Raw genomic sequence first — 41,184 nt, 5'->3', positions numbered from 1 at the left:
AATACAAACACGCAAAAACTGAGTGTTAGTTCTTTACGTGAATCCCATACAATTTTGGGTAATTCTTCTTTCCAGAAAAAAATGATATCAGACCAACGGGAGCGTCTGCTTTTATATATATTCGAATAAACTTTTTGAGCTAAATTATTTAAATATAAACGCACCGATCTGTTTTGATAAAACGTGCGGGCATACGATAAATCGTCACTTACCTGAATGTATAAATCACTTAATTTATCCGGATCCGAATTACCTGAAGCTAAGTGCTTTTCTAATTCTTTCCATTTTTTTTTATTTTGCTTGATAAAAAGTGATTCTTTCATTTAAAAACTACTAAATTCAAACGATATATAATTATACTTGAAAATTGACTGCAAAAGTTAATCTCTCAATAGTAGATAAACATTTTAAAATAGCAAAATGATTAACCATATAAAAATAATAAAAATTCATTTTTTATGTCAAAGATAGAGATACAAACGACACAAAATGTAGCAATCGATTATGAGGCAGGCTCTTTGATGGACCGGGTCATTGGCTGTATACTTGATTTTGTTGTAGTTGCTATTTCGAGTCTGATTCTGTGGTTGCTGTTGCTGTCAATAACCGGTAGTGAAATTTTGTCTGTAATATTAATTTTGCCAATAACCGTTTTCTATAGTCTTGCTTTTGAGGTATTTAATAATGGTAAAACGCTTGGTAAAATGGCCATGGGATTACAGGTGGTTCGACTTGACGGACAGGAGGCACGCTTAAATGATTTTCTAACCCGCTGGGTATTCAGAAGTATTGATATTACCGGTACATTTGGAACATTAGCGGTGATCATGGTTACAGTTACAAAAAATCATCAGCGCCTGGGAGATTTTGTGGCCAATACCGTTGTGATTAAAACAAAACCAACGTACGCAATAGACCTGGATAATGTATTGAAAAAGAAAAGCGCAGAAGGGTATGAACCTGTCTACCCTCAATCGTTGCGGTTTACAGAAGATCAGATGCTGATTTTAAAAAGTAGTATAGACCGTTATCAAAAATATCCGAATGAAGCGCATACTGAAGTGATTAAAACATTGAGCAAACAAGTTGCTGTTAAAATGGAAATTCCTGAGCCTAAAAAGAAACTCGATTTTTTAAAACAGGTGCTGAAAGACTACGTTATTCTGACCAGGTAATAAATTGTTTCATAATACGTTGTAAGTTCTGTCAGATTTTCTTCCCATGTTTCAGAAAAGCGTAACAACCTTCGTATTCTTTATCTGCCTTTCATTGCTTTCAACTGTGTCGGCCCAGATTGATACGGTACGTATCAATGTTGATGGTTTAACCTGTTCCAGCTGTTCGAAAGCTGTTGAACAAAAACTGCTGCAGGTATTTTTTGTAAAATCTGTGGTGATGAATTTAAACCGGAATGAAGCCACCGTATTAGTAGACTTTTCCCAACAGGTAAACTGGAATGTATTGGCAAAGGCTGTTTATGATGCAGGGTTTTCTGTGGGATCGTTTAAAGTCCCTGCATGCCAAAAACTGAACAACAGGTTTAATGCCGGTGATTGTTCGGCTCATTATTTATATATTGGAGAGGAGGCACTGGCTGCCGGGCAAAGTATGTATACATTGGTTGGTAAATTTTTCATGGACAAAAAAGATTTTGCCACCTGGAAAAAAAATCATCCGGATCTTACATCGAAGACTACTGATTCTTCCATCTATTTCTATTATTGATGCACGGGAAAATTATCTGTGGAATATTTTTTATTCTGTTCCGGCTAACAGCAACAGCACAGGAACTTTTTCCGCACGCAGAGCCTGCATCTACGGTACCGAAAGGAGTTTCAGGTTTCCGCTTCTTCTATGACCGGTATAAAGAACAATCTTCCGGCCGGATCAAAGAGAGTTATCACTTACGGTATATGCTGGGCATCACCTCTAAATGGACAGTCATGTCTACGCTTGGTATTTCCAATCACCATTACAATTCATTCCCGACAGATATCCTGCAATATTTTTTCAATCACCATTTAAGAACCTATCCGCCGGCAGGTTATGCGGTAGAAGGCATTAATGTATACAGTAAATACCGTTTCCTGACATTGGATAATTATCACCGGCATTTCAGGATGGCTGCTTTTGCTCAGGGAAATAAATCGTTTGTTGCACATGACTCCGCTGAGCCATCCTTAATGAACGACAATACCGGGTATGGTGGCGGCATCATTGCCACATTTCTGATTGAACGGCTGGGGACTTCATTAACGGCGGGATATATTCATCCGTTGTTATATACGCAAAAGGATATTGATATCCGCTTTCAGTCGGGGGATGCTGTGTACCTGGAGTTTTCTACCGGTTATCGGGTATGGCCATTGGAATATGAAAAATATTCAGACCTGAATATAAATCTGTATGCGGAATTCACCTGGAAACAATATGGAAAAGCTGTTGTACAACAGCACGGTGAAACGATCGACTTTGCACAATACGCAGCTAACAATCCTTATACATACAAAGAACTGATTGCCGGTTCTTATGTAGATGGGAGGTTCTCGGTGCAGTTCATCAGTAACTCAAACAGCCGGATCGATCTGGGTGTTACGCTGGCATTGAAGAACAGATCGTATAATTACTGGGCACCGATGTTTTCTCTGCAATATCAAACGTATCTCTACGGTAAAAAGAAGAGCAGGAAGAAATGATATTATTCTGTAATCAACGCCTCGTCTTTTTTAAGCTGAATATCCAGCCAGAATGTACCGAAAGGAATTAATGAAGCGATAAAGGCTGTTATTGATTTTTTATTATCCCAGCTTAAATATTTTTTGCCTAACAGAATAGCAGCAACAAACAGAATGAATAGAACACCATGCCCCATGCCCAGATGCTTTATTCCATCCTGAACATTCAGATCAGTTGTTCTTTTCAAAATGGATAAAACCAGCAATACCAGGTAGGAAATCCCCTCTACAACGCCAATATAACGGATGGTTTTGGAAAGATTTCTTTTGGAGGAAGCGTTCATTTCTGACATAGTTGTATAATCTGTTTATGCTGTAAAGGTATTTCTTTTTGGTATTTTGTGCTAACATTAAACCGCTTGATTTTGAGCCTGCCAGCAGTTTTTTTTATTCGAGGGATCAAATGCGTATATTCGCTTTACAGGAATGTACTCGTCCCTTTGCTATGTTTAAATCAATCATTAAAAAAATCCTTAAAATAAGTCTGTATATTTTTCTGCTGATGGCTGTTTTATCAGGTATTTTTTTGTGGCTGGTATCTCTTTCTGAGCCAGTGATTGAAGATGAAGCTGCTTATACAACATTAAAAAGGGACTCCATTGCCAACGGCTGGGCGGTTGGTAATAACTGGCTTCATAAAAACGAGTATGGGCTGTATGAAATGTATGTTGAAGGGAAGCCTTTTGAGCGCGGATATGTCAATGGATTGCTATCACAGGAACTGGTCGTACGCCAGGAAGATTATTTTGTAAATCGTCTGAATGCGTTGATTCCATCCAGGCTATATCAGTTCTTTTTGAAGCAGGTGGTTGTGTGGCTGAATAAGGATCTGGATGAAAACATTGCCGAAGAAAATAAACAGGAAATTTATGGTGTTTCCAGATTTGCCAGTGAACGCTATGATTATATAGCGCCGGCCTATCAGCGTATGCTGAATTATCATGGCGCACACGATATTGGTCATGCCATGCAGAACATGAATTTAGTAGCCTGTTCGTCTTATGGTGTATGGAATTCCTATACGTCAGACAGCAGCTTGCTGATCGCACGTAATTTTGATTTTTATGCCGGTGATGATTTTTCAAAAGAGCGTATCATCTTATTCATCAATCCCGATAAAGGATATAAACAAATGCTGGTTACATGGGGCGGCTTTACAGGAGTTGCATCCGGTATGAATGAGCATGGATTAACGGTGACGTTAAATGCTGCACCTTCCGTATTACCTTCCAGTACTGCAACTCCCGTAACCTTGATCTCAAGACAGATTCTGCAGTATGCAAAAAATATTGATGAAGCATTTGCCATTGCATCAAGAGCGAAATCATTTGTTTCAGAATCCTTTTTAATAGGCTCCGCGCTGGATCATAAAGCAGTGTTGATTGAAAAGACACCGGATACAACCATTCTATATACTTCTCCGCGTGCTGAAATCTTAAGTACCAATCATTTTCAAAGTCCGTATTTTCTGAGAGATCCTGTGAACATAAAGCACATGAATGAAAGTGCTACGGTTGAACGTTACAAGCGCCTGCAGCAGGTAATGGATCAGGTACCGGTAAAAACACCGCAAACATCTGTGAATATTTTAAGGAACAGAAAAGGCTGGAATGAAAGTAACATCGGTCTCTCGAATGAAAATACCATTAACCAGTTGGTAGCTCATCATTCCATTATTTTTTTACCGGAACAGCAGCTGGTTTGGGTTTCTACCAATCCGTATCAACTAGGAGCATTTGTGTGTTATGATCTGAAGAAGATCTTTTCAGATACTTTTTCTATCCGGGATCACAAGGTTGTGTATGAAGAAAACAGAACAATTGCTGCCGATACATTCTTAACGACTGATGAATACCAACGTTATGTATTGTATAAAAGCAGGCTGCAGAAATTTCAAAGCACCTCATACAATCTTCCTGTCAGCGACCAGGAGCTGGCTGCGTTTGAACAATCCAATCCTGAATATTTTGAAACACATTTGCAAATTGGAAAATATTATCTGGCGCATAAAAACTATGGGGCAGCATTGAAATATTTTAACCAGGCAAAATCTAAAATTATACCTCGCAAAGAAGACCGGGATAAAATCGATGCATTCATTCAAACCTGTACAAAGAATTTATGAATGTAGGTATAGGGGTTGATATTGTTGATATTGAGCGTATGCGGCAGCGCATTGACGCAGAGTCCGGCTTCAGGGAACTGGTTTTTTCACGGGAAGAAATTGCATATTGCGAAAAGAAAGCCAATCGCTATGAGTCTTATGCGGCACGCTTTGCCGCAAAAGAGGCCTTGCTGAAGGCGGTGGGCACTGGAATTGATTTCACGCTGGACCTGAAGGAATTCAGCATCAATAATGAGGAGAACGGGAAGCCTTATTTTAAACGCAGTCGGGCGTTGAATAAGTTCCTGGAACAACATTTTACCGGCGAACTGGAGGTACAGGTCAGTTTGTCGCACAGCCGGCAGCAGGCTATTGCATTTGTATTAATTAATCAGAAATAAATGAATACTTCTTTTCAGACAGAAGCACAGATACGCCAGACACAGGATGAACTGCTGCGGAAACAGATACAGTATCTGGCAGAAAAATCTCCGTATTACAAACGTATTTTTAACGCACATAATATTGATCCGGCATCGATCACATCAGCTGCTGATCTGAAGAAAATTCCATTCACTTCTAAAGAAGATCTGAACCAATTTTATCCTGAGCTTTTGTGTATAGAAGAACAGGCGATTGCTGACACCGTAGTTACTTCCGGAACTTTGGGCGAACCGATTCCATTTCATTTATCTGAAAATGATCTGGCACGTCTTGCTCATAATGAATACCTGTCGCTATCCGTAGCCGGTGTTACAGCGGTTGATAAAGTACAGCTTTCCGCAACCATGGATAAATTGTTCATGGCCGGTATTGCTTACTATATGGGGCTTCGAAAGATCGGAGCTGCCGTGATACGCGTTGGGCCCGGAGCACCGGAATTGCAATGGAGTACGATTAAACGGTTTTCTCCGACAGTTTTTATCGGTGTACCGTCCTTTATCATAAAATTGCTTGATTATGCAGATGCACATGGTATTGATGTAAAAAGCACATCGGTAAAACGGATCATCTGTATAGGTGAATCGATCCGTAATGAAGATTTTTCTTTAAATAATCTCGGTAAACGCATCGTGGAACGCTGGCCGGTTTCCCTGCATTCTACGTATGCATCTACAGAAATGAGTACAGCCTTTACCGAATGTGAAGCAGGTAAGGGCGGGCATCAGCTACATGAGCTGATTATTACAGAATGCATCGACGACGACGGAAACGCTGTTCAGGAAGGAGAGAGCGGAGAATTGGTGATCACTACACTAGGTGTAGAATCGATGCCTTTACTACGTTTTAAGACCGGAGACTTGTGCCGCATATATTCAGATCCATGTTCTTGCGGAAGACATACAAAACGTGTCGGGCCGATTTTAGGCAGGAAGAAACAAATGATTAAGTTTAAGGGTACAACCTTGTATCCGCCGGCGCTGAGCGAAATACTCAATGAAATTTCCTGTATCAAATCGTATTATACGGAAGTATACCACAATGAACTGGGGCTGGACATGATTCGTGTACATGTGGCCTGCAAGGAAGAAAACGAGGAAAACGATAAAATAATCAAAGATCATTTTAAGGCGAAGATCCGGGTAACTCCTGAAGTAGTGTATGAGAAGCTTGAATATGTCGATAAGATCCGGAACAGCCTGAACTTCAGGAAACCCGTAGATTTTATGGATAACCGTAATTAATTCAGGATGAAAGATTTTCCGGATTCTGAAGCCCGAAACTAGCTTCTAAACCCATTTTTTTCATAAGCTTACATTCTGATTGTTTATGCACAAAATCTGCAAATGTGCCAACAAAGTTATACTTTTGTGGATTAAGCATATATAAGTTTTGATGGCAACTATTGGAGATCAGATATTAACCGTAGCTCAGATAAAGGGGATTTTATATTCAAATGAACTTTTGGAGATAAGCGAAAAAGCAATTGAGCGTGTTCGTAAAAACCATCAGTTTTTGAAAGACTTTTCTATTGATAAAATTATTTATGGCATCAACACTGGTTTTGGTCCCATGGCTCAATACCGTGTAAGTGATGAAGACCGTAAAACACTTCAGTATAATCTGATCAGAAGCCACTGTTCAGGAACGGGTAATGCCTTGGATCCCGTGTATGTGAAAGCTGCGATGATTGTTCGCTTAAACAGTTTTTTAATAGGCAAGTCAGGTGTGCACGAAAGTCTGGTATTATTGTTACGGGATTTAGTAAACAATAACATTACACCAGTCATATACGAACACGGCGGCGTGGGAGCCAGCGGAGATTTAGTACAGCTGGCGCATCTGGGCCAATGCCTGATCGGCGAAGGATCTGTACATTACAACGGCAGGATCTGTACCGCTGCAGAAGCTTTCAAAGCAACTGGTATCAAACCAATCGACATACAGATCCGTGAAGGATTGGCAGTCATGAACGGTACCTCATTCATGACCGGTATAGGCGTGGTAAACCTGATTCAGGCGCAGCAATTAATGGATTGGTCTATCAATGCCGCTTCATTAATCAATGAATTGATTTCCTCTTACGATGATTATTTCTCTGCAGAATTGAATGAAGTGAAACTTCACGCCGGACAGCAGTTTGTAGCTTCGGAAATCCGCCGCAGACTTGAAGGAAGCTCTCTCATTAAGTCAAGAGCGACTCATTTGTATAAGAAAGTGGATGAAATGTATTTCGAAGATAAAGTTCAGGAATATTATTCCATCCGTTGTGTACCGCAGATTGTAGGTCCTATTGCTGATACCATTCAATATGCAACTCAGGTAATTGAGAACGAAGTGAATTCAGTGAATGATAATCCTGTTGTTGACCAGGAAACAAATAACATTTACCACGGGGGAAATTTTCACGGCGATTACATTTCACTGGAAATGGATAAAGTGAAGATTGCAATCACCAAACTGGCGATGCTTGCAGAGCGCCAGATAAATTATTTAATGAACAGTAAGCTGAATAACATGCTGCCTCCGTTTTTGAATAAAGGCGTGCTGGGTTTGAATTTCGGTTTACAGGGAATTCAGTTCACGGCAACATCAACCGTAGCTGAATGCCAAACATTGGCGAACCCTATGTATGTACACAGTATTCCGAATAATAATGACAACCAGGATATTGTGAGCATGGGAACAAATGCAGCACTACTGTGTGCGAAAGTGATCGAAAATGCATACCAGGTAATGGCTATTGAATTGATGTCTGTGACGCAGGCGATTGATATTCTTGAATTGACGAACCGTTTATCCGTTAACAATTCAGCCGTATTGGCGACTATACATAGTGTGTTTGTTCCATTCAGGGAAGATCAGCCGAAGTATAAAGAGATTCAGCAGTTGGCGGCTAAAATGAGAGTCTCTGTTCTGCAAACATCCATTCCACAACCTAATTAATACAGCATGTCTTCCCGTTCAACATTTGCTTTGGTTACAGGCGCCGCAAGAGGTATAGGTAAAGCAATTGCAATAAAACTTGCCGCAGATGGCTACCATGTATTGATCAATTACCGGTCGAATGATGCTGAAGCAGAAAAGACTGTCGCTCAGATCGTGGAGAACGGAGGTATGGCATCCTTGTTAAAATTTAACGTTGCGGATCGGGAAGAAGTAGCCCGTGTATTGGGCAACTGGCTTGAGCAGCATCCGGATTCAGTGATTGAAGTATTGATCAATAATGCAGGAATCCGTAATGATAACCTGTTGATGTGGATGGAACCTGCAGACTGGGATGGTGTCATTGATACCAATCTTACCGGAATGTATAACGTTACGAAAACATTGATCAATCAGATGCTGCTGAACCGCTATGGACGTATTGTGAATATTGTTTCGCTTTCGGGATTGAAAGGTGTAGCCGGACAAATGAATTATTCTGCTGCTAAAGCTGGTGTGATTGGTGCTACGAAAGCACTTGCACAGGAAGTTGGAAAGCGTGGTATTACCGTAAACGCTGTGGCCCCCGGGTATATTAAAACCGACATGACGCAGGATATTAATGAAAAAGATGCAAAAGCTATGATTCCCGCAAACCGTTTCGGTGAACCGGAAGAAGTAGCGGAGCTCGTATCTTTTTTAGCTTCAAGAAAAGCTTCTTATATAACGGCTGAAGTGATTTCCATTAATGGAGGTTTGTATTCGTAAAAATTCAGTTTAAATAAATTAACAATACCATACTTCTGAAGATTCAGGCTTCAGAATAAAACAGACTACTGGTTGACATGGCAACATGGGATGGCAAATCAAAAGGATCTAAAGCAGGTTATTCTTTCTTCGTTTTTATTCTGCGGAGATTGGGTGTCTGGCCAACCTATATCGTGTTGTATCCGGCTGCCTTTTACTATTTCATACAATACAACCAGGCCTGGAAAGCAATCTATTTCATACTGCGCAACAAGTTGGGTTTTTCTTTCCTGAAATCCGTTTCAGGCGTATATAAAAACTTCTACATCTTCGGACAAACGCTTGTTGACCGTGTAATCGTTATGGCTGGTTATGGTAAGTTTACATTCACTTTTGAAGGGGAAAAAAACCTGATCAAAATGGTAGATGAGGGAACAGGAGGTTTATTGATCAGTGCTCACTTAGGAAACTGGGAGATCGCAGGGCATTTACTCTATCGCGTGAAGGCCAAAATAAACATTGTGATGTTTGAAGGCGAACATGAAAAAGTAAAAGAATACCTTGATCAGGTAAAAGGTGAAAAAAATATTAATGTCATTGCCGTTAAAGAAGACTTGTCGCATTTATATGCAATAAATGATGCATTTGAACGTAAAGAACTGGTTTGCATGCATGGCGATCGTTTTCTGCCGGGTACACGGGTTGCAGCAGTTCCTTTCTTAGGTGAAGATGCATGCTTTCCGGTTGGTCCACTGCTGATGGCCGCTAAATATGAGGTGCCTGTGTCATTTGTATTTGCAATGAAACAGAGATCCTCGCATTATTATTTAAGTTCTACCGAAGGTAAAATATTCAGATTTGATCGCGATAAAAATAAGCAGCAGGAACAATTGAAAGAAGCGCTAAGCGGCTTTGTATCCATGATTGAACTGAAAGTGAAGCAATATCCATATCAATGGTTTAATTATTATAATTTCTGGCAAATAGGAAAATAAAAGAGCATGGAGATAAAAGAAACAAGATCCTCAATGAGGTTTTATCACGAAGAAAAGCACTCAGCAGTAGATGCGAAATTTGAAGCGCAAAAAATTGCTTTTGCTCCCTTTGTATTTCAGGCTTCTATGGCATTGAGAGATTTAGGTATTCTGAAAGTGATTGAAGATGCCGGTGCGGAAGGTATCAGCCAGGAAGATATTGTTGCGAAGCTAACATTAACTAATTATGGTGTACGTGTGCTCGTGGAAGCCGGACTGGGCATGGGCTTGCTGATCTTCAATAACAACCGTTATATCCTTACACGCGTTGGCTATTATATATTAAATGACCCGATGACAAAAGCCAATATGGATTTTGTACAGGATATTAATTACAAAGGCTTTTTCAATTTAAAAGAATCCATTGTTAACGGTAAACCTGAAGGATTAAAAGTTTTTGGTGCACAATATGAAACATTCTACCAGGCTTTATCAGAACTTCCGGAAAAAGAAAAGCAAAGCTGGCTGGCGTTTGATCACTTTTATTCAGATGATTCGTTCAGCAGAGTATTGCCGATTGTTTTCAAATTCAATCCTAAAAAGATACTGGATGTTGGCGGAAACACAGGTAAATGGTCATTGAGCTGTGTGCATCATAACAAGGATGTACAACTTACTATTGCAGACTTGCCTCAGCAGATTGCTATGGCAAAAGAAAACATTGCAAAGTATACTGAAGGCAATCGTATTTCATATCATCCGCTTGATATTCTGAAGCCGGAAACGGTATTACCTGAAGGCTATGATGTGGTTTGGATGAGCCAGTTCCTGGATTGCTTCTCGGAGGCAGAGATCGTGAGCATTTTACGCAAGGCTCAACGGGCGCTGGTACCAGGCGGTAAACTGATCATCATGGAAACGTTCTGGGACAGACAGAAGTTCGAAGCAGCAGCATTCTGCCTGCAGCAGACCTCCCTGTACTTCACTTGCATTGCAAATGGCAACAGCCAGATGTATCATTCAGAAGTATTCATCCGTTGCGTGGTTGAAGCAGGTTTCGAAGTGGAAGAAGATATAAACAATGTTGGCATCAGCCATACCGTTTTAATTTGCAGGAAGAAATAATATGTCCATTGTACTTCCCGATAAGCATGTAACGCAATACATACCTCAGCGTGATCCGATCGTGATGATTGATACGTTGGTGAATGTCTACGGTGGAATTACTGAAACTGCACTGACTGTAACAGCAGATACTTTGTTTGTGCAGGATGGTTTATTGCACGAGCCCGGGTTGATTGAAAATATTGCGCAGACAGCGGCAGCGGGAGTAGGATATGCCTGTGCATTGAAAAAAGAAGTTGTTCCCGTAGGCTTTATAGGCGCAATAAAGAACTTAACCATTCTTCAGTTACCGAAGGTTGGCGAAACCATAACAACTCGCGTAGAAGTGCTGGAGGAAATCTTTGACATGACATTGATCAGGGGCGAGAGTTTTGTTGGTACAATTCCGGTGCTTTCCTGCGAAATGAAAATTGTTTTGAAAAAATAATTGCATGCTATGTTAACACATGAATTAGAAATACCGGTACGTTTCAGTGAAGTAGATTCTCTTCATATTGTGTGGCATGGACATTATGTACGTTATTTTGAAGATGCACGCGAAGCGTTTGGTTCAAAATACGGCATTCATTATCTGGATGTAAACAAGGCAGGTTATTCAACACCGATCGTGAAAGTCCAGTGCGACTATAAGCGTTCATTAAAATATGGCGATACAGCGCTGGTGCAGGCTACATACGTTGACTGCGAAGCGGCGAAACTGATTTTTACATTTGTAATCCGCAATAAGAAAACAAATGAAATTGTTGCAACCGGAGAGACCATTCAGGTTTTTTTAGATTCCAATAAAGAATTGAGTTTAACCATACCAGCATTTATACAGGCATGGAAAAAGAAAAACGGGTTGGCATAAATGATAAAACCTGTTTACATACTTTCAGATGCTGTCATAACTCCGCTTGGCAGGAATAGTGATGAAACGCTGCGCCAATTGTATGCAGGTGCTACATCAGTAAAACCCTACAGCAATAGCCAGTTTGGTACATACTATACCTCCAGATTTGGAGAAGAGTCTGTTTATGGCAACAATCATCACTCAACAATCTTTACACGGATCGAGCAATTGATTATTGATTCCATTCAGCAAGCGCTTGAACCGCTGCTGGTCCGGACCGATCAGAAGGACGTATTGTTTGTGGTTGCATCAACCAAAGGAAATATTGACCAGCTGGATAATCCGCTTTTCGATCAGAGCCGCCTTCGGATAGGAGTTATGGCTGCTTACATTACACGTTTCTTTAATGATCCCAACCAGCCGGTCGTTATTTCCAACGCCTGTATTTCAGGCGTGCAGGCGATCGAATATGCCTGTTATGCCTTACAGCAGGGAACGTATAAATATGCAGTAGTTACAGGTGCGGATCTGGCATCAGATTTTGTATTGTCGGGCTTTTATTCGTTTCAGGCCATGAGTCCGTTTCCATGCAAGCCATTCGATAAAGACCGCGCAGGTGTTTCGATCGGTGAGGGCTGCGGCACTCTTATTCTTTCAACTGAGCCGGAAGATGGTGCCATTGAAATTGCAGCGGTAACCTCATCCAATGATGCCAATCACTTGTCGGGCCCTTCAAGGACCGGCGATGGCTTGTCGAACGCAATTGCGTGGGCAATGCAGGAGGCACAGGTAAAGGGCGCTGAAATTGATATTATTTCCGCCCACGGTACAGCTACGATATACAACGATGAAATGGAATCGCTGGCTTTCCAGACAGCGCAGGTAACAGACGCACTTGTATTCAGCATTAAAGGGAATATCGGACATACCTTAGGAGCGGCAGGTATCATTGAAACGGTATTCCTGGCGCATTGTCTAAAGAATAATTCAGGCATTCCTTCTCTCGGTTTCGAACATCAGGGAACCAGCGTGGCATTAAATATATGTACAGAATCAAACCGGAACAGAGAACTGAAGATCGGTTTGAAAACCGCTTCCGGTTTCGGTGGCGGAAACGCTGCTCTTATTTTAAAAAAGTAAAAATGACGAATATCATCTCTCGCTTTTGCCGGATTAAAAAAGTGTCTTCAGCAGATACACACATTGTCATTCGAACGAATGATGGTGAAGAGTCTGTGGATTCAGACTTGACGTCTGTTTATAAGCATGTTGGACTGGATTATCCTAAGTTTTTTAAAATGGATGACCTGTCTAAATATGGGATTCTTGCTGCGGATTACCTTTTTAAAGGCTATAACTGGAAGCAGGGATATGAGGATACAGATATTGGAATAATCCTTTCAAATGCCTCCGGATCCTTGGATACTGATGTTGAATTTAATAAAACTATCAACAATAAGGAGCTTTTTTTCCCTAGTCCTGCTATATTTGTATATACGCTTTCAAACATCGTAATGGGCGAAATCTGTATTCGGTATAAGATTAAAGGGGAGAACATATTTCTGCTTTCAGAAACCCTTCCTGCTGAACAATTAGCAAATTATGCCACACATTTACTGGATGTTAAAAATGCCCGGGCTGTAATTGTTGGCTGGGCAGAATATAGACACGGAGTTCCGGATGTTTTACTGATGTATGCAGAAAAAAATACTTTACCAGCAAAAGACGCTACGGAGCTCTCATCAATGCAAATAGAATTACTATATCGATAATATGGACCGATTGATTACCGAATTAAAAAAAGAAATAATTTCACAACTCAACCTGCAGGATATTGCCCCTGAAGATATTAAAGATAATGCGCCTTTGTTCGTTGACGGATTAGGGCTTGATTCTATTGATGTTTTAGAACTGATCGTTTTGCTTCAGAAAAAATATGGTATCAAAGTAAATGGTGCTGAAGAAGGTAAAACGGTATTTTTTTCGGTTAAATCCATGGCTGATTTTATTACCTCAAAACAGCAGCAACAGCAACAACAATAATTAGTAGATGTCCGGCAAGGTATTGATCACAGGTATTGGCTCTGTTTCTTCGATCGGACTTTCGATCCGGGAATTGACCGGTTCCATTATGCGATCAGCCAGCGGTGTCTCACATACCAGCAGACTGGATTCCATCCTTGCCCGTACACTGCCAACGGCACAGATTCAATTAAGCGACCAGGCTCTGAAAGATCTGCTTCCCGGTTTACCTGCCGATCAGATCTATTCAAGAACAGCTTTACTGGGCATGATTGCCGCAAAGGAAGCAGCAACAATGGCCGGCCTCGCAGCAAAAGAGCTGCAGGTGGCAGCTTTAGTACATTCTACCAGTGCAGGCGGTATGGATAAAGGTGAATTGTTTTATGCAGATTACTTGACAGATCCTTCCCAGGGAGATTTAAATTTTGCACGCACGCACGACTGCGGCGATTCTGCCGAACAGATAGCAGCGCTGCTCCATATTCAACGTTACATTACATCCATCAGTACAGCCTGTTCTTCAGCTGCCAATGCCATGATCCATGCGGCCCGCCTTATTAAATCAGGCATGTGTGATGTGGTGATTGCCGGCGGTTCAGATGCAATCTGTAAGTTTACTGTAAACGGTTTCAATTCCCTGATGATCCTGTCTGACGAATTCTGTCAGCCGTTTGATAAAAACAGGAAAGGCCTGAACCTGGGCGAAGCTGCCGGTTATTTTGTTCTGGAATCGGAAGCTTCTGTCGCACGCAGAGGTGTGAAACCTTTAGCGGTATTATCCGGTTATGGTAACGCTTGTGATGCTTACCACCAGACGGCTTCGTCGCCGAATGGAGAAGGAGCGTATCTGGCCATGGCACAAGCCATCAAAGTAAGCGGTGTGGCACCTGCAGCCATTGATTACATCAATGCGCACGGCACCGGTACGCAGAATAATGATCTTTCTGAAAGTGTAGCGTTAAAACGCATTTTCGAAATCTTGCCTCCGGTGAGCTCTACCAAAGCAATGACGGGACATACATTGGCAGCGGCGGGTGGCATTGAAGCCGTAATGTCGGTGCTTGCCATACAGAACGGATGGATCTTCCCGAATAAGAACTTTAAAGAGCCGATTGAAGAAACAGGAATCATTCCTGTTACAGAACTTCAAACAGATAAAAAAATCCGCCATATTTTATCCAATTCGTTTGGTTTTGGCGGGAATAATTCATCATTACTGATTTCAGCATGCAGCTAAGGAATATTTATATCAATGGCTTGTCTGCTGTTTCTGCACAGCCTACCGTAGATGAAACATTTCTGCAGGGCGACGTTGCGGCACCATCGGCTGCTTACAGAAAAGCCATTGAACCGGAATATAAGCAATACCTGAATCCAACGGCGAGCAGACGTTTCAGCAAGCTGATCAAAATGTCGCTGGTTGCTGCTCAGAAAAGTATTGCAATGGCAGAAGGCGTAATGCCGGAAGCAATTATTACCGGTACCGGACTGGGTTGCCTGGAAGACACGGAAAAGTTTTTACGTTCATTGATTGAGAATAATGAATCCATGTTGTCGCCGACAGCATTCATCCAATCAACACATAATACCATCAGCGGACAGATTGCCATGATGATCACCTGCTACCATCCGAATTATACCTATTCAAACAGGTACTTTTCGTTCGAATCGTCTCTGCTGGATGGTGTGCTGATGCTGCAGGACAACAGCTGCAAAAATATTCTGGTGAATGCCGCCGATGAAGTCATTCCTGTTACGAATACTGTACTGAAACGCCTGGGTCTTTGGGATCGTGGCGAAGCTATTGCAGGCATTGATTCTGTTCCCGTACAGATGGGAGAAGGTGTGGTGAGCATGGTACTTTCAACAGAAAGAACAGTTTCATCCATGGCTGTGATCAGGGCACTGGAACTGATTTATATCTTACCGGAAAATAAAAAGATAGAGGATATATTCACTGAATTTTTACAAGCTGCTTCCCTGAAGGTGTCGGATGTAGATGTGGTTATACTGGGCATGAATGGAGATATAGAGAGTGATGCACACTATGAGCCGGTACGTACATTATTTCAGTCATCTACCCAGCTTGTATACAAACATTTGTTCGGAGAATCTTTCACGGCTTCTGCGCATGCATATTGGCTGGCAGTACAGGTGCTGCACAAAAAACAAGTACCGGCTTCCTGTATACTTACAGATGAAGGTCACAAAGAACCCAAAAGAATCATTATATACAATCAGTTCCGCGGTAAATATCATTCTTTCTGTTTGTTGACCGATGTGGAAGTATAAGACTATACGCGCTGTTTTTGCAGGCCTCTTTGCACTGAGTGTTTTCCTGGTTGCTTATTTACACATAACATCTGTCTGGTCAACGGTATTTTTTATTAGTCTTATCTTCGTATGGTTTACATATATAATTGTAGGTGTGTTCCGTATGCGCACCCAGATTTTTCTGCCTTCGGTTTGTTCGTTAGCCGTACCAGGTAAAAAAAATATTCTACTCACGTTTGATGATGGTCCGCATCCGCAGCTTACTCCATTGATATTGGACACGCTTGCTGCACATCAGGCCAAAGCTGTTTTTTTTTGTATCGGTAAAAAAGTTGCTTTATATCCGGAGGTTGCAGCGCGCATTGTTGCAGAAGGACATATCATTGCCAATCACAGTTACAATCATTCAAATCTGATCGGGATGTATTCAACGCAACGCGTGATGGAAGAGATTCATCGGACAGAAACTGAGATAGAACGTATTACACCTTCCTTAAAGCTATATCGCCCGCCTTTTGGTGTTACCAACCCCAATATTGCCAAAGCAGCAGCTGCATTAAACATGAAGGTGATTGGCTGGAATACGCGTTCATTTGATACAGTGAGCCGTTCGGGGGAAAAGGTACTGGCGCGTATTACAGCGAACATAAAAAACGGGGATATTATTTTATTTCACGATACGCAGGAAGTGACCTCAACGATTCTGGCAGATTTTTTGTTATTTGTCCGTAATAAAGGATTTACGTTTGATATAGATAGTTTAAAATCATAAGAAATAAATTTCAATGAATAAAGTCATAGGTATTGGTTGTCTGGTATTGGTTGCAATGTTGACGTCTTTCGTGTTTGATTCGGATCCGTATGTAGCCATGAAAGATGTTGCGGGTTTTAAAACAAAACTGAACCAGAAAAATCAAACGATTACATCCATGAAATGTGATTTCATCCAGGAGAAGAGCCTTTCATTCATGGCGCAGAAAGTCATATCCAAAGGGAATATGAAATTTAAAAAGCCGGACATGATGAAGCTGGAATATACCACACCATTTCAATACATCATGTCTTTGTACAAGGGCAAGGTAGTTATTAAAGATAACGGCAAAGTAAATAAATACGATGCCAAATCGAATAAGCTGTTCAAGTATGTAAATGATCTTATGATCAATGCGGTACAGGGCAATGTACTCGACAGTAAAGAGTTTGCGATTGTATTCAAGGAGAACAGCAAATTCTTCTTAATGGAAATGACTCCGGTAGATGCTGCGATGAAGGAATACGTGAATAAAGTAAATGTGTATGTCTCTAAGACAGATTTTGGAGTAGTTAAAGTAGAAATGACTGAAAAATCCGGGGATTATACGTTAATTTCGTTTATTAACCGTGTTTATAATACTCCAATCAAGGATGAAGAATTTATTGTTCAATAAACTGACTTATGGTGTAGTAGCATTCATCCTGCTGGCTTCCTGTTCCAGACATACCTTTAAAAAAGCTTCTGTTGTAAGTACTTCCACGGATACGATCAGGACAACTTTTTTTCAATCTGATTCCATTTATTATTTTAAAACAAGCGTACGCACATATGGAAAGGAATTAAGCGGAATCCTGGCCATCAAACAGCAACATGCCGATACATTAAAAGTATCATTTTTTACTGAAATGGGTGTTTCTTTTTTTGATGCACTGGTGATGCACGATTCCTATCAACTGATCAGGTGTATTCCACAGCTTGATTCTAAAGCAGTTATGGCTACGATCATCGAAGATATCCGTTGGGTTGTTTTATTCAACCGCCTGCAGCTAAGGAATGCCACGCTTATGCAGTATCGTTCTACAGGGAAATTGGTACGGTTTGATTATGGAAATGACTTTATATTTGCAGAACTCACCGAAGATAATTTCCCCTTAAAGATATCTTATGCATATGGTTCAAAATTTAAGAGTAAATTTGAGGTTAGTTACAGGATGTTTGACAAACAATCGCCGGCGAGGGTAATTGTCGAGCACCACAATTTTAACATGAAAATTGAATTAACCGCAATTTCATTTGAACAATAATGTTGGTAGATCATTTATATAGCATTGAACAAAGTACCCTGGAGCAATCAATTATACGCTCCAGGCTGTTGGTGGATGCTGCACATCCCGTTTTTAAAGGGCATTTTCCGGATGTTCCGGTTTTGCCTGGTGTTTGCATGATTCAATGTGTGAAAGAATTAATTGAAACATCGCTGCAGGTTAAGGCATCGATAGATAAAGCAGATATGATCAAGTTTCTCTCTATGCTGAATCCTGTGGAATCCAATGTGATTGATGCAGAAATTGTGATCAGGGAAAGAACCGAAGCGGGACTTGTGTTCCAGGCCAGTCTGAAAAATGCTGACCGTTTTCTTTTAAAATATTCAGGCAGCTTATTGTTCGTACAGTAATATGGAGCATACTACATTACATCATAAGTTTATACATCATAAATGTTGCGTGCTGATACCGACATACAACAATGGCGGTTCCATTAAAGAAGTTGTGCAGGATGTACTGAAATATACATCCAATATTGTTATCGTAAATGATGGTTCTTCTGATCAGACAAAAGCGATCTTAGTGGAGTTCCCGGAATTGCTGGTTGTGCACCACGAACGTAATAAAGGCAAGGGGATGGCACTGCGCACCGGCTTTAAAGCTGCCTTTGCACATGGTTATAAATATGCGATTTCCATTGACTCAGACGGACAACATTATCCGGATGATTTACACTTGTTTATTGATCAGATAGAATTGCATCCGGATGCGATCATTATCGGTGCGCGCAATATGGATCAACCGGGTATTCCTTCCAAAAGCAGCATGGGTAACCGCGCTTCGAGCTTCTGGTTTTGGGTGGTTACCGGTATCCGTTTATCCGACACGCAATCGGGCTATCGATTGTATCCGCTGGTACCTATTAATACCATTCATTTTATTACCCGTAAATACGAATTCGAGATTGAGGTGATGGTACGTTCGTTCTGGAAAGGCGTGGATGTATTATCCATTCCGATCAAGGTGTTTTATCCGCCAACGGAAGAACGTATAACGCATTTCAGACCTTTTAAAGATGTTACCCGCATTACCTTGCTGAACATTGTTTTTGTTTTACTGGCTGTATTCTGGTTCCATCCGCTGCGATTCATTAAAAACTTTTCTTTTAAGGAAAGTAAAAAAAAAATCTATGACCATACGGTAGGCAGTCCGGATTCGGCATTGAAGAAAGCAATGTCTATGGGGTTTGGCGTGTTTATGGGGATAACTCCGTTTTGGGGATACCAGATCTGGCTAGCGATTGGTCTGGCACATCTTTTAAAGCTGAACAAGATAATTGTTGCGATCTTTTCCAACATCAGTATACCGCCGTTCATTCCGTTTATATTGTATGGCAGTTATTACCTGGGAGCTATCTTACTGAACCAGCCTACAGATCTGGTCTTTTCTGCAGACATCAATCTGGATGATGTGTGGAAATACCTGTATCAATACATTTGCGGAAGTTTTGTACTGGCAATGATTATGGGTGTGCTGGTATTTACAATATCTTATGTTTTGCTTTTTCTTTCAGATCGTATCAAAAAAGACATCGCTTTAAATAAATAATATGAGTAGGATTGTTGTGTTCTTTTACGAATTCTTTAAAGCAAAGAAAGCGTTGTTTTATGTTGTTTTGCTCAGCTTATTTTTAGTGTTCGGCTATTTTGCTTCTCGCATTACATTGCAGGAAGACATCACCAAAATGATTCCGGATGATAAGACAACCAGGGATTATAAAACAGCCATCCAGGAAATCCGCATTCTGGATAAGATTATTGTAAGCATCTCTGCTGATTCGGTTGGCATGGAAGATTCGCTTATTGCCTGTGCCGAACAGTTCGTACAAAAAGTCAATGCCCAGCCAGCTTCAGCATCACTAATTTCAGAAGTGCGTTTTAAGATTGAAGAAGATCGTTTGGCAGGTGTATACAATCTTTTGTACAACAATTTGCCCGTATACCTGGCACCGGAAGATTATAAAAGAATAGACAGCATTACTACTGATTCGGCTATCGCAGAGTCCGTGCAACGTGGGTACCACAAACTGATTTCTCCGGCAAGTTTTGTACTAAAAGAATTCGTATTAAAAGATCCTTTATCCATCTCAGCCTCTGCATTAGGCAAACTACAGGGCATGCAGGCCGAAGACAGTTATGAATTGTACAACGGCTGCATTTTCAGAAAGGATAGAAAGACGCTGGTTATTTTTTTAACGCCTAAACATCCGGCGAATAAAACAGGCTTGAATGGTCCGCTCATCGATTTGCTGAACGCTGCAAGAGATTCTTCTGAAGCCCGGTTCACAACATTCAATGTAGATTATTTTGGTGCAGCTGCTGTTGCCGTATCAAATGCAAGGCAGATTGAGAGAGATATCAAGGTCATTGCCACGGCAGCTCTGATATTGATTCTTGTGTTCTTATACATATTCTACAGAAGCTGGTCCTTACCAATCCTGATGATATCACCGATTGTATTCGGTGGAATTTTTTCGTTGAGCCTGGTATACTTTATCCAGGGCTCCATATCGGCCATAGCCATTGGCGCAGGTTCTGTGATTATAGGTATTGCACTTGATTATTCGTTCCATGTGTTTGCCCATTACAAACATACACGATCCATTCATGCAGTGGTAAATGATATTGCTACACCCATGATGATTGGCAGTATATCTACGGTAGGTGCCTTCTTTAGTTTGCTGTATGTACACTCAGATATCCTGAGTGATTTCGGATTGTTTGCAGGCTTGTGTTTAATAGGAGCCTCACTGTTTTCATTATTGTTCCTGCCGCATTTAATAGAAATGTTCAATCCGGTTAAAGCTTCGGATGATAAACATACTACCGAGCCGGCCATTATGAAATTCATTCATGTGAAGCCTGAAATGAGTAAATGGTTTGTCATAATTGTAGGAGCACTAACAGCAGTATTTGTCTATTTTTCAAACCGGGTATCGTTTGATAGTGACCTGTCGAAGATTAATTACATGTCTGAAGAGCTGAAGGCTGCAGAGAACAAGCTATACCAGAATGATACTTCTGCCGGTAAAAGTATTTTCATGATCTTTAAAGGGAAAACAATTTCTGATGCGCTTTATAAAAATGAAGAAGCATTGGTGATTATTGATTCACTGAAAAAGAAAGAGCTTGTACACCGATACGCCGGTATATCAGCATTGTTGCCATCGGATTCCATACAAAAGCAACGCATCGTTTTATGGAATGCTTACTGGACACCGGAGAAAATAACCCGTATAGAACAATCTGTTTCAAAACATGCTGTAGAACTGGGATTCAAGGCAGAAGCATTCAATCCTTTTTTTGAGTTGCTGAAAAAACAGTATGCTCCCATGAATGAGAAAGACAAAACATTTATGAAGGAAGTCTTTCTGAAAGATTACATACAGTCAGATAGCAATGGGGTAGCGGTATTAGCCAGCATGCGCCTGCCGCTTACGGTAACAAGTGATATTTATAAGCCCTTTGAACGGGTAGAAGGCCTGACTATATTAGACAGGCAATTGTTCTACAACAAGTTTTTATTGATCGTAAAAGATGATTTTAACCAGATCCTGCTATCTTCTTCTTTGTTGGTATTTGCCATCCTGCTGATTTCTTACGGAAGGATAGAACTGTCGCTGATTTCATTCTTACCTATGGTGATAAGCTGGTTCTGGATCCTGGGGTTGATGGGCATATTTGACATACATTTCAATATTGTAAACATCATCATCTCAACCTTTGTATTCGGACTGGGGGATGACTACTCGATCTTTTCGACCGATGGATTACAGAAAAAATATGCTGAAGGCAAGGATAATCTGTCTTCCTATAAAATATCCATTTTCCTTTCAGCTTTTACCACCATTGTAGCCATGGGCGCACTGATCTTCGCTAAACATCCGGCCTTGAGATCCATCGCGCTGATTTCAATTATAGGTATTACCTGCGTTGTAATTATATCTTATACCATCATTCCATTGCTGTTCAGATGGATGATCACTAGCCGCACGGAGAAAGGGAAAGTACCGCTGACACTTTTATTACTTGTGCGTTTATTCTTAATCATTGTTTGGCAGATTGTCATTCTGGCGTTCTTATTCCCGGTAAGAATTATTTGTATCATTGGTTCATTTTCAGGAAAGCGAAGCAGCCGCAGATTCTATAAAACTATCGTTTGCTACACATCAAAATGCGTGCTCTTCTTTTCCTTCTTCCTGTCAAAAAGAATACCTACACTACCGGTTGATTTGTCAAAACATCCGGTGTGTATTGTTACAGATGGTGATTCCGTTTTGGATTACCTGGTTTTATTATCACTGCATCCACGTATAGCACTTGCTTCCTCAACGGCAGAGAGTACAAACTGGCTTCAGGGTGTTATGATATTCATGTCAGATATATACAGCGGGGAAAAAGATAAACCAGGCGATACAGCTTATTACATGGATGCTTATATCAATGGAGGTTTTTCACCGGTTCTTAGGATAACAGATTCTTCATTGCAGCAAATCAGTAATGATGTGTCAGTTGATTTATTGCCTGTTCATATTACCGGTACAGCATTATCGCTTGCTAAAAATGATTTTATATTCAGCCGTGCCTGTATTACGGTACACTACTTACCGCTTATAAGTGGTGTAAAACAGCAGGTGGCAGATCACTTTATAATGGCTCGTATGCTTTTAGAGGAAAGCCTGCCAACGAAAGAGTATTTCAACCGTATCCTCTCAGGTTATATATACAAAGGCCCGGTCCTCGAATGGTATTTCAGAATAAAAGTGCGTCTGGAACACTCGTACCAGGTATTTAATGATTTGCTGCCTAAGCAAGGTATCATCTATGATCTGGGTTGTGGTTACGGTTTTCTGGATTATTTCTTACAGGAAAAATCTTCCGGCCGGAAAATTATAGGCGTGGATTATGATGAAGAAAAAATCAGTGTTGCAAACCATTCCTATTTGAAATCAGATCGATTGACTTTCCGGAATCAGGATGTCACCGAGGTGCAGATCGAACAAGCAGATGCAGTAATCATTCTTGATGTGCTGCATTATCTTTCCATTGAAAACCAATGCAAGCTGATCCGCGCGTCTTTTCAGGGCCTGCGCTCCGGAGGTGTTTTAATTATACGCGATGGGGATTGTTCTCAGGAATCAAAACATAACGGCACTAAACTGACTGAGTTCTTTTCTACGAGGCTATTAAAATTCAATAAGAAGACGGAAGAGAATTTATGCTTTATGTCTTCGCAGAAGATCATTGAGATCCTGCAGGATTTTAACGTGGAAGTTAAACTGGTAGATACAACCATTTATACGTCCAATGTCATGTACTATGTACTCAAACCTTAATAAAGAAAAATTTATTTTGTTTCTTCACTGTCTGTATCCGGTTTGCCCAGCAGCCTGCCGACAAGTAATACGATAAATAAGTTTGACCATACGGCTTCAATGATTCCGAGGTTTTGGATCAGTGGAATGGCTTCCAGAAATGCATCGTGGCCGCCGATGATGGTCATGCTGTAATAAATACAAACGGTATAGCTTTCCAGTCCCTGCGCCAGGGGAATGCCCATGCTGCCGGGTTTGACGATGTTGACAAGATCATACAGGCTGCCGAATGAAATACCTATCATTAAATAAATACAGGCTGAACCCCATATTTTTTCCACCGATAATTTTTTGCCGGAAAATATATCATACACACAATGATAGATCACAGTTGTTTCTATAATGAATAGTGATAAATGCACGAAGAACAGATAAGGTCTTTTGGCATCGTTATCGAAAAACTCATACACCGGATTAACAGCAAAAAAAGCTACACCTAAACCCAGGATGATCAGTACAAACATAGATATGATTAATGTATTGCTTTTGGTAAGGTCCCGCAGCAAATCCCATAAAACAAATACATAAAGTCCCCCGGTTATTAAAAAAAGGAAATCGCGAATCATATTGGATGCTGCTAAACTTACCCCGCAGAGCGCCAGAGTTTCCTTCAGCAGCATGGCAGAAACAATAATGACGATCTGAAGGAAAACGATATTCCTGAAATCCTTCTTTTTTTCTTCATTTAATTCATTGGTATTTAGGTTTTTGCGCTGAATGTGAGCAAGATATTTCTTCATAAAAAAGAGATCAGAAAATTTATTTAATTTTTTTTCAGTAGAGCGTAGGGGTATTCTGCCGTTCACTTGTCCTATATACGTATCAAAATCCGATTTGTATGTATAGAGCTAGTATTAAACAGATTTTAGTGACTATTCTATCAAGAGAATTGTTATTGAGATTTACAGAAATCCACACGGTAGCCTTTTTCGATAAGGATTTAAAATTAACCTCTGAAGAGTTTAACAGGTTTTTATACTTCGTTGAAATGAATTTCAACATAAACCTTTCAGAAGAAGACATCACTATCAACGATAGATTGTCTGATTTGGTTAACTGTGTTTACCAGAAAACGCTGAACGAATCTTCTTTTGCTTTAAAATCAGCTTAATAGCAAAAAAGATACATTGTTCTGTTCGAAAAACAGGATTATATAAATTGTATTATTTTTTAAAATAATTGTATTAATCAATTTTCTAAATTGATTAATACAATTATGAAATATCTTTATCTTTTTCATTAACCCTTACTTAATAATCTGGTAGATGGATAGAATCTTCTTAGAATAGAACATTGGAAACAGGTTCTTATCCTCCATTTAATTTATAGACCTCAAACTGTGATTATCAAACTGTGTTATCTAAGCTGGTTAATTGAATAAGTATAAGTTCATTTAAAACAAGCCCCCTGAAACCGAACGTTTCAGGGGGCTTTTATTTTACCGGGCTTTCTGGTTTATGAAGTTGCAGTCTTTGAAACATAGCCTTATCTTTAAAGAATAATCCTTTTACATGAAAAATTATAAAAAGTACTATATTATTACTGCACCTCCTGAAGAAGTGTATTTAGGTCTGACAACACCCACGACGCTTTTACTCTGGACAGGCGAAGATGCAGCCATGTCTACTGAGCCGGGTTCGGAATTTTCTTTATGGGGCGGGAGTATTGAAGGGAAGAATTTAGAATTTGTTGAAGGAAAAAAAATTGTGCAGGAATGGTATTTTGGTGATCAGGAAGAAGCATCCATTGTTACGATCATCCTTCATGCAGATAAAAAGGGCACGTCTGCAGAATTGAGACACACCAATATTCCTGATGAAGCCTATGAAGATATGGTGGAGGGCTGGGATAATAATTATTTTGGCGCGCTGCAGGAATTTTATGAGGAAGAAGAGGAATAGATTTCATTCGATTCAAAAAAATCAAACTAAAAAGTAAATTGATATTCATGAATAAGAAAAATGTATTGACACTGGCAATCGTATTATGGTTGCTGAGCTGTTCGCAATTATTTGCACAAAAGACCATCGTGGAGAAATACGGACACTTATCTGTAAAAGGGAATTATATGGTAAGCGAGTATGGCGACACCGTACAGTTAAGAGGAATGTCTTTATTCTGGAGTCAATGGATGGGTCAGTACTACAATTCAGATGTGGTAAAATGGTTGCGCGACGATTGGAAGTGTACTGTTATCCGTGCAGCCATGGGCGTTGAAATGGACGGCTATCTGGAGAATCCTGATACCGAAAAAATGAAAGTGCTTGAAGTAATCAATGCAGCCATTTCAAAAGGAATCTATGTAATTGTTGATTATCACAGCCACGAAGCACAGAAAAATCCGGCAGCTGCGCAACGTTTCTTTTCAGAGATTGCGAAGAAATACGGAAATGTGCCAAACATTATTTACGAAGTATACAATGAACCATTACAGGCAACGTCATGGCTGAAAGATATCAAACCTTATGCTGAAGGTGTATTGGCAAAGATACGTGCATATGACTCTACAAATATTGTTGTAGTAGGTACAAGACAATGGTCGCAGTTAGTGAGCGAGGCTGCTTTGAATCCGATCAAGGATAAAAAAGTAATGTATACCTTACATTTTTATCCGGGTACACACAAACAGGAACTGCGTAATGAAGCACAGAAAGCACTTGATATGGGTATTGCTTTGTTTGTAACCGAATATGGTACCTGCGATGCTTCGGGTAACAGCAACTTCAGTCCGGAAGAAACAGCATTATGGTATGCATTCCTGGATGCACATAAGATCAGCTATTGCAACTGGTCCATCGCAGATAAAGCAGAAACAGCTTCAGCATTGGTACCGGGCGCAAGTATGTATGGTGGTTGGGCAGATTATGATCTTACACCTTCAGGTCAGTTGGTAAAGGCAGATATGGTTCTAAAGAATGGACCGATCTTCGATACACTTGTCAAAAGTCCTGCGAAAGGTACTACGGAAGCTGGCAAGAAAAAGAAAGGAAAGAATTAAAGCATTAAAGCATATATTTTGTCAGTGAAGAAAAAGAATCATTTTCTGGTTTTATCCCATTATACAGGGATCAAAAAGAGGGGGATTCTTTTTCTTTTCTTTTTACTGGCACATACCGTATCTGCGCAGTATGCAGATACCATGACCTATCACATCAAGGCACAGCTGGCCGGGGTTTTCAATCAAACCAATACCACAAAATCCTACCTTGCCAACAACGGATTGCAGTACAACATGTCGAAAGAACGTACTTCCATTAACTGGAACGGCAGCTGGATCTATGGGAAACAAAATGGCGGTATTACCAATAATGATTTTTCATCCATATTTGATTATAATTTTTTTCATAAAAATAAGCACGGTTACGTATGGGGCTTTGCTGCCTACGATAAAAGTTATTCTTTAAAAATTATCGACAGGGTACAGGCCGGTGCAGGCCTTGGATACAAGCTGGTAGATACCAAAGTATTACTTCTGGATCTGAGTGATGGGATCATCTATGAGAACAGTGACCTGGATCAATCTGCTGATATGACTGTAAGAGATATTGAAACCTTCCGTAATTCGGTGCGGTTAAAATACACCTTCAATTACAGTACGGTACTTGTGCTGCATGGCAGCAATTACTGGCAGCAATCCGTGGAGACCCGCGACGATTACATCATAAAATGCTATAACACCTTGAATATAAAAGTCAGGAAATGGTTAAGCATTAGTGTTGTGATGAATTACAACAAGATCAATGTTACCCAGCGTGAAAACTTTTTATTAACCTACGGACTTACGTTTGATAAAACGTTTTAATTGTTCTGTTTTGAAATATCTAACTTCGCTTATGCTTAACTGGAAAGATTTATACAGCCCGAAGCGCCTGGGCGCTGAAAATAAAGTAGAGCTTGATCCTGATGCCGTGCGTAATCCCTATCAGCGCGATTACGACCGCTTGATCTTCTCATCTCCGTTCAGACGTTTGCAGAATAAGACGCAGGTATTCCCTTTACCCGGCAGTATATTTGTACACAACAGACTTACACATAGCCTGGAGGTAGCCTGTGTAGGCAGAAGTCTTGGTAGCATCATCGGACAACGCATCGCAAAAGAGTTTCATAAGGATGATGAAAACTTTCAGCGCTTTTATAACTATGAGATCGGCTCCGTGATTGCAGCAGCTTGTCTGGCACATGATATTGGCAATCCTCCGTTTGGACATTCCGGTGAAAAAGCAATATCCGCTTATTTCAAAAATCTTTCAGAAAAAGATACTGAATTATTAAAGTCTCAGGTAACTGAAAATCAATATTGCGACCTGCTCAATTTTGAAGGTAATGCAAATGGCTTGCGTTTACTAACCCATTCATTTAATGAATCATCGGAAGGTGGGATGCGTTTAACATACACCACCATAGCCTCCATGATCAAATATCCGTGTGAATCAAGCGCCGGATTGCAGAAGAAAAATCTGCACCGGAAGAAGTATGGTTTTTTTGATTCAGAAAGAAATACTTTCAAAAAAATTGTTGAGGAATTTAAGCTGATTTCAATTGCTGCAGAACAACAGGCATATGCCCGCCATCCGTTTGTGTATCTGGTGGAAGCAGCAGATGATATCTGTTACCAGATCATTGATTGGGAAGATGCCTACCGCTTGAAAATAATTTCCATAGAAAAAACAATTGAAGGCTTACTGGAATTTTTTCCTGAAACTGGTGCATACACCAGAGCTAAAGCAAAACAGACGCTCGATAAGATTGTAGATGATAACCAGAAAATCGCGTATCTGCGTGCTACGGTAATTAATCAGTTGCTGGAGAATTGCGCGAATGTATTTTGGAAAAACCGGGATGAAATTCTTTCCGGTACTTATAACAAAAGTTTAACCGATGATCTGGACGAACAGATCGCCATTCCTTTCAATAAATTAAAAGAGATTTCCATTAAAGAAATTTATAATTATCGTTCAGTCGTTGAAATTGAATTGGCGGGTTATAAAATTTTAGGCGGGTTGATGGAAGAATTTATCCCTGTTATTTTATATCCCGATAAACCCAATGCCGAAAAGCTCCTGCAGCTGCTGCCACCCCAGTTTGTATACGGTGGGGATGATACGTATCTGAAATTACAATCAGTGGTTGATTTCATTTCAGGAATGACCGATCTCTATGCCGTGGATCTGTACCGCAAAATCAAAGGAATTGCTTTACCGGAGCTGAAATAAGTCCTTTTGAAGTATTCGATAACTTTTTTATTCGGCCTGGTTATTTAAGATTTATTATTGAACAAATTCTTCAATTTGTGTGTTTAAACATGTAAATTGAAATAGATCTCTTACAAACATAAAAAACATATTTTTATGGATAGAAATGAATTTATAAAAAAAGGATTGGTCGGAACAGGGATGTTTGTGGCTGCATCTGCCATGGGTGATGTTATTAAAAATGATATCGACGAACTTAAGGAACTGGATATTTTAGGTTTCAATCATATTCCCAATACACAATCAGCGCTTATGGAAAATGCTGTACTACATAAATCTGCTACACGCGGGGATGCCAATCATGGCTGGCTGCACAGCAGGCATACCTTCAGTTTTGCAAACTATTACAATCCGGAGCGCATGCACTTTGGGGTATTGCGTGTGTTGAATGATGATATTGTTGCCGGCGGTAAGGGCTTCGGTACGCACCCGCATGATAATATGGAGATCATCAGTATTCCCCTGGAAGGTGATTTGGAACACAAAGACAGTATGGGCAACGTGGCTGTGATTAAAAACGGCGACGTGCAGGTCATGTCGGCCGGTACAGGTATTCAGCACAGCGAGTTCAATAAGAATAGCGAGAAGCAGGTAAAGTTTTTACAGATCTGGGTTTTCCCGAATAAGAAGAGCGTTACTCCGCGTTATGATCAGATCACATTGAAGGCTGCTGATCGTCATAATACTTTTCAGCAGATTCTTTCACCCAACCCGAATGATGCAGGAGTATGGATTCATCAGAACGCCTGGTTTCACCTGTCGCAATTTGATGTGAATCATTCGCAGGTATATAAGATGAAAGACAATACAAATGGCTTGTATGTCTTCAACCTGAGTGGTGATATAAAAGTGAATGATCAGGTGCTGAATGCCCGGGATGGATATGGGATCTGGAACATTGAACAGGTAACGATCAAGGCGGATACAGCTGCGGAGTTTCTATTGATGGAAGTACCAATGACGGTGTAAAACAAATTCCAAATAGCAAATTCCAAATAACAAAAAGATTCCCCATGAATTAATCTATGGTAGTTTGTTTTTTGTTTTTTGTATTTTGGAATTTTGAAGATATAGAGATTTTAAATTAAAAAAATAACTAAAGATTATACAAGTAGAAATGATTAAACACGCTATAACGCAATTTCCTGTTCTTGATCTGATCAAACAACGATGGAGCGCACGTTCATTTTCCTCCAGAGGAGTTACAAAAGAGCAAGTGCTTACGATGCTGGAAGCGGCGAGCTGGGCTGCCAGTGCAAACAACGAACAACCATGGGAGTTTGTTTATGCACTGAAAGGAACTCCGGGGTTTGACACCATCTGGAATTGTTTGATGCCAGGGAATCAACCCTGGAATAAACACGCTGCAGGTTTTATTGTGACGATTGCACGCAAAGCATTTTCAGCAAACGGAAATCCGAACGCCAATGCCGAGCACGATTCTGGTATTGCGACCGGATATCTTCTTTTACAAGCGGCGTCCATGGATATCTACACGCATCCGATGGGTGGCGTTGATAAAGCAAAGCTAAGTGCAGAACTGAAATTGACCGAAGATCAGAAATTGTTGTGTGTGATCTCGTTCGGTTATTTAGATGATGCGGAAAAGCTGGAAGAACCGTTTAAGAGCAGAGAACTATCGGCTAGGGTAAGGAAGCCTGTGGCCGAGATAGCGAAAGAGTTATAATTTCTAAGGAATTATGAATTATGAATTATGAATTATGAATTTACATTTTCTACATGCATTTTCAATTCATAATTTATAACTTATAATTCATAATTAACTCACAAGGTGCTCCACATCTTTGATCTGTATCAGCAGGGCTTTGTTTGACAGATATACTTCAACTGCGCATAAGGCAAGCGACATCAGCATGCAGATCAGACTTAATCCAAACACGGCATGTACCCATTCTTCCAGGTTATAGTAAATTAAAAACATGGAGAAGGCGGCAATGAACATCGTAGCGATTCCTAAAAGCTGCATGTTTCGTATTAAGAATATACGTTGCTTCAGAATGCTGATCTGTAAAATAATGATGTTTGATTGCTCTGTTTTATATTGAGAATGCAGGGCGCGGATCCGGTTGCTGATAGCTATATACCTGTTGGTATAAGCCAATAGCAACAATGAAATGGTAGGGAACAGAAGTGCAGGGGTATTTAATGTTACTTCGGGCATATGCTATCGGAATATAGTTGAATACAGGATTAAGTCTAATATCGTAAATTAATATCAATTTTGGGTAGCCAGTGGTTAGTAAACAGTAACCAGTTTAAAAGCATCTACTGTTTACTGACTACTAATTACTGATTCTCCGTTCAGATCGGTTGTTAAAATTTCACTCATGTAATCCAGGTACGGGCGCATTTTCTTAAACGTATCCGAAACAAGCTTATGAAAATCAGGTGAAGATACTTCCTGATCTGTAAAGGTATGTTTTATGATAAACTGTTTATGTCGGATCAACTCAATGGCAGGATCTGAAACATCAAATCCCCTGGGCGCGGTTTTTACCTTTTCCCCAATCAGGCTCCCAAAAGTTTTCCTGAACGTAGGCTGATTTAAGATGCGTGTTAACGTTTTCGGATCAGCCGACAGGTGTTGCCGTATGTGCAGCAGATCTTCAGCATTAGGCGAAAAGAAGCCTCCGGCAACAAATGAATTGCCTGGTTCAATATGATAATAATAGCCGCCCCGCAATAGTTTTGTGGCCCGTCGCAAACCTCCGCCCAGATTGTTTTTATACAGACTTTTATCTTTCGAAAAACGTACATCATTGTATATGCGATACAGGCTTTTTTTACCTGATGGCGTTTCAATGGTATCGTGTTTGTTCATTTCTGCCAATAGTGCATCTGCAAATATAATCAGTTCAGCATAGGCGTGCTGGTACACGTCTTTATTCTTTGTAAACCATTCTTTATTATTATTTTTAGACAGTTTTTTCAAGAAATTCAATACAGGAGTAAGCGTATAGGAAGCTTGCATAAGATTATTAGCAATGTAGGATTTGGAATCACACAAGTTTAGTATTTTCAAATGATAAATAAGTATTCTTCTGATAAAATTAATTGTAATTTTAATATATGAATTTGAAAGATTGTTATTGCTGTTCTGGTAAGGCGTTTGATGTGTGTTGCAAACCTTTTATTGAAGGTACGCACCAGGCTGTTACTGCAGAACAATTGATGCGGTCACGCTATTCTGCTTATGTGCTTGCAGCTATAGATTATATTATCTGCACAACACATCCGTCCACCCGGAACCAGTACGATGCTGCATCGATCCGTGCATGGGCCGAATCCAGCCAATGGCAGAAGCTGGAGGTATTGAATACAAAAAAAGGAACTGCAAATGATCTTACAGGTAAAGTAGAGTTTAAGGCCTATTTCAAAGATTCTCAAAACAATAATTATGTACACCATGAATTGTCTGATTTCTTAAAAGAAGATGGTAATTGGTTTTTTGTAAAAGGTATTGTATTTTGATATGAACTGAAACAAAATGAAAGACTGGAAGATTCGCTTAATACTATTCGGGAGCATCTGCTATCTTCATGCATGTGCTTATGTAAACCGTCGGTTTTACACGGAGCCTTCCGAGTATTTTCAAAAAGCATTAAAGAATGCTCCTTACGATGCATTGATTGTTCCTGGTTTTCCGCATATAAAAGATAGCATGACCACGGTTGTGCAGAACAGAGTTTACTGGGCCTGGTATTTATACAATAAAGGTATTGTAAAGAATGTGATCTTCTCGGGAAATTCTGTTTATACACCCTATAAGGAAGCAGAGATCATGGCCATGTATGCCGTTCAGATCGGTATTCCGGCGGAACATATTTTTACGGATATCCAGGCTGAGCACAGCACAGAGAATTTATATTTCTCCTATAAAATTGCACAGGAGCATAGATTCGAACGGGTAGCTGTTGGTACTGAAAGTTCTCAATCGAGTTTTATGTACAGCATCAACAATCACCGGTTTAAAATTCCGGTAGATTTTATTCCGATAGTATACGATACATTAAAAACGATTGAAATGGCGAAACCCGCCATTGATCAGGATTCGGCACTGACTGCTGATTTTGTATCCATCATTGACCGCGAAGGTTTGTTCAAGCGCCTGCGTGGTACACGAGGCAGGAGAGTAGAACAATTGATGCGGGAAGACGGAAGAGAGCAGAAAAATAACGGAGAATTCTTACCCTGACCGGCGATAATTTTTTATAGATATTCGGTTTCTTCTGCGTCATATACTGTTGTTCCATAAATACCGGCACGTCCGGAACACAGGTAACTTACAATACAGGCAATGCCAACATACACCGCACTGTTGCTGCCAAATAGTTCCATGGCCATAAAAATGCAGGCAAGAGGTGTGTTGGTGGCTCCGGCAAACACAGCTGCAAATCCCATGCCTGCAAGTAAAGCCGTAGGAATAGGAAGCACCAGTGATAAAGCGCTTCCCAGCGTGGCTCCAATGAAAAAGAGCGGAGTTACTTCACCGCCTTTAAATCCGAAGCTTAGAGTAACCACAGTGAATAAAATCTTCAATATAAAATCATATGGTGCGCATGTTTGGGTAAATGCTTCAACAATGTAGGGAACACCAAGTCCGATAAACTTTGTACTGTCAAACAGCATATAAATGAAATAAAACCCGGCAAGTAAAAGGATTGCGCCAATCGCAGGTCGCAGCCAGACATGTGTAATGTGTTTTTTTACAACATCAGATAGTGTATGCGACATTTTTATAAAGAGCAAAGCCGTTAATCCAAAACATATGCCGGCAAGAATTGCGAACAGGATAGAATTAACAGTAATTGGCGGTACAAACGGAATGCTGTAAGTCGTATGATGCACCTGCCAGATTGATTGTGTGGTGTAATCGGCCAACACCGCAGCAAACAAAGCTGGTAATAAAGCATGATATCTTATTTTTCCAATCAGGTAAACTTCCAGTCCGAATAAGGTACCTGCCAGTGGTGTTCCGAATATAGAAGCAAAGCCCGCTGCTATGGCTGCAATTAAAAGAGTTGTCCGGTCCTTAGCTGTAATTTTCACGAAACGTGTAAGCTGGTCGGCTAATGCGCCGCTCATTTGGACTGCCGTGCCTTCGCGACCTGCAGAGCCGCCAAAGAGATGTGTTAACAGCGTTCCGATTAAGATCATGGGAGCCATCTTTGCTGGTATATGTGCGGAAGCTGGTGTATGTATTTTTTCAATCAATAAAGTATTGCCGGTTTCTATACCTTTCCCGAAAAAATAATAAAGGCAACCTACAAGCAAACCACCGGCAGGCAGTAAAAGAATCAGCCACGTGTGTGAATCCCTGAAATCGCCAACCCAATCAAGTGTTACTAAAAACAGCGCCGATGCTGAACCTGCCAGCAAGCCTGTAATGCCAGCAAACAGAAACCATTTAAGAATGTAAAGTGCTGTTGGTGCTGCAGAATTTTTAAGTCGGTTGGAAAGGGAAGAAAACATGAAGAGGTGTTCAGATAGTACTGTTCGTTCTGAACAAATATATTGTTTAATTGATGGAATGACAAAGCGCCTTTGAATTTCAAATTCCATTCGCCGCGGCGAACAAAACACAAATTCCAAACGGAAGGAGTATTCTCTCTGTTTGGAATTTGTGTTTTGTTATTTGAGATTTAATGGATGTTACTGGTTATAAACCGCCGCGAATTCTTTAGCGAAGTCTTCCAGTTTTGTTTTTGAAATTTTCACACCCGATTTATGTGCATAGTAATCTTCAAACATTTTACCCTCACGCACGGCTTTGCCCATCTCTACATAGTTTTTCGCAACTTCTTCAGGTAAACCTGCACCAACCATACCGCCGAAGCTGTCTTCGTCTTTAAAGTCGATCCATGGAAGTTCCGGTTTACCGATTGCTGTCCCTAATACTTTGGCAATATCTGTTGTTGGGCGTTCATCACTTACCACATAACGGACACTATGGCCTTTAAATGTTAGTGCAAGTAATTCTTCTGCTGCAGCTTCTGCAATATCAGCCGGATGTACCAGTACAATACTTGTATTGTTGCCGTAGTTACCGCCTATAATACCATTGTGTTTGATCATGCCGATGTTGCTATAGAAATTTGTATAAAAATTTCCGGGACGTAAATGTTTGATGTTTACATCAGCTAAGGTATTGTATACCTGTTCCACACGGTAAATACCGCTTACAGGTCCGCAGCCTTCTGCCAGGTGAGCACCGATACTGCTTAGGTGCACAACATTTTTCACTCCAGAAGCTTTAATGGCTTCCGCATAAATTTTTCCTGTATCACCAATGTATTTTTTCCAGTCTGTCGCTGCAAACGTAGGTGGTATCATGGCATACACGGCATCAGCGCCGGTAAATGTCTTTGTTAAAAAAGCCTGGTCCTGGATAGTGCCGATCGCTGCTTTTGCACCCAACGCTTCAATAGCCGCTTTTTTACTTTCCTGACTGCTGATTACGGTAACATCGTGTCCGGCAGCAACTAATTTTTGAGTTAATGGTTTACTGATGTTTCCCAAAGAACCTGTGATAACGTACTTCATAATTTTATCGGTTGAGTTTAAAATTTTAACTGAACAAATGTATATTTGTACTTACTTTATTACAAGTACTAACCCCAAAGTAGGTATCTTATGGCACCAATTAAAAAATCCTCGACTAATCAATTAAACAAGCAGGAAGCAATTGCTGAATGTCCTGTTTCATTTACACTTACTAAGATTGGCGGACGCTGGAAACCTATTATTATTTTTAATCTTCTGGATGGTGCCAAGCGGTATGGCGAATTAAAAAGAGCCATACCAACGATCACCGAGAAAATGCTTATTCAGCATTTAAAAGAATTAGAAGCAGATAAATTGATTCAACGGATAGCTAAACCGGTTATTCCGCCCCACGTTGAATATAGCTTAACAGAAGCGGGTATAGCCTTATCACCGGTCATGCGTTCCATGGTTGAATGGGCTGCAAAGTATAATGTATAACAATTGTATCTGAGCCATTTTTTATTCGATCAGAAATTTTATTACGGTCAAATAGATAAACAGATCTGCGCATAAGAATAAAATTAGTTTACCTGAAAAGGCGTGTTTTTTAAAAAAGAGTTCCATAGCTGTTGTTGTGTTTAGGATGTTTGTTAAACACATTACAAGTCTAGCTATTCAGGAAATTTTTTATGGAAATGGTAAATTTTCTTTTATTCAGGTATATCAGATTTTAACTCACGTTTATTGAATAAATTCAAAAAAGAGAATTTTCAGGTTATAATTATGTGGTATATAGTTATAATACAAAATATTAATATAATGTTTTGTATTTATATAAAATTGTGAATAAATAAAAATGTAATATCTGTGTAGGTTTTTTTTTACTAAATAAAGGCACTATGCAGAATTATAAACAATATATGATATTAATCATTGCGTAAGTGTCACAAATGAAAAAGTCTGGATATTAAAGGGTAGAAAATGAGAATCCAGACTGATGTTTTTATGCAGTGGCTACTTTTTTAAGCATGATTCTTTCAAGCATGCTTTCAAGCGGTTTTAAGAATAACGCTATGCCGCCCTTAAAGGAAATAGCAATGATAAAACCTATTTGAAGCGCGTCAACAAAAGGATCAATGATTGCCTCTGAAACTAAGAAGATACAGATACCTATTGTCAATACAAGGGTAGTAGCCTTTCTGCTGATCTTAGCTTTTTTAGTTTCATCCAATGCTTTTTTCAAAATGGTTATGTCCTGTATGGTGCCGGTAATTTTTGTATTGGTTGAATGAAAGGTACCTTCACGGCGTTTTTTGAGGTGAACGTATTTGTAAACGTTTTCAAATGTTTTTATGCGGAGTGTAATTTCATAGTAATCGTCTTTTTTGAGATTTCTGATGAAATGGATGAGTGTGCCGATATGTTCAGGATGCACCTGATGGCGGATAAACGCATGCATCGGGAAGCGGCTTCTTTCAAATTTATAATCCAGTATTGTTTGTGCCTGTTCAGAAATATATAATTCCTTTGTTTCAGCATCATACTCCCAATTTCCAAGGGCTGCTATTTCCTGCGCTTCTGAAAGCCGCAGCTGACTTTCTTTTAAGGCACTGACAGCTGCTTCTTTTTCTTTGCGCATCTGGTACATTTGCCTGGATGTTTCGAAACTGAATCGTAAGACTTCAGGGCTCAGATCAGACTTGGATATATAATCATTGGCACCGTCTTTCAGCAGTTGTACAATGGTATGTTCATCTTTTTGGCCGGTGAGCATAATCACAGGTGTATCAATTCCCTCTGAGCGTATTTTTCGCAGCACTTCCAACCCGTTCATTTTAGGAAGATGGTAATCTAAAAAAATGCAATCAACACCACCTTTAGCTGCTTCCTCAAATCCGGCTAATCCGTCCTGTGCAGATATGATCTGTGCCTGTATGCCTGAATTATGCAAAGATCTTTCAAAGAAAGTATAATCATCTGCACTATCATCAATGATTAAAATTTTAGTTTCCATAGCTATTAAATAAAAAGTTTAAACTCAATACTAAAAAAGATAAGCGATACTGGTTTATTCCAATTTTTAATTTAAATAAAATTCTAAAGCAGGTAAACAAATTATGTACTACTGTAATAGTTTTTAACTTAAGTTTAATTGGTAAAGCTGGTATTATAAAAAAGCGTATTTCTGGATAATACGGATTATTCATAAAAAGGATTGCAATAAAATGTGTATATTCAATATACAGAAGATATTTTATGAGTTTGATTTTAAAACCAACCAGCAATACCAATATTGAAACCTTTTTGTCAGGCGGAGGGGAAATGGGAGAACGGATACGTACCTATAACTGGGACGCCACCTCATTGGGTGATATCGCGACCTGGCCGCAGAGCCTGCTAACTTCTCTAAGCATTATATTGAATTCAAAATTTCCCATGTTTATTTGGTGGGGAGAGGATCTTATTCAGTTTTATAATGATGCTTATCGGCCAAGCCTGGGAAATAATGCAAAACATCCTCAGGCCTTGGGACAAAAAGGAGCAGATTGCTGGCAGGAGATTTGGCCGGTGATAAAACCAATGATTAATCAGGCTTTCTCCGGTGAATCTACCTGGAATGAAAATCAATTAATTCCTATTTACCGGAATGGAAAGTTAGAGGACGTTTACTGGACATTCAGTTACAGCCCGATAAAGATTGAAAAAGGTAAGGTTGGCGGTGTTCTGGTAGTATGTACAGAAACTACAGACGCAATTGTTAACCTTAATAAAATCGAGGAGAGTGAAAATAAATTACGTTTTGCTATTGATTCTGCAGAATTGGCAACCTGGGATTATAATCCGGCAACAAATAAATTTGATGGCAATGACAGGCTGAAAGATTGGTTCGGTCTGCAGGCACAGTCGGGCATAGATTTATCTGTAGCCATAGAAGTTATCGCAGCCGCTGATCGCAAAAGAGTTTCTGCTAACATACAAAAGGCCCTGGAATACTCTTCCGGCGGCATATATCATATTGAGTATACCATCATCCATCCGGTTACAAAAAAGGAACGCATTGTCATTGCCAAAGGCAGGGCGTGGTTTAATGAAGATCAGGTGGCTTACCGTTTTAATGGAATATTACAGGATGTGACAGAAGAAGTGGTTATACGGAAAAAAAATGATCTGATACAGGATGAGGCCCGTTGTACCTCAGACAGGCTGCAGCTGGCATTGGAAGCAGGGGAGATTGGTTATTATGAATTAACGCTGGCTACCTATGAGATGAGCTGCAACAATCTGTATAAAAAGATTTTTGGATTTTCAGAAGATCATGACCCAACCTACAAAGAATTCGAATCAAAAATACTTGTAAAAGACAGGTCTATCCGGAAACGGGCCATTGACAAGGCAATCAAGGCAAATACTGTATATAACGCGGAATATCGGGTACAACATCCGGATGAAGAAATCCGCTGGATAAAATCTTTTGGCAAAGCCGTATATGATGAAGACGGGAAACCGGTAAAGCTTATCGGGATGACACTTGATATTACCGAGCATAAACAATTTGCTGAAGAGTTGAGTAAGCAAGTATTGGAAAGAACCGCTGAACTTAAACGCACCAATGCCGATCTGCTGCAGTTTGCACACGTGGCCAGTCATGATCTGAAAGAACCTGTACGGAAAGTAAAAATCTTCAGCGGAAGGATCCGGGATGAATTCAAGCATGATCTGCCGGAAACAGTTTTTCAATATCTCGATAAAATTCAACATGCTACCGATCGCATGCTTTCCATGATCGAAGGGGTATTGATGTATTCTACCCTGACCAATCTGAATCAGGCAATGGAACAGGTTGACCTGAATAATATTATCTCCAGTATTGAAAAAGATCTTGAAATTCTGATTGAAGAAAAACATGCTGTTATTAAAAAAGAAGAACTGCCCGTTATTACAGGAGTTCCTGTGTTGATGTATCAGCTTTTTTATAATCTTATTAACAACGCACTGAAATTTTCTAAAAATAATACAGAAAATACCATTTCAATCGCATGTGTAACAGAGCAGATAGATTCAGTCTCTTATGCCAGAATAAGCATTGAAGACAATGGAATAGGGTTTTCCAATCAGTATATTGATAAAATGTTTGAAGCATTTATACGTTTAAACTCCAAAGACAAATACGAAGGAACCGGCCTGGGATTGGCTTTATGCAAAAAGATTGTGGAACGGCACAATGGAAAAATTTTTGCATCCGGTGAAAATAATAAAGGTGCCGTATTCACAATTTTATTACCTTTAAGGAAAATTTAATTCTAAGATCGATGGCGGTAGAGTTTTTGCTGGTAGATGATGACAATGACGATTCAGATTTGATATTTGAAGTGTTAAAGGAAGTGAATAGCGAAGTGCAGTATACATATGCTATGGACGGTCCTGAGGCATTTGATATGCTGGCGAATGGTTATGCTCCCAATATTATTTTTCTGGACATCAACATGCCCGGAATGAATGGTTGGCAATGCCTGACAAAATTGAAGGCCAACGAACAATACAAGCACATACCTGTGATTATGTATTCAACTTCCTCGTATCAGCATGAAATTGATAAAGCATTTGAATTGGGTGCGCTGGCTTTTTTTACAAAACCGAATCATTACTTTCTGCTTAAAAAAAATATGAAGATTATTATCGATGCCTTAGCAGATAATACATTGCATACGCTGGAGAAAACAGTTCTGGAGTCAATGACTCCTTCAGAAAAAAAACCTTAATGTGAACTCAATTATCAGAAGAGGAATAATCCTTGCTGATATTTGGTAATATAATGGTAACAGTAGTGCTTTCGTTTTCGACAGAACTGATATTCACTGTACCTTTTAGTTTTTCTACAAACTCCTTTACTATATACAATCCTAATCCTGCACCGTCACTTCTTTCTGAAGCGCGGTAGAACATATTAAAAACCTTCGGCAGAAATTTTTCAGGGATTCCCAGACCATTATCTTTAAAGCTTATTGCAACCGTTTCTGGTGTACAAACATACTGTATAAGGACAATCGCTTTTTCTTTTGTAAAGTCTCTGTATTTGATTGCATTTGATAAAAGACTGTTGAATATGACTTCCAGTCTGTATGCATCTGAATAAAAAGAAACTTTAGACGTATTGATAACTGTTACTTCTGTGTTTTCAGAGCCGGGCAGATAAGAGACATTCTTAATTGATTTATCTATTATTGCGTTAATATCAATTGCTTCAGTATCTATATCCAAACGGGCATTTTTTGACTGATCCACCATTTGTCCCAATGTTGTATCCAGTCGCTTGATACAGGTCTCCATCATTTGATGCAGCTCCTTTACATTTTTATTATTGGCGCCGCCTTCTATTTCAGCAAGGTTAAGCAAGCCGCTGACCGTGGATAGAGGGCCCCGAAGGCTGTGGGAAATACTGTAGATGAATGAGTCCAGTTCTTTATTGATCTTTAAAATCTGTTCGTTTTGTTCTTTTAGTTCCCGTAATGCCTCTATTTTCATCTTTTCAAGTTCCCGTTGTTTCAAGGCACTTAAAATGGCAGTGGGAAGTCGTGATAAATTTGATTTCAGAATATAATCATCGATGCCGTTTTTTAAACAGGCCACAGCGAATTCTTCTGACACAGCACCGGTAACAAGTATGAAAGGCACATACAATTGTTCACTCAAACAGATTTTATGAGCTTCAAGGGAATTAAACTGCGGCAAGGAGTGATCTGAAAGAATCACGTCAGGTTTATATTCTTTAATTCCTTTAATAAACTCTTCTTT

Annotated in this window: 42 protein-coding genes and 1 pseudogene; 34 read left to right on the top strand and 9 right to left on the bottom strand. The window is 39.9% G+C overall.

From position 1 onward, the window contains the following. Positions 1–323: pseudogene (locus ACTHJT_RS07035) on the bottom strand (stage II sporulation protein M); the annotation flags it as partial. A gap of 135 nt (positions 324–458) precedes the next feature. On the opposite strand from ACTHJT_RS07035, the gene ACTHJT_RS07030 reads away from it, so the two are divergent. The 3 genes from ACTHJT_RS07030 to ACTHJT_RS07020 are packed head-to-tail and all read left to right on the top strand — an operon-like array spanning position 459 to position 2,696. Continuing rightward, positions 459–1,175, top strand: coding sequence for an RDD family protein (locus ACTHJT_RS07030; RefSeq protein ID WP_440237293.1), 717 nt, complete (start codon positions 459–461; stop codon positions 1,173–1,175). Between the two features lie 46 nt (positions 1,176–1,221). After that, positions 1,222–1,725, top strand: coding sequence for a heavy-metal-associated domain-containing protein (locus tag ACTHJT_RS07025; RefSeq protein ID WP_440237292.1), 504 nt, complete (start codon positions 1,222–1,224; stop codon positions 1,723–1,725). Then, complete coding sequence (locus ACTHJT_RS07020; protein WP_440237291.1) at positions 1,725–2,696, top strand: hypothetical protein; 972 nt, start codon at positions 1,725–1,727, stop codon at positions 2,694–2,696. Before ACTHJT_RS07025 ends, ACTHJT_RS07020 begins: the two co-directional genes overlap by 1 nt. Positions 2,697–2,698: 2 nt before the next feature. On the opposite strand, the gene ACTHJT_RS07015 is transcribed toward ACTHJT_RS07020, so the two are convergent. Continuing rightward, positions 2,699–3,028, bottom strand: coding sequence for a DUF3817 domain-containing protein (locus ACTHJT_RS07015; RefSeq protein WP_440237290.1), 330 nt, complete (start codon positions 3,026–3,028; stop codon positions 2,699–2,701). A 152-nt stretch (positions 3,029–3,180) separates the two neighbouring features. Between ACTHJT_RS07015 and ACTHJT_RS07010 the strand changes: the two genes are divergently transcribed. The 20 genes from ACTHJT_RS07010 (at position 3,181) to ACTHJT_RS06915 (ending at position 23,593) form a co-directional block, all read left to right on the top strand. Continuing rightward, positions 3,181–4,860 carry a C45 family autoproteolytic acyltransferase/hydolase gene (locus ACTHJT_RS07010; protein WP_440237289.1) on the top strand — a complete coding sequence of 560 codons (1,680 nt, stop codon included), beginning with the start codon at positions 3,181–3,183 and terminating at the stop codon, positions 4,858–4,860. Then, a complete protein-coding gene (acpS, locus tag ACTHJT_RS07005) occupies positions 4,857–5,240 on the top strand; it encodes a holo-ACP synthase (RefSeq protein ID WP_440237288.1) in 384 nt (127 codons plus the stop codon). The genes ACTHJT_RS07010 and acpS overlap by 4 nt, the downstream gene beginning before the upstream one ends. Further along, entirely contained in the window at positions 5,241–6,524 is a 1,284-nt protein-coding gene (locus ACTHJT_RS07000) for a phenylacetate--CoA ligase family protein (RefSeq protein ID WP_440237287.1), read from the top strand. It abuts the gene before it with no gap. A gap of 151 nt (positions 6,525–6,675) precedes the next feature. After that, on the top strand, positions 6,676–8,226 hold the full coding sequence (locus ACTHJT_RS06995; RefSeq protein ID WP_440237286.1) for an HAL/PAL/TAL family ammonia-lyase: 1,551 nt from the start codon (positions 6,676–6,678) through the stop codon (positions 8,224–8,226). A 6-nt stretch (positions 8,227–8,232) separates the two neighbouring features. Then, a complete protein-coding gene (gene fabG / locus ACTHJT_RS06990; RefSeq protein ID WP_440237285.1) occupies positions 8,233–8,973 on the top strand; it encodes a 3-oxoacyl-ACP reductase FabG in 741 nt (246 codons plus the stop codon). Between the two features lie 77 nt (positions 8,974–9,050). Next, entirely contained in the window at positions 9,051–9,947 is an 897-nt protein-coding gene (locus ACTHJT_RS06985) for an LpxL/LpxP family acyltransferase (protein ID WP_440237284.1), read from the top strand. Between the two features lie 33 nt (positions 9,948–9,980). Beyond that, positions 9,981–11,051, top strand: coding sequence for a class I SAM-dependent methyltransferase (locus tag ACTHJT_RS06980; RefSeq protein ID WP_440237283.1), 1,071 nt, complete (start codon positions 9,981–9,983; stop codon positions 11,049–11,051). Position 11,052: 1 nt separating this feature from the next. Next, positions 11,053–11,478, top strand: coding sequence for a 3-hydroxyacyl-ACP dehydratase (locus ACTHJT_RS06975; RefSeq protein WP_440237282.1), 426 nt, complete (start codon positions 11,053–11,055; stop codon positions 11,476–11,478). A 9-nt stretch (positions 11,479–11,487) separates the two neighbouring features. Continuing rightward, the gene (locus ACTHJT_RS06970; protein ID WP_440237281.1) at positions 11,488–11,901 is read left to right on the top strand and encodes an acyl-CoA thioesterase; all 414 of its coding nucleotides are present in this window, start codon (positions 11,488–11,490) and stop codon (positions 11,899–11,901) included. Beyond that, complete coding sequence (locus tag ACTHJT_RS06965; RefSeq protein WP_440237280.1) at positions 11,902–13,023, top strand: beta-ketoacyl synthase N-terminal-like domain-containing protein; 1,122 nt, start codon at positions 11,902–11,904, stop codon at positions 13,021–13,023. A 2-nt stretch (positions 13,024–13,025) separates the two neighbouring features. Beyond that, positions 13,026–13,655, top strand: coding sequence for a hypothetical protein (locus tag ACTHJT_RS06960; protein WP_440237279.1), 630 nt, complete (start codon positions 13,026–13,028; stop codon positions 13,653–13,655). Position 13,656: 1 nt separating this feature from the next. After that, on the top strand, positions 13,657–13,926 hold the full coding sequence (locus ACTHJT_RS06955; RefSeq protein ID WP_440237278.1) for a phosphopantetheine-binding protein: 270 nt from the start codon (positions 13,657–13,659) through the stop codon (positions 13,924–13,926). A gap of 7 nt (positions 13,927–13,933) precedes the next feature. Further along, positions 13,934–15,142 (top strand): beta-ketoacyl-[acyl-carrier-protein] synthase family protein, encoded by a 1,209-nt coding sequence (locus tag ACTHJT_RS06950; protein ID WP_440237277.1) that lies wholly within the window; start codon positions 13,934–13,936, stop codon positions 15,140–15,142. Next, positions 15,133–16,197 (top strand): beta-ketoacyl synthase chain length factor, encoded by a 1,065-nt coding sequence (locus ACTHJT_RS06945; protein ID WP_440237276.1) that lies wholly within the window; start codon positions 15,133–15,135, stop codon positions 16,195–16,197. The genes ACTHJT_RS06950 and ACTHJT_RS06945 overlap by 10 nt, the downstream gene beginning before the upstream one ends. Further along, positions 16,184–16,951, top strand: a complete 768-nt coding sequence (locus tag ACTHJT_RS06940) for a polysaccharide deacetylase family protein (RefSeq protein ID WP_440237275.1) — start codon at positions 16,184–16,186, stop codon at positions 16,949–16,951. The genes ACTHJT_RS06945 and ACTHJT_RS06940 overlap by 14 nt, the downstream gene beginning before the upstream one ends. Positions 16,952–16,964: 13 nt before the next feature. Beyond that, complete coding sequence (locus tag ACTHJT_RS06935) at positions 16,965–17,606, top strand: LolA family protein (RefSeq protein ID WP_440237274.1); 642 nt, start codon at positions 16,965–16,967, stop codon at positions 17,604–17,606. Further along, on the top strand, positions 17,584–18,237 hold the full coding sequence (locus ACTHJT_RS06930; RefSeq protein WP_440237273.1) for a hypothetical protein: 654 nt from the start codon (positions 17,584–17,586) through the stop codon (positions 18,235–18,237). The genes ACTHJT_RS06935 and ACTHJT_RS06930 overlap by 23 nt, the downstream gene beginning before the upstream one ends. Continuing rightward, positions 18,237–18,608, top strand: a complete 372-nt coding sequence (locus ACTHJT_RS06925) for a hydroxymyristoyl-ACP dehydratase (RefSeq protein ID WP_440237272.1) — start codon at positions 18,237–18,239, stop codon at positions 18,606–18,608. The genes ACTHJT_RS06930 and ACTHJT_RS06925 overlap by 1 nt, the downstream gene beginning before the upstream one ends. A 49-nt stretch (positions 18,609–18,657) precedes the next feature. Beyond that, on the top strand, positions 18,658–19,806 hold the full coding sequence (locus ACTHJT_RS06920) for a DUF2062 domain-containing protein (RefSeq protein ID WP_440237271.1): 1,149 nt from the start codon (positions 18,658–18,660) through the stop codon (positions 19,804–19,806). A gap of 1 nt (position 19,807) precedes the next feature. After that, complete coding sequence (locus ACTHJT_RS06915; RefSeq protein ID WP_440237270.1) at positions 19,808–23,593, top strand: MMPL family transporter; 3,786 nt, start codon at positions 19,808–19,810, stop codon at positions 23,591–23,593. Between the two features lie 11 nt (positions 23,594–23,604). Here the strand turns inward: ACTHJT_RS06915 and ACTHJT_RS06910 are convergent, their stop codons facing one another. Beyond that, positions 23,605–24,372 (bottom strand): hypothetical protein, encoded by a 768-nt coding sequence (locus ACTHJT_RS06910; RefSeq protein ID WP_440237269.1) that lies wholly within the window; start codon positions 24,370–24,372, stop codon positions 23,605–23,607. 771 nt (positions 24,373–25,143) lie between these two features. Between ACTHJT_RS06910 and ACTHJT_RS06905 the strand changes: the two genes are divergently transcribed. The 6 genes from ACTHJT_RS06905 (at position 25,144) to ACTHJT_RS06880 (ending at position 30,571) form a co-directional block, all read left to right on the top strand. Then, positions 25,144–25,533, top strand: coding sequence for an SRPBCC domain-containing protein (locus ACTHJT_RS06905; RefSeq protein ID WP_440237268.1), 390 nt, complete (start codon positions 25,144–25,146; stop codon positions 25,531–25,533). Between the two features lie 47 nt (positions 25,534–25,580). Beyond that, positions 25,581–26,630, top strand: a complete 1,050-nt coding sequence (gene cel5B, locus ACTHJT_RS06900) for a processive endoglucanase Cel5B (protein WP_440237267.1) — start codon at positions 25,581–25,583, stop codon at positions 26,628–26,630. A gap of 24 nt (positions 26,631–26,654) precedes the next feature. Beyond that, entirely contained in the window at positions 26,655–27,434 is a 780-nt protein-coding gene (locus tag ACTHJT_RS06895; RefSeq protein ID WP_440237294.1) for a DUF481 domain-containing protein, read from the top strand. 31 nt (positions 27,435–27,465) lie between these two features. Further along, positions 27,466–28,845, top strand: coding sequence for a deoxyguanosinetriphosphate triphosphohydrolase (locus ACTHJT_RS06890; protein ID WP_440237266.1), 1,380 nt, complete (start codon positions 27,466–27,468; stop codon positions 28,843–28,845). A 135-nt stretch (positions 28,846–28,980) separates the two neighbouring features. Beyond that, on the top strand, positions 28,981–29,853 hold the full coding sequence (locus tag ACTHJT_RS06885) for a pirin family protein (protein ID WP_440237265.1): 873 nt from the start codon (positions 28,981–28,983) through the stop codon (positions 29,851–29,853). A gap of 148 nt (positions 29,854–30,001) precedes the next feature. Further along, positions 30,002–30,571: a nitroreductase family protein gene (locus ACTHJT_RS06880; protein ID WP_440237264.1), complete on the top strand. Its 570-nt coding sequence runs from the start codon at positions 30,002–30,004 to the stop codon at positions 30,569–30,571. A gap of 93 nt (positions 30,572–30,664) precedes the next feature. Here the strand turns inward: ACTHJT_RS06880 and ACTHJT_RS06875 are convergent, their stop codons facing one another. Continuing rightward, a complete protein-coding gene (locus ACTHJT_RS06875; protein WP_440237263.1) occupies positions 30,665–31,066 on the bottom strand; it encodes a DUF2721 domain-containing protein in 402 nt (133 codons plus the stop codon). Positions 31,067–31,177: 111 nt separating this feature from the next. Beyond that, positions 31,178–31,876: a DUF2461 domain-containing protein gene (locus ACTHJT_RS06870; RefSeq protein ID WP_440237262.1), complete on the bottom strand. Its 699-nt coding sequence runs from the start codon at positions 31,874–31,876 to the stop codon at positions 31,178–31,180. 98 nt (positions 31,877–31,974) lie between these two features. Between ACTHJT_RS06870 and ACTHJT_RS06865 the strand changes: the two genes are divergently transcribed. Together ACTHJT_RS06865 and ACTHJT_RS06860 are read left to right on the top strand one after the other, a co-directional pair. After that, the gene (locus ACTHJT_RS06865; protein WP_440237261.1) at positions 31,975–32,376 is read left to right on the top strand and encodes a YchJ family protein; all 402 of its coding nucleotides are present in this window, start codon (positions 31,975–31,977) and stop codon (positions 32,374–32,376) included. 16 nt (positions 32,377–32,392) lie between these two features. Further along, complete coding sequence (locus tag ACTHJT_RS06860) at positions 32,393–33,100, top strand: YdcF family protein (RefSeq protein WP_440237260.1); 708 nt, start codon at positions 32,393–32,395, stop codon at positions 33,098–33,100. Between the two features lie 14 nt (positions 33,101–33,114). On the opposite strand, the gene ACTHJT_RS06855 is transcribed toward ACTHJT_RS06860, so the two are convergent. Together ACTHJT_RS06855 and ACTHJT_RS06850 are read right to left on the bottom strand one after the other, a co-directional pair. Further along, a complete protein-coding gene (locus ACTHJT_RS06855; protein WP_440237259.1) occupies positions 33,115–34,377 on the bottom strand; it encodes a chloride channel protein in 1,263 nt (420 codons plus the stop codon). A gap of 180 nt (positions 34,378–34,557) precedes the next feature. Continuing rightward, positions 34,558–35,448, bottom strand: a complete 891-nt coding sequence (locus ACTHJT_RS06850; RefSeq protein WP_440237258.1) for an NAD(P)H-binding protein — start codon at positions 35,446–35,448, stop codon at positions 34,558–34,560. Positions 35,449–35,538: 90 nt separating this feature from the next. Here ACTHJT_RS06850 and ACTHJT_RS06845 point away from each other — a divergent pair, with 90 nt between their 5' ends. Next, entirely contained in the window at positions 35,539–35,889 is a 351-nt protein-coding gene (locus tag ACTHJT_RS06845) for a winged helix-turn-helix transcriptional regulator (RefSeq protein WP_440237257.1), read from the top strand. 505 nt (positions 35,890–36,394) lie between these two features. Here ACTHJT_RS06845 and ACTHJT_RS06840 read toward each other — a convergent pair. Continuing rightward, the gene (locus tag ACTHJT_RS06840) at positions 36,395–37,405 is read right to left on the bottom strand and encodes a response regulator (protein ID WP_440237256.1); all 1,011 of its coding nucleotides are present in this window, start codon (positions 37,403–37,405) and stop codon (positions 36,395–36,397) included. Between the two features lie 242 nt (positions 37,406–37,647). Here ACTHJT_RS06840 and ACTHJT_RS06835 point away from each other — a divergent pair, with 242 nt between their 5' ends. Beyond that, positions 37,648–39,690 carry an ATP-binding protein gene (locus ACTHJT_RS06835; protein ID WP_440237255.1) on the top strand — a complete coding sequence of 681 codons (2,043 nt, stop codon included), beginning with the start codon at positions 37,648–37,650 and terminating at the stop codon, positions 39,688–39,690. Between the two features lie 11 nt (positions 39,691–39,701). Beyond that, positions 39,702–40,151 (top strand): response regulator, encoded by a 450-nt coding sequence (locus ACTHJT_RS06830; protein ID WP_440237254.1) that lies wholly within the window; start codon positions 39,702–39,704, stop codon positions 40,149–40,151. 7 nt (positions 40,152–40,158) lie between these two features. On the opposite strand, the gene ACTHJT_RS06825 is transcribed toward ACTHJT_RS06830, so the two are convergent. Further along, positions 40,159–41,184: ATP-binding protein (locus ACTHJT_RS06825; RefSeq protein WP_440237253.1), on the bottom strand; the 1,026-nt coding region annotated here is incomplete at its 5' end.

Origin of the sequence: Cytophaga sp. (genome assembly GCF_051961495.1) — a bacterium.
Lineage (GTDB): Bacteria > Bacteroidota > Bacteroidia > Cytophagales > Cytophagaceae > Cytophaga.
The sequence above is the reverse complement of the archived record's forward strand: the minus strand, read 5'-3'. Positions and strand labels throughout refer to the sequence as shown.

Excerpts from the sequence above, each read along its gene's own strand:
- ACTHJT_RS07030 (WP_440237293.1), top strand. The coding sequence starts at position 459 with ATGTCAAAGATAGAGATACAAACGACACAAAATGTAGCAATCGATTAT.
- ACTHJT_RS07025 (WP_440237292.1), top strand. The coding sequence starts at position 1,222 with ATGTTTCAGAAAAGCGTAACAACCTTCGTATTCTTTATCTGCCTTTCA.
- ACTHJT_RS07020 (WP_440237291.1), top strand. The coding sequence starts at position 1,725 with ATGCACGGGAAAATTATCTGTGGAATATTTTTTATTCTGTTCCGGCTA.
- ACTHJT_RS07015 (WP_440237290.1), bottom strand. The coding sequence starts at position 3,028 with ATGTCAGAAATGAACGCTTCCTCCAAAAGAAATCTTTCCAAAACCATC.
- ACTHJT_RS07010 (WP_440237289.1), top strand. The coding sequence starts at position 3,181 with ATGTTTAAATCAATCATTAAAAAAATCCTTAAAATAAGTCTGTATATT.
- acpS (WP_440237288.1), top strand. The coding sequence starts at position 4,857 with ATGAATGTAGGTATAGGGGTTGATATTGTTGATATTGAGCGTATGCGG.
- ACTHJT_RS07000 (WP_440237287.1), top strand. The coding sequence starts at position 5,241 with ATGAATACTTCTTTTCAGACAGAAGCACAGATACGCCAGACACAGGAT.
- ACTHJT_RS06995 (WP_440237286.1), top strand. The coding sequence starts at position 6,676 with ATGGCAACTATTGGAGATCAGATATTAACCGTAGCTCAGATAAAGGGG.
- fabG (WP_440237285.1), top strand. The coding sequence starts at position 8,233 with ATGTCTTCCCGTTCAACATTTGCTTTGGTTACAGGCGCCGCAAGAGGT.
- ACTHJT_RS06985 (WP_440237284.1), top strand. The coding sequence starts at position 9,051 with ATGGCAACATGGGATGGCAAATCAAAAGGATCTAAAGCAGGTTATTCT.
- ACTHJT_RS06980 (WP_440237283.1), top strand. The coding sequence starts at position 9,981 with ATGAGGTTTTATCACGAAGAAAAGCACTCAGCAGTAGATGCGAAATTT.
- ACTHJT_RS06975 (WP_440237282.1), top strand. The coding sequence starts at position 11,053 with ATGTCCATTGTACTTCCCGATAAGCATGTAACGCAATACATACCTCAG.
- ACTHJT_RS06970 (WP_440237281.1), top strand. The coding sequence starts at position 11,488 with ATGTTAACACATGAATTAGAAATACCGGTACGTTTCAGTGAAGTAGAT.
- ACTHJT_RS06965 (WP_440237280.1), top strand. The coding sequence starts at position 11,902 with ATGATAAAACCTGTTTACATACTTTCAGATGCTGTCATAACTCCGCTT.
- ACTHJT_RS06960 (WP_440237279.1), top strand. The coding sequence starts at position 13,026 with ATGACGAATATCATCTCTCGCTTTTGCCGGATTAAAAAAGTGTCTTCA.
- ACTHJT_RS06955 (WP_440237278.1), top strand. The coding sequence starts at position 13,657 with ATGGACCGATTGATTACCGAATTAAAAAAAGAAATAATTTCACAACTC.
- ACTHJT_RS06950 (WP_440237277.1), top strand. The coding sequence starts at position 13,934 with ATGTCCGGCAAGGTATTGATCACAGGTATTGGCTCTGTTTCTTCGATC.
- ACTHJT_RS06945 (WP_440237276.1), top strand. The coding sequence starts at position 15,133 with ATGCAGCTAAGGAATATTTATATCAATGGCTTGTCTGCTGTTTCTGCA.
- ACTHJT_RS06940 (WP_440237275.1), top strand. The coding sequence starts at position 16,184 with ATGTGGAAGTATAAGACTATACGCGCTGTTTTTGCAGGCCTCTTTGCA.
- ACTHJT_RS06935 (WP_440237274.1), top strand. The coding sequence starts at position 16,965 with ATGAATAAAGTCATAGGTATTGGTTGTCTGGTATTGGTTGCAATGTTG.
- ACTHJT_RS06930 (WP_440237273.1), top strand. The coding sequence starts at position 17,584 with ATGAAGAATTTATTGTTCAATAAACTGACTTATGGTGTAGTAGCATTC.
- ACTHJT_RS06925 (WP_440237272.1), top strand. The coding sequence starts at position 18,237 with ATGTTGGTAGATCATTTATATAGCATTGAACAAAGTACCCTGGAGCAA.
- ACTHJT_RS06915 (WP_440237270.1), top strand. The coding sequence starts at position 19,808 with ATGAGTAGGATTGTTGTGTTCTTTTACGAATTCTTTAAAGCAAAGAAA.
- ACTHJT_RS06910 (WP_440237269.1), bottom strand. The coding sequence starts at position 24,372 with ATGAAGAAATATCTTGCTCACATTCAGCGCAAAAACCTAAATACCAAT.
- ACTHJT_RS06905 (WP_440237268.1), top strand. The coding sequence starts at position 25,144 with ATGAAAAATTATAAAAAGTACTATATTATTACTGCACCTCCTGAAGAA.
- cel5B (WP_440237267.1), top strand. The coding sequence starts at position 25,581 with ATGAATAAGAAAAATGTATTGACACTGGCAATCGTATTATGGTTGCTG.
- ACTHJT_RS06890 (WP_440237266.1), top strand. The coding sequence starts at position 27,466 with ATGCTTAACTGGAAAGATTTATACAGCCCGAAGCGCCTGGGCGCTGAA.
- ACTHJT_RS06885 (WP_440237265.1), top strand. The coding sequence starts at position 28,981 with ATGGATAGAAATGAATTTATAAAAAAAGGATTGGTCGGAACAGGGATG.
- ACTHJT_RS06880 (WP_440237264.1), top strand. The coding sequence starts at position 30,002 with ATGATTAAACACGCTATAACGCAATTTCCTGTTCTTGATCTGATCAAA.
- ACTHJT_RS06875 (WP_440237263.1), bottom strand. The coding sequence starts at position 31,066 with ATGCCCGAAGTAACATTAAATACCCCTGCACTTCTGTTCCCTACCATT.
- ACTHJT_RS06870 (WP_440237262.1), bottom strand. The coding sequence starts at position 31,876 with ATGCAAGCTTCCTATACGCTTACTCCTGTATTGAATTTCTTGAAAAAA.
- ACTHJT_RS06865 (WP_440237261.1), top strand. The coding sequence starts at position 31,975 with ATGAATTTGAAAGATTGTTATTGCTGTTCTGGTAAGGCGTTTGATGTG.
- ACTHJT_RS06860 (WP_440237260.1), top strand. The coding sequence starts at position 32,393 with ATGAAAGACTGGAAGATTCGCTTAATACTATTCGGGAGCATCTGCTAT.
- ACTHJT_RS06855 (WP_440237259.1), bottom strand. The coding sequence starts at position 34,377 with ATGTTTTCTTCCCTTTCCAACCGACTTAAAAATTCTGCAGCACCAACA.
- ACTHJT_RS06850 (WP_440237258.1), bottom strand. The coding sequence starts at position 35,448 with ATGAAGTACGTTATCACAGGTTCTTTGGGAAACATCAGTAAACCATTA.
- ACTHJT_RS06845 (WP_440237257.1), top strand. The coding sequence starts at position 35,539 with ATGGCACCAATTAAAAAATCCTCGACTAATCAATTAAACAAGCAGGAA.
- ACTHJT_RS06840 (WP_440237256.1), bottom strand. The coding sequence starts at position 37,405 with ATGGAAACTAAAATTTTAATCATTGATGATAGTGCAGATGATTATACT.
- ACTHJT_RS06835 (WP_440237255.1), top strand. The coding sequence starts at position 37,648 with ATGAGTTTGATTTTAAAACCAACCAGCAATACCAATATTGAAACCTTT.
- ACTHJT_RS06830 (WP_440237254.1), top strand. The coding sequence starts at position 39,702 with ATGGCGGTAGAGTTTTTGCTGGTAGATGATGACAATGACGATTCAGAT.